At 69.2% G+C, this 56,343-nt stretch carries 52 protein-coding genes (1 of these 52 cut by a window edge); 44 read left to right on the plus strand and 8 right to left on the minus strand.

All coding sequences use genetic code 11. The features are described from left to right. The 4 genes in view from I5731_RS02865 to uxuA are tightly spaced (at most 56 nt apart) and all read left to right on the plus strand, a layout consistent with a single transcriptional unit that may run on beyond the window. A protein-coding gene (locus tag I5731_RS02865; RefSeq protein WP_197309853.1) for a C4-dicarboxylate TRAP transporter substrate-binding protein crosses the window boundary here: on the plus strand, positions 1-997 show its 3' portion. The gene continues 2 nt to the left of window position 1, outside the view; the window shows 997 of its 999 coding nt (coding positions 3-999); the start codon is cut by the window's left edge — 1 of its three bases falls inside, at position 1; it ends in the stop codon at positions 995-997. A gap of 56 nt (positions 998-1,053) precedes the next feature. Then, positions 1,054-1,551 carry a TRAP transporter small permease gene (locus I5731_RS02870; protein ID WP_197309854.1) on the plus strand — a complete coding sequence of 166 codons (498 nt, stop codon included), beginning with the start codon at positions 1,054-1,056 and terminating at the stop codon, positions 1,549-1,551. Positions 1,552-1,558: 7 nt separating this feature from the next. Further along, positions 1,559-2,836, plus strand: a complete 1,278-nt coding sequence (locus I5731_RS02875; RefSeq protein WP_197309855.1) for a TRAP transporter large permease — start codon at positions 1,559-1,561, stop codon at positions 2,834-2,836. 10 nt (positions 2,837-2,846) lie between these two features. Further along, positions 2,847-4,046: a mannonate dehydratase gene (uxuA, locus tag I5731_RS02880; protein WP_197309856.1), complete on the plus strand. Its 1,200-nt coding sequence runs from the start codon at positions 2,847-2,849 to the stop codon at positions 4,044-4,046. 38 nt (positions 4,047-4,084) lie between these two features. On the opposite strand, the gene I5731_RS02885 is transcribed toward uxuA, so the two are convergent. After that, complete coding sequence (locus tag I5731_RS02885; RefSeq protein ID WP_197309857.1) at positions 4,085-4,303, minus strand: hypothetical protein; 219 nt, start codon at positions 4,301-4,303, stop codon at positions 4,085-4,087. A gap of 776 nt (positions 4,304-5,079) precedes the next feature. On the opposite strand from I5731_RS02885, the gene pqqA reads away from it, so the two are divergent. Genes pqqA through pqqE form a run of 5 tightly spaced genes read left to right on the plus strand, consistent with a single transcriptional unit; the run spans position 5,080 to position 8,303 of the window. Then, positions 5,080-5,157: a pyrroloquinoline quinone precursor peptide PqqA gene (pqqA, locus tag I5731_RS02890; RefSeq protein ID WP_099558845.1), complete on the plus strand. Its 78-nt coding sequence runs from the start codon at positions 5,080-5,082 to the stop codon at positions 5,155-5,157. A gap of 20 nt (positions 5,158-5,177) precedes the next feature. Next, the gene (gene pqqB / locus I5731_RS02895) at positions 5,178-6,125 is read left to right on the plus strand and encodes a pyrroloquinoline quinone biosynthesis protein PqqB (RefSeq protein WP_197309858.1); all 948 of its coding nucleotides are present in this window, start codon (positions 5,178-5,180) and stop codon (positions 6,123-6,125) included. Continuing rightward, entirely contained in the window at positions 6,122-6,880 is a 759-nt protein-coding gene (gene pqqC / locus I5731_RS02900; protein ID WP_235981493.1) for a pyrroloquinoline-quinone synthase PqqC, read from the plus strand. Before pqqB ends, pqqC begins: the two co-directional genes overlap by 4 nt. Continuing rightward, entirely contained in the window at positions 6,877-7,188 is a 312-nt protein-coding gene (gene pqqD, locus I5731_RS02905; RefSeq protein ID WP_197309860.1) for a pyrroloquinoline quinone biosynthesis peptide chaperone PqqD, read from the plus strand. The genes pqqC and pqqD overlap by 4 nt, the downstream gene beginning before the upstream one ends. Continuing rightward, positions 7,185-8,303 (plus strand): pyrroloquinoline quinone biosynthesis protein PqqE, encoded by a 1,119-nt coding sequence (gene pqqE, locus I5731_RS02910; protein ID WP_197309861.1) that lies wholly within the window; start codon positions 7,185-7,187, stop codon positions 8,301-8,303. The genes pqqD and pqqE overlap by 4 nt, the downstream gene beginning before the upstream one ends. 209 nt (positions 8,304-8,512) lie before the next feature. On the opposite strand, the gene I5731_RS02915 is transcribed toward pqqE, so the two are convergent. Continuing rightward, the gene (locus tag I5731_RS02915; RefSeq protein WP_197309862.1) at positions 8,513-8,725 is read right to left on the minus strand and encodes a hypothetical protein; all 213 of its coding nucleotides are present in this window, start codon (positions 8,723-8,725) and stop codon (positions 8,513-8,515) included. 198 nt (positions 8,726-8,923) lie between these two features. Beyond that, the gene (locus I5731_RS02920; protein ID WP_197309863.1) at positions 8,924-9,850 is read right to left on the minus strand and encodes a LysR family transcriptional regulator; all 927 of its coding nucleotides are present in this window, start codon (positions 9,848-9,850) and stop codon (positions 8,924-8,926) included. Between the two features lie 262 nt (positions 9,851-10,112). Between I5731_RS02920 and I5731_RS02925 the strand changes: the two genes are divergently transcribed. The 5 genes from I5731_RS02925 (at position 10,113) to rpe (ending at position 16,511) form a co-directional block, all read left to right on the plus strand. Then, positions 10,113-11,144, plus strand: coding sequence for a class 1 fructose-bisphosphatase (locus I5731_RS02925; protein WP_197309864.1), 1,032 nt, complete (start codon positions 10,113-10,115; stop codon positions 11,142-11,144). 101 nt (positions 11,145-11,245) lie between these two features. Then, entirely contained in the window at positions 11,246-12,121 is an 876-nt protein-coding gene (locus I5731_RS02930) for a phosphoribulokinase (RefSeq protein WP_197309865.1), read from the plus strand. Positions 12,122-12,227: 106 nt separating this feature from the next. Next, on the plus strand, positions 12,228-14,210 hold the full coding sequence (locus tag I5731_RS02935) for a transketolase-like TK C-terminal-containing protein (RefSeq protein WP_197309866.1): 1,983 nt from the start codon (positions 12,228-12,230) through the stop codon (positions 14,208-14,210). Positions 14,211-14,666: 456 nt separating this feature from the next. Beyond that, positions 14,667-15,734 (plus strand): class II fructose-bisphosphate aldolase, encoded by a 1,068-nt coding sequence (gene fba, locus I5731_RS02940; protein ID WP_197309867.1) that lies wholly within the window; start codon positions 14,667-14,669, stop codon positions 15,732-15,734. 117 nt (positions 15,735-15,851) lie between these two features. After that, positions 15,852-16,511: a ribulose-phosphate 3-epimerase gene (gene rpe, locus I5731_RS02945; protein WP_197309868.1), complete on the plus strand. Its 660-nt coding sequence runs from the start codon at positions 15,852-15,854 to the stop codon at positions 16,509-16,511. 21 nt (positions 16,512-16,532) lie between these two features. On the opposite strand, the gene I5731_RS02950 is transcribed toward rpe, so the two are convergent. Further along, on the minus strand, positions 16,533-17,534 hold the full coding sequence (locus I5731_RS02950) for an LLM class flavin-dependent oxidoreductase (RefSeq protein WP_197309869.1): 1,002 nt from the start codon (positions 17,532-17,534) through the stop codon (positions 16,533-16,535). A gap of 30 nt (positions 17,535-17,564) precedes the next feature. Then, positions 17,565-18,509, minus strand: coding sequence for an aldo/keto reductase (locus tag I5731_RS02955; RefSeq protein ID WP_197309870.1), 945 nt, complete (start codon positions 18,507-18,509; stop codon positions 17,565-17,567). A gap of 103 nt (positions 18,510-18,612) precedes the next feature. On the opposite strand from I5731_RS02955, the gene I5731_RS02960 reads away from it, so the two are divergent. The 3 genes from I5731_RS02960 (at position 18,613) to I5731_RS02970 (ending at position 20,538) form a co-directional block, all read left to right on the plus strand. After that, the gene (locus I5731_RS02960; RefSeq protein ID WP_197309871.1) at positions 18,613-18,912 is read left to right on the plus strand and encodes an ArsR/SmtB family transcription factor; all 300 of its coding nucleotides are present in this window, start codon (positions 18,613-18,615) and stop codon (positions 18,910-18,912) included. 115 nt (positions 18,913-19,027) lie between these two features. Next, entirely contained in the window at positions 19,028-19,741 is a 714-nt protein-coding gene (gph, locus tag I5731_RS02965) for a phosphoglycolate phosphatase (protein ID WP_235981494.1), read from the plus strand. Further along, positions 19,738-20,538 carry an HAD-IA family hydrolase gene (locus I5731_RS02970; protein ID WP_197309873.1) on the plus strand — a complete coding sequence of 267 codons (801 nt, stop codon included), beginning with the start codon at positions 19,738-19,740 and terminating at the stop codon, positions 20,536-20,538. The genes gph and I5731_RS02970 overlap by 4 nt, the downstream gene beginning before the upstream one ends. 31 nt (positions 20,539-20,569) lie before the next feature. On the opposite strand, the gene I5731_RS02975 is transcribed toward I5731_RS02970, so the two are convergent. Further along, entirely contained in the window at positions 20,570-22,120 is a 1,551-nt protein-coding gene (locus tag I5731_RS02975) for an FAD-dependent oxidoreductase (RefSeq protein WP_197309874.1), read from the minus strand. Between the two features lie 466 nt (positions 22,121-22,586). Here I5731_RS02975 and I5731_RS02980 point away from each other — a divergent pair, with 466 nt between their 5' ends. The 12 genes from I5731_RS02980 to I5731_RS03035 all read left to right on the plus strand — a co-directional run bounded on the left by I5731_RS02980 (position 22,587) and on the right by I5731_RS03035 (position 33,632). After that, entirely contained in the window at positions 22,587-23,702 is a 1,116-nt protein-coding gene (locus I5731_RS02980) for a BMP family ABC transporter substrate-binding protein (protein WP_197309875.1), read from the plus strand. 33 nt (positions 23,703-23,735) lie between these two features. Next, a complete protein-coding gene (locus tag I5731_RS02985; RefSeq protein ID WP_197309876.1) occupies positions 23,736-24,146 on the plus strand; it encodes an ASCH domain-containing protein in 411 nt (136 codons plus the stop codon). A gap of 76 nt (positions 24,147-24,222) precedes the next feature. Beyond that, entirely contained in the window at positions 24,223-25,320 is a 1,098-nt protein-coding gene (locus I5731_RS02990; protein WP_197309877.1) for an ABC transporter permease, read from the plus strand. 2 nt (positions 25,321-25,322) lie between these two features. Continuing rightward, positions 25,323-26,243: an ABC transporter permease gene (locus tag I5731_RS02995; protein ID WP_197309878.1), complete on the plus strand. Its 921-nt coding sequence runs from the start codon at positions 25,323-25,325 to the stop codon at positions 26,241-26,243. Positions 26,244-26,327: 84 nt separating this feature from the next. Then, entirely contained in the window at positions 26,328-27,347 is a 1,020-nt protein-coding gene (locus tag I5731_RS03000; RefSeq protein ID WP_197309879.1) for a formamidase, read from the plus strand. 247 nt (positions 27,348-27,594) lie between these two features. Continuing rightward, positions 27,595-28,320, plus strand: a complete 726-nt coding sequence (gene biuH / locus I5731_RS03005) for a biuret amidohydrolase (RefSeq protein ID WP_197309880.1) — start codon at positions 27,595-27,597, stop codon at positions 28,318-28,320. A 37-nt stretch (positions 28,321-28,357) separates the two neighbouring features. Further along, positions 28,358-29,923 (plus strand): ABC transporter ATP-binding protein, encoded by a 1,566-nt coding sequence (locus I5731_RS03010; RefSeq protein WP_197309881.1) that lies wholly within the window; start codon positions 28,358-28,360, stop codon positions 29,921-29,923. Positions 29,924-30,188: 265 nt separating this feature from the next. Then, positions 30,189-30,863, plus strand: a complete 675-nt coding sequence (locus I5731_RS03015) for a cysteine hydrolase family protein (protein ID WP_197309882.1) — start codon at positions 30,189-30,191, stop codon at positions 30,861-30,863. Continuing rightward, on the plus strand, positions 30,860-31,045 hold the full coding sequence (locus tag I5731_RS03020) for a DUF4089 domain-containing protein (protein ID WP_197309883.1): 186 nt from the start codon (positions 30,860-30,862) through the stop codon (positions 31,043-31,045). Before I5731_RS03015 ends, I5731_RS03020 begins: the two co-directional genes overlap by 4 nt. Positions 31,046-31,049: 4 nt before the next feature. After that, a complete protein-coding gene (locus I5731_RS03025) occupies positions 31,050-32,453 on the plus strand; it encodes an AtzE family amidohydrolase (protein ID WP_197309884.1) in 1,404 nt (467 codons plus the stop codon). Positions 32,454-32,565: 112 nt separating this feature from the next. Next, entirely contained in the window at positions 32,566-32,964 is a 399-nt protein-coding gene (hpxZ, locus tag I5731_RS03030; RefSeq protein WP_197309885.1) for an oxalurate catabolism protein HpxZ, read from the plus strand. Then, on the plus strand, positions 32,961-33,632 hold the full coding sequence (locus tag I5731_RS03035; protein WP_197309886.1) for a GntR family transcriptional regulator: 672 nt from the start codon (positions 32,961-32,963) through the stop codon (positions 33,630-33,632). The genes hpxZ and I5731_RS03035 overlap by 4 nt, the downstream gene beginning before the upstream one ends. A 320-nt stretch (positions 33,633-33,952) precedes the next feature. Here I5731_RS03035 and I5731_RS03040 read toward each other — a convergent pair whose 3' ends face one another. Beyond that, a complete protein-coding gene (locus tag I5731_RS03040; RefSeq protein WP_197309887.1) occupies positions 33,953-34,561 on the minus strand; it encodes a DedA family protein in 609 nt (202 codons plus the stop codon). 495 nt (positions 34,562-35,056) lie between these two features. Here I5731_RS03040 and I5731_RS03045 point away from each other — a divergent pair, with 495 nt between their 5' ends. From I5731_RS03045 to I5731_RS03075, 7 genes are all read left to right on the plus strand, one after another. Next, positions 35,057-36,661, plus strand: a complete 1,605-nt coding sequence (locus I5731_RS03045) for an ABC transporter substrate-binding protein (protein WP_197309888.1) — start codon at positions 35,057-35,059, stop codon at positions 36,659-36,661. A gap of 328 nt (positions 36,662-36,989) precedes the next feature. Next, entirely contained in the window at positions 36,990-38,000 is a 1,011-nt protein-coding gene (locus tag I5731_RS03050) for an ABC transporter permease subunit (protein WP_197309889.1), read from the plus strand. Positions 38,001-38,004: 4 nt separating this feature from the next. Then, positions 38,005-38,919 (plus strand): ABC transporter permease subunit, encoded by a 915-nt coding sequence (locus I5731_RS03055; RefSeq protein ID WP_197309890.1) that lies wholly within the window; start codon positions 38,005-38,007, stop codon positions 38,917-38,919. Positions 38,920-38,940: 21 nt separating this feature from the next. Next, positions 38,941-39,504 carry a YbjN domain-containing protein gene (locus I5731_RS03060; RefSeq protein ID WP_197309891.1) on the plus strand — a complete coding sequence of 188 codons (564 nt, stop codon included), beginning with the start codon at positions 38,941-38,943 and terminating at the stop codon, positions 39,502-39,504. Positions 39,505-39,642: 138 nt separating this feature from the next. Next, positions 39,643-40,662 (plus strand): ABC transporter ATP-binding protein, encoded by a 1,020-nt coding sequence (locus I5731_RS03065; protein ID WP_197309892.1) that lies wholly within the window; start codon positions 39,643-39,645, stop codon positions 40,660-40,662. Further along, the gene (locus I5731_RS03070; protein WP_197309893.1) at positions 40,659-41,651 is read left to right on the plus strand and encodes an ABC transporter ATP-binding protein; all 993 of its coding nucleotides are present in this window, start codon (positions 40,659-40,661) and stop codon (positions 41,649-41,651) included. The genes I5731_RS03065 and I5731_RS03070 overlap by 4 nt, the downstream gene beginning before the upstream one ends. Before the next feature lie 105 nt (positions 41,652-41,756). Then, positions 41,757-43,034 (plus strand): GGDEF domain-containing protein, encoded by a 1,278-nt coding sequence (locus I5731_RS03075; RefSeq protein WP_197309894.1) that lies wholly within the window; start codon positions 41,757-41,759, stop codon positions 43,032-43,034. Between the two features lie 54 nt (positions 43,035-43,088). Here I5731_RS03075 and I5731_RS03080 read toward each other — a convergent pair whose 3' ends face one another. Next, the gene (locus I5731_RS03080; RefSeq protein WP_197309895.1) at positions 43,089-44,099 is read right to left on the minus strand and encodes an AraC family transcriptional regulator; all 1,011 of its coding nucleotides are present in this window, start codon (positions 44,097-44,099) and stop codon (positions 43,089-43,091) included. A 561-nt stretch (positions 44,100-44,660) separates the two neighbouring features. Between I5731_RS03080 and groES the strand changes: the two genes are divergently transcribed. The 8 genes from groES (at position 44,661) to edd (ending at position 56,228) form a co-directional block, all read left to right on the plus strand. Continuing rightward, a complete protein-coding gene (gene groES / locus I5731_RS03085; RefSeq protein WP_197309896.1) occupies positions 44,661-44,975 on the plus strand; it encodes a co-chaperone GroES in 315 nt (104 codons plus the stop codon). 53 nt (positions 44,976-45,028) lie between these two features. Further along, positions 45,029-46,663 carry a chaperonin GroEL gene (gene groL / locus I5731_RS03090; protein ID WP_197309897.1) on the plus strand — a complete coding sequence of 545 codons (1,635 nt, stop codon included), beginning with the start codon at positions 45,029-45,031 and terminating at the stop codon, positions 46,661-46,663. A gap of 236 nt (positions 46,664-46,899) precedes the next feature. Further along, positions 46,900-48,237, plus strand: a complete 1,338-nt coding sequence (locus I5731_RS03095) for a ceramide glucosyltransferase (RefSeq protein WP_197309898.1) — start codon at positions 46,900-46,902, stop codon at positions 48,235-48,237. A gap of 692 nt (positions 48,238-48,929) precedes the next feature. Further along, positions 48,930-49,811 carry a dienelactone hydrolase family protein gene (locus I5731_RS03100; protein ID WP_197309899.1) on the plus strand — a complete coding sequence of 294 codons (882 nt, stop codon included), beginning with the start codon at positions 48,930-48,932 and terminating at the stop codon, positions 49,809-49,811. Between the two features lie 367 nt (positions 49,812-50,178). Beyond that, positions 50,179-51,819 carry a glucose-6-phosphate isomerase gene (gene pgi, locus I5731_RS03105; RefSeq protein WP_197309900.1) on the plus strand — a complete coding sequence of 547 codons (1,641 nt, stop codon included), beginning with the start codon at positions 50,179-50,181 and terminating at the stop codon, positions 51,817-51,819. A 284-nt stretch (positions 51,820-52,103) separates the two neighbouring features. Next, complete coding sequence (zwf, locus tag I5731_RS03110) at positions 52,104-53,594, plus strand: glucose-6-phosphate dehydrogenase (protein WP_197309901.1); 1,491 nt, start codon at positions 52,104-52,106, stop codon at positions 53,592-53,594. Positions 53,595-53,616: 22 nt separating this feature from the next. Further along, positions 53,617-54,306, plus strand: a complete 690-nt coding sequence (gene pgl / locus I5731_RS03115) for a 6-phosphogluconolactonase (RefSeq protein ID WP_197309902.1) — start codon at positions 53,617-53,619, stop codon at positions 54,304-54,306. A 104-nt stretch (positions 54,307-54,410) separates the two neighbouring features. Further along, positions 54,411-56,228 (plus strand): phosphogluconate dehydratase, encoded by a 1,818-nt coding sequence (gene edd, locus I5731_RS03120; RefSeq protein ID WP_197309903.1) that lies wholly within the window; start codon positions 54,411-54,413, stop codon positions 56,226-56,228. The last annotated feature ends 115 nt before the right edge of the window (positions 56,229-56,343 follow it).

A 56,343-nucleotide genomic window follows, 5' to 3' on the forward strand; every position in this document is an offset into this window, starting at 1 on the left:
GAAACTGCATCGTGCCGTCCTGCGGGCCTGCGCCGTGATGCTGGTCTCGACCGTTGCCATGACGGGCGCCATGACCGGCGCGGCGAGTGCCGCGTCCTACGAGCTCAACATCAATACCGCGCTTACCACCGACGATCCGATTTACAAGGGGCTGGAGCGCCTGCGCGACCGGGTTGCCGAGCGCACGGGCGGCGAACTCGCCATCCGCATCTTCCCGGGCTCGCAGCTCGGCAAGGACGAGGACGTGCTGGAGCAGGCGCGCGCGGGGGCCAACGTCGCCGTCGTGGTCGACGGCGGCCGCCTCGCGGTGTTCGTGCCGGAATTCGGCGTGCTCGGCGGACCCTATCTCGTCAGCGGCTTCGACCAGGTGCGCAAGATCGTCACCTCGCCGATGTTCGACGCGTGGAACGCCAAGCTGAAGGCGGCCTCGGGCCACACCGCGCTGTCGTTCAACTGGTGGCAGGGCGACCGCAACCTGCTGACCAACCGCGCCGTGACCGGCCCCGCCGATCTTGCCGGCGTGCGCATGCGCACCCCCGGCGCGCCGGTGTGGATGGAGACGATCCGCGCCATGGGCGCGACGCCGACGCCGATGGGCTGGGCCGAGGTCTATCCGGCGCTGCAGCAGCAGGTGATCGACGCCGTCGAGGCGCAGACCCCGGCCGCCTATGGCGCGCGGCTCTACGAGGTGACGAGCCACCTCACCAAGACCGCGCACATCAGCCTGATCACTGGCCTCGTCACCAGCGCGGCCTGGGTCGATTCGCTGCCGGCCGAGATGCAGACGGCGCTGAAGGAAGAATCGCTCGCCGCCGGCGACTACGCCTCCGGGCTCACCGGCGAGTCGATCGTCGCGCTCGAGGCGGATATGGCGTCGAAGGGCATGACGGTGACCGAGATCGACGTCACCCCGTTCCGCGAGGCGACCGCCGGCGTCTACGAACTGCTCGGCTACACCGAGCTGAAGCAGACGATCGACGCGATGCTCGCCGAGTAAGCCCCGCCGGGCCGCCGCATTGCGGCGGCCCTTCTCCTGCCCGGGAGCCCGCAGCCATGCCGCCGATCCATGTCGTGCTCGAGGAGTTCGTCGCCAAGGCGCTGCTCGCGGCGATCGTCGTTCTCGTCTTCCTCGCCGCCGCCGCGCGCACCTTCGGTCATCCGCTGATCTGGTCGGTCGACCTCGCGCAGCTGCTGTTCGTCTGGCTGTGCATGCTCGGCGCCAACAAGGCGCTGCGCCGCAAGAGCCACATCGGCGTCGATTTCTTCGTGCTGCGCCTGCCGACGGCGATGCGGCGCATCGTCGAGATCGTGCTCGGCCTGCTGACGCTCGGCTTTCTCGGTGCGCTCGCCTACCTCGGCGTCCGGCTGACACTCCTCAACGCCGAGCGGATCTACGGCGACAGCGGCATTTCCTACGCCTGGGTGACCGGCGCGGTGCCGGTCGGCTGCGTCCTGCTGGCGCTGACGCTGATCGGCCACCTCGTGCGCTGCCTGCGCGGCGGGGCGCTCGTGTTCCTGCGCGAAGACGCGCCGCGGCCGGTCGTGGAGTGATCCCGGGATGACGCTCCTCGCCATCATCTTCTTTGCGCTGATGTTCGCAGGCCTCCCGATCGCCTTTGCGATCGGCATCGCCGGCTTCAGCTTCTTCGTGTTCTCCTCGTCGATCCCCGCCTCGATCGGCGTGCAGCAGATCGCGACCACCTCGCAGAGCTTCCCGCTGCTCGCGGTGCCGTTCTTCGTGCTCGCCGGCCACATGATGAACCGCACCGGCATCACCCCGCGGCTGATCACCTGCTCCAACGCGCTGGTCTCGTGGATGGCGGGCGGCCTCGCCCAGGTCTGCATCGTGCTCTCGACGTTGATGGGCGGCGTTTCGGGCTCGGCGGTTGCGGACGCGGCGATGGAGGCGCGCATCCTCGGCCCCGAGATGATGGCGAAGGGCTATTCGCGCGGCTTCACCGGCGCGGTGATCGCCGTCGGGTCGCTGATCACCGCGACGATCCCGCCGAGCCTCGGCCTCATCCTCTACGGCTTCGTCGGCAACGTCTCGATCGGCCGGCTGTTTCTCGCCGGCATCATCCCCGGCTTCCTGATGATGGCGGCGATGATGCTGACCGTCTGGCTGGTGGCGCGAAAGCGCGGTTACCGGGCCGAATCCGCGCAGCCGCCGTCGTTCCGCGTGGTGATGCGGGCCGTCTACGACGCGAAATGGGCGCTGCTCTTTCCCATCATCCTGCTGGTCGCGATCCGCGGCGGCATCTTCACCGCCTCCGAGGTCGGCGCTTTCGCCGTCATCTACGCCGTCTTCGTCGGCGTGGTGCTGCACCGGGAACTCACCTTCGAGGGATTTCGTGCGGCGCTCGCCGAGGCGGTCGAGGACATCGGCGTCATCATGCTGATCATCCTGCTCTCGGGCATGGTCGGCTATGCCGTGATCTTCGAGCAGGCGCCGCAGACGGTGGCCGCCGCGCTGCTCGGGCTCAGCTCCGAGCCGGTGGTCGTGGTGCTGCTGATCCTGTTCTTCCTGTTCATCGCCGGTCTCTTCATCGAATCGACCGTGCTCGTGCTGATGCTGGCGCCGATCTTCGTGCCGATCGTGACCCGCCTCGGCGTCGACCCGGTGCACTTCGGCATCCTGATGATGTCGGTGGTGACGCTCGGCGGCATGACCCCGCCGGTCGGCGTCGCGATGTATGCGGTCTGCGGCATCCTGCGCTGTCCGGTCGAGGAGTATTTCCGGGAATCGCTGCCGTTCCTGCTGGCGATCATCCTCGTGATCGTCGGGCTCGCGTTCCTGCCCGGCGTGGTGCTGTTCCTGCCGAATCTCTTTGGGTGAGGTCGTTTCGATGGAAGAAACCTGGCGTTGGTTCGGGCCGGACGACGGCGTGCGCCTCAACGAGATCCGGCAGGCGGGGGCCCGCGGCATCGTCACGGCGCTGCACGACATTCCCTATGGCGAGGTCTGGCCGGTCGAGGCGATCGCGGCGCGCCAGCGGCTGATCGAGGAGGACGCCTCGCTGGGCCTGCGCTGGGCGGTGGTCGAGAGCCTGCCGGTGCACGAGACGGTGAAGCGCGGCGACGCCGATGTGGAGCCGTATTTCGAGGCCTACCGGCAGTCGCTGCGCAACCTCGCCGCCTGCGGCATCACCACGGTCTGCTACAACTTCATGCCGCTGCAGGACTGGATGCGTACCGATCTCGCCGTGCGATTGCCGGGCGGCGGCCTCGCGCTGCGCTTCGACATGCATCTCAACGCGGCGTTCGACTGCTACGTGCTGGAGCGGCCGGGGGCCGAGGCGGACTATTCGGGCGATGTCATCGACCGCGCCCGCGCCTGGTTCCGCGCCTCGACCGAGGTCGACCGACGGGCGCTTCTGAAGGTGATCATGGCCGGGCTGCCCGGCGCCTTCGAGCGCTACGACGTGCCGGGCCTGCGCGGCGCGCTCGCGCGCTACGCCGGTTTCACCGCGGACGACCTGCGCGCCAGCCTGCAGCGGTTTCTCGGCGCGGTGGTGCCGACGGCGGAAGAGCTCGGGATCCGGCTCTGCATCCATCCCGACGATCCGCCGCGGCCGCTGTTCGGCCTGCCGCGCATCGTCTCGACCGAGGATGATCTCGCCGCGATCATGGCGATGGCCGCGCCGGTCGCCAACGGCATCACGCTCTGCACCGGCTCGCTCGGCGCCCACCCGACCAACGATCTCGTGGCGATCGCGCGTCGCTTCGCCGACCGGATCCACTTCGCGCACCTGCGCAACGTCCTCAAGGATCCGGACGGCAGCTTCATGGAGAGCGACCATCTCGACGGCGACGTCGACATGCCGGCCGTGGTGCTGGAACTCTTGCGCGAGGAGGCGAGGCGGCGCCGGAAGGGCCGGGCGGATGCGGAAATCCCGATGCGCCCGGACCACGGCCACGTGCTGATCGACGACGGCCGCCGCAAGACCCACCCGGGCTATCCGCTGATCGGACGGCTGAAGGGACTGGCGGAACTGCGCGGGGTAATGCGGGCGACGGGGCAGTTCGGACTGGACGCCGCCGGATGACGCCGTGCGGCCCCTGGCCGCACGGGGGACTGCAGACGTCAGGCGGCGACGCGGCGGGTGCGGCCGATGCCGCGCAGGGCGGCCTTGCCGGCGATATGCGCATGAGCAGCGCGCCGGGCGGCTGCGACGTCCTCATACAACTCGTTGTCGAGCGGCCAGACGTTGAACTTCACCGCGACGAAACGGACGCCGCTCTGCTCGGGCCGTGCAACTGCAACGGCTTCGCCGCCGATCTCGATGACTTGTGATGTCGACATTGGGCAATCTCCCGCGGGCCGGCGAGCGCCGGACCCGATACCAAACCGCATGCTGAAAAGGGTGACGGAGGAACGCGCGCTGCGTTCACATTCGCCAACGACGACACGAGGCGTCGTAGCAGGGTTTCGTTACGGTCGATTGACAGTGGCGACGGTTGGGGAGGGCTCCGCTCTCATATGCTTCGATCATATCGGGCCTCCTTTCCGTCAACGTTCCGATTTCCGGCCCACCACGCAAAAGGCTTTGCTTCCAGGTGCTTGTGGCCGTCCGTCGGCGGGACTCCCGTCCGTTCGTCCAACGTAGCTGAAAGATAGGCGAGGCGAGTCCGGCGGTCAACGAACGGCAGGCGTGTTGCGCCCGGCACGCGGTAAAATAGATTTGCGCGCATTCGTGAACGGCCGGAATGCCCTGCCCGGCGCGGGCGCCAGGATCCTTTCGGGTGCGGATCGACAGGCATCAGGTGAGCCCGCGACATCCGCTCGCCGCATTCGCCGTGCGGCCGCCCGACCGGCGGCGAGGCCACAACCAGCGCGGGACCGCATCCCGGTCTTGCCGATGGTATAATAGTCTTCGCCGATGAGAGTTGCTACCCGTCGAATAGAACGTGATACGTATGCTGTCAATACTTTGGCGCCGAGACCTTGCTGCACTGCACAGTGACCGCCGACCTTACCGATGATTAACTTGCAAGGGCCGTTCGGATGCAGGCAGTGTCCATAAGCGCTGCGGACCTCGGTTCGCGGGGTCACAAAAACCTCTAGAGGAGGATACTACAATGGCCTGGAATACCCCGAAGGTTGAAGAGCTCTGCGTCGGCATGGAAATCAACATGTACTTCCCGCCGGAAGTCTGATTTCCAGCATCGAGGCAGTCATGTCTCTACGGGCCGAAGCCGCATCAGTGCGGCTTCGCGCTCTCGTGCTTGGTGCGGCAGCAGGTGGTGGGTTCCCGCAGTGGAACTGCAACTGCGCCAACTGTGCCGCGTTCCGGCGCGGTGACGCCGGTTTCGAGGCGCGAACACAATCCTCCCTCGCTGTCAGTGTCGACGGTCGAAGCTGGGCGCTGCTCAACGCTTCCCCGGACCTCGGCAGCCAGATCCTGAAGTCTGCGGTGCTGCATCCGGATGATCCGGAGCGCGCCGGACTGCGCCATTCGCCCATCGGCGCGGTGCTGGTGACCAACGGTGACATCGACCATGTCGCCGGGTTGCTGACGCTGCGCGAGAAGCAGGCGTTCGAACTCCTGTCGACGGCCGGCATCGCCACGGTCCTCGACGCCAATCCGATCTTCTCCGCGCTCGATCCGGCGCTCGTGCGCCGCCGCGTCGTCACGCTCGACACGCCGTTCGAGCTGTTGCCGAACCTCACCGCGACGCTGTTCGCTGTTCCCGGCAAGGTTCCGCTCTATCTCGAGGGCGACGTCGTCGAGACCGACCTCGAGGGCGAGCAGACGGTGGGGGTCGAATTGCGCGGGCCGGGCGGCGAGGGCATGTTCTATATTCCAGGCTGCGCCCGGATGACGCCGAAGCTCGCCGCGCGTCTCGAAGGCGCCGACTGCGTGCTGTTCGACGGCACCGTCTGGCACGACGACGAGATGATCCGCATGGGCGTCGGCGCGAAGACCGGCAAGCGGATGGGCCACATGTCGATGGCCGGGGAGGACGGGTCGATCGCCGCCTTCGCGCCGCTCGGCGTGCGGCGGCGGGTGTTCGTGCACATCAACAATACCAATCCGGCACTCAACCGGTTCTCGCCCGAGCGGGCGGAGGCGACACAGGCCGGATGGGAAATCGCCTTCGACGGCATGGAGATCGAGCTATGACGCGGCCGATGACACCGGACGAGCTGGAAGCGGCGCTGCGCAAGATCGGCGCCGAGCGCTATCACAGCCTGCATCCGTTCCACGACCGGCTGCACGGCGGCCATTGCACCCGGGAACAGGTGCAGGCCTGGGCGCTCAACCGCTATTGCTACCAGTCGGCGATCCCGCGCAAGGACGCGGCGCTGATCGCGCGCTGCGACGACCGCGACCTGCGCCGCGAGTGGCTGCACCGGATCACCGATCACGACGGCCTCGAGGGCGAGGAGGGCGGCATCGAGCGCTGGCTGGTGCTGACCGACGGCCTCGGCTTCGACCGCGACTACGTGATCTCGCGCAAGGGCGCGCTGCCGACGACGAAGTTCGCCGTCGAGGCTTATGTCAATTTTGTCCGCGAGAAGACGATGCTGGAGGCGGTCGCCTCGTCGCTGACCGAGCTGTTCGCGCCGAACCTGCACAAGCAGCGCATCTCCGGCATGCTGGAGAGCTACGACTTCATCACCGAGAAGGTCGTCGCCTATTTCCGCCGCCGCCTCGATCAGGCGCCGCGCGATGCGGGCTTCGCGCTCGACTATGTGAAGACGCATGCGAAGACCGTGGAGCAGCAGCAGGCGGCGCTGGGCGCGCTGACCTTCAAGACCGAGGTGCTGTGGTCGCAGCTCGACGCGCTCTATTTCGCCTATGTGGAGCCGGGGCTGCCGGCGCCGGGCGCGTGGCGTCCGGGCGAGGGCATGGCCAAGATCGAGGCGGCCGCATGACGACGCCGCTGCCCGCCGCGCCGGAAGACCGGTTGCCCGATGCGGCGGTGCCGAAGCTGTCGCGCGGCGTGCGCACGCGCTGGGACGAGGCGCGCGAGACGCACATGCTGCTCGCGCCCGAACGCGCCCTGCGGCTCGACGCGATCGCCGCGGCGATCCTCGCCGAGACCGACGGCGAGCGATCGTTCGCCGCGATCGTCGACGTGCTCGCCGAGAAGTATGCGGCGCCGCGTGAGCAGATCGCGGTCGATGCCCGCAAGCTGCTGGTCGACCTGATGGACAAGCGAATGATGGAGGTCGTGCGATGAACGTGCAGACCGCGCTCCCCGAGGGCACCCGCGTGCGCCGTGTGCCGGCGCCGATGGCGATGCTCGCCGAACTCACCTACCGCTGCCCGCTGAAATGCCCTTACTGCTCGAACCCGCTCGAAATGTCGAAGCGCTCCGAGGAGCTGTCGACCGAGCAGTGGGCCGAAGTGCTGCGCCAGGCGGCGCGCATGGGCGTGCTGCACGTCCACTTCTCCGGCGGCGAGCCGGCGGCTCGGCGCGATCTCGAGGAACTGCTCTCGGTCGCGGTCGAGGCGGGGCTCTACACCAACCTCATCACCTCCGGCGTCGGGCTGACCGAGGCGCGGGTGAAGGATCTGTCGGCGCGCGGGCTCGACCACATCCAGCTCTCGGTGCAGGGCACCGATGCCTCCACCGCCGACCTGATCGGCGGCTATCGCGGCGGCTTCGAGCACAAGATGAAGGTCGCGGCGTGGATCGCGGCGGAGGGTATCCCGCTCACGGTCAACGCGGTGATGCACCGGCGCAACCTCGACCGCACCGCCGAGACGATCGACCTCGCGGTGCGCCTCGGCGCGCGCCGCATCGAGGTGGCGCACACGCAGATCCACGGCTGGGCCTATGTCAACCGCGCCTCGCTTATGCCGACGCGCGAGCAGGTCGACGCCTGCAGCGCCATCGTCGACGAGGCGCGCGAGCGGCTGAAGGGCACGCTGGTGATCGACTACGTGCCGCCGGACCACCACGCGAAGTATCCAAAAGCCTGCATGGGCGGCTGGGGGCGGGTCGGGCTCAACGTCACGCCGTCGGGCAAGGTGCTGCCCTGCCATGCGGCGGAATCGATCCCGCACCTCGTGTTCGACAATGTGAAGGACAAGCCGCTCGCCGCGATCTGGGCCGACGGGGCGGCCTTCAACGCCTATCGCGGCACCGACTGGATGCCCGAGCTCTGCCGCACCTGCGACCGGAAAGAGGTCGACTGGGGCGGCTGCCGCTGCCAGGCGATGGCCTATGCCGGCGACGCCTCCGCCACCGATCCCGCCTGCATCAAGTCGCCGCATCACGTGCGGATGCAGGAGCTGGCGCTGACGGAAGCCGCCGACGTGCCGCCGGACTATGTCTATCGGACGATGTGATTTCGGCTGTGCCGTGGGGCGGCCCCCCTCCCTGTCCCTCCCCCGCTTCGCAGGAGAGGGGACGATGGGCGATGGGGCTTTCGTCCAACGAAAGTTACGCCGGACCGAAGCGACCGGTCGTGCTGAGGCTCCATCCTCCTGCGTCCCCTCTCCTGCGGAGCGGGGGAGGGACAGGGAGGGGGGAGCCCCACGGCACGAACCGCACCCCCTCAGATCGGGGCCTGCCGGTTCTGCGGGAAGCCGCAGTGCCACTTCTTGATTGTGTACTTCGGGTGCGCCGCCGACCACTCCGCGATGTAGGGCTGCGACTGCCACATGCAGGCGGCGAGGGTGCCGCTGTTCTCCACCGGGATGTAGCGCTCTTCGCAGACGTCCGGCTGCGTGGCGAGGCAGACCAGCAGCACGACTTCGAGATAATCCATGGTTTCCTCCGCCGGGTTTGCCCGGTCGCCTTTGCCGTCTGTGCATGGCCGGGGTAGGCCGCAGGGCGGGTCGTTTCGACCGCCTTCCGGCATCATACGAGGGAAACTCCCATCCGGAGCAATCGGTACCGGGCCTGCGGCGAAAAGTTTCCCGGCTGGGCAGCAAGTCCCGCGGCGTCGCCGGCTGCGAAGGCTCGCTCAGGCGGCGATGCCGGCGAGGCGGGGCAGGAAGCCGGCGCCGCGCTCGAGCCAGAAGTCGCGGAGCGCGATCGCCGCCGGCAACAGCCGCTTGTCGGATCGGCGCACCACGTACCAGGCGCGCGCCACCGGCAGGCCGGCAACGTTCAGCAACACCAGCCGGCGGGCGTCGAGTTCGGAGGCCACCGTGTGGCCGGAGATGAAGGCGATGCCGAGCCCGGCCATCACCGACTGCTTGATCGTCTCGTTCGAGCGGAGTTCGGCGACGTCGAGCGGGCGGTCGACGCCGGCATCGATCATGAAGGTCTCGAAGGCGGCTCGGGTGCCGGAGCCCGCCTCGCGCACGAGGAAGCTCTCGCCCGCGAGGTCGGCCGGCACGAGGTCGCGGCGGCCGGCGAGGCGATGACCCGGCGGGGCGATCATCACCAGCGGGTGGGCGCCGATCCGCGTCGCCTCGACGGCGAAATCCCCCGGCGGCCGGCCCATCAGCGCGATGTCGATCTCATAGCCGCGCAGCGCCGCGATCGTCTCCTCGCGGTTGCCGACCATCAGGTTGACGCGCACGCCCGGCCGCTCGGCCCGGAAGGCGGCGATCGCGCGCGGTGCGAAATAGCGGGCGGTGCTGACGACGCCGAGCGAGACCTTGCCGGCGCCGGCGGAGCGGATTTCGGCAAGCGCGTCGCCGCATTCGCCGAGCAGCGCCTCGATGCGGGCCAGCGTCTCGTCGATCTCGGCGCCGGCCGGCGTCGCGCGGAAGCGGTCGCCGACCCGCTCGACCAGCGGCGCACCGGCGAGTTCCTCGAGCGATTTCACCTGGGCGGTGATCGCCGGCGGCGTGACGTTCAGCGCCGCGGCGGCGCCGGTTACACTGCCGGTGCGGATCACCGCGGCAAGGCACCGCATCTGCTTCAGCGTCGCGTTGCGCATGATCTGCCGCCGGGCCGGAGCCCCCTCGCTGGTGAACGTCCCGGTCTCGGACGGCCGCCCCGGGTGGAGTCGAGCCGTCGCCGGATTCAGGAAAACTGAACGGCCCGCGCCTGTCGATTAAATTCGATTGAGCCGGCTGTCGAGACAGCCGATCATCGGCGTCTAGCGGAATCAGACTCCTATCGCCGCGAGGCTGTTCAAGAGCGTGACAAAGAACTAGGACATCGTGCACGGGGAAGGCACGCGTTCGGAGGGACAAGGCATGACCATCGGCATCGGCCTCGAAGCATATCTCGACGCCTGGGCAGGCACCGACAGCGGCCGCACGGCGGTCGCCAGCGCGTTGCTCGCCCTTGCCGAGGCGGGCCTCGAACTCGCCGAGATCGTCGGCGGCGGCGACCTCGTCACCAATCAGGCGGCGATCGTCGGCGACAATGCCGGTGGCGACGCGCAAAAGGCGCTCGACGTGCGCTCGCACGAGGTCGTGGTGGCCGCGCTGAAGCGCACCTCGGCGGTGGCGATGGTCGCCTCCGAGGAGGCCGACGACACCGAGACGCTGAACGAGGGCGGCCTCGTCGTGGTGGCGACCGACCCGCTCGACGGCTCGTCCAACATCGACACCAACATCTCGATCGGCACGATCTTCTCGATCCTGCCGATGACAGAGACGGGCAATCCGTTCCTGGTGCCGGGGCGCAACCAGCTCGCCGGCGGCTATGTCGTCTACGGACCGCACCTCGACCTCGCCTTCACGCTCGGCGAGGGCACGCACGTCTTCACCTACGACCGCGGCGCCGGCGCCTTCCGCATGGTGGCCGAGAACGTGACGATCGCGCCGACGACGCGCGAATACGCGATCAACGCCTCGAACTACCGGCACTGGTCGGAGGGGATCCGCGCCTGGGTCGACGATTGCCTCGCCGGCGCCGACGGCCCGCTCGGCACCGACTACAACATGCGCTGGGTCGGCTCGCTGGTCGCCGACACCTCGCGCATCCTCTCGCGCGGCGGCGTGTTCCTGTATCCGGGCGACAGCCGCAAGGGCTACGCGAAGGGCCGCCTGCGCATCCTCTACGAGGCGAACCCGATCGCGATGATGATCGAGCAGGCCGGCGGCACCGCCTCGAACGGGCGCCAGCCGATCCTCGACATCGAGGTGACGGAACTGCACCAGCGCACCGGCCTGGTGTTCGGCGCGGCCGAGGAAGTGGCGCGCATCGAGCGCTACGAGGCCAATCCCGCAGGGAGCGGCTCGTCGCCGCTGTTCGGCAACCGCGGCCTGTTCCGCACCTGATCGATCCGGCGCGGCCCGCTGGCGCGGACCGGCAAAACGGCCGGTCCCCGCGCGCGGTGCCGGTCGGCGCGCAGCGCAGCGCGGGGAGAACGGGAACACCCATGTCAGAGCGGTTTCCGATCATCGCCACCACCGGCTCGTCCGGCTCCGGCACCACGTCGGTGAAGAACACCTTCGAGCAGATCTTCCGCCGCGAGGGCATCCGCGCCGCCTTCATCGAGGGCGACGCCTTCCATCGCTACGACCGGGTGGAGATGAAGGCGAAGGTCGCCGAGGAGGCGGCGCGCGGCAACCAGCACTTCAGCCATTTCGGCCCCGACGCCAACATGCTGGAGGAGCTCGACGCGATCCTCACCGAGTTCGGCGCGACCGGGGGCGGGCGCACCCGGCAGTATGTGCACAACCACCAGGAGCAGCTGCTGTTCGGCGCGCCGGCCGGCACCTTCACGCCGTGGGAGGAGTTTCCGCCGGGCTGCGACCTCCTGTTCTACGAGGGTCTGCACGGCGCCTACCGCTCGGATGCGCACGACATCGCCCGCCATGCCGACATGAAGATCGGCGTGGTGCCGGTGATCAATCTGGAGTGGATCCAGAAGATCCACCGCGACAAGGAAACCCGCGGCTACTCGACCGAGGCGGTCACCGACGTGATCCTGCGGCGGCTGCCGGACTACGTGCACCACATCTGCCCGCAGTTCACCGAGACCGACGTCAACTTCCAGCGGGTGCCGACGGTCGACACCTCGAACCCCTTCGTCGCCCGCTGGATTCCGACCGCCGACGAGTCCATGGTCGTCATCCGTTTCCGCGATCCGCGCGGCATCGATTTCCCCTATCTGCTGTCGATGATCCCCGACAGCTTCATGTCGCGGGCGAATTCGATCGTCGTGCCGGGGGGCAAGATGGAACTCGCGATGCAGCTGATCCTGACGCCGAAGATCCTGCGGCTGATCGATCGCAAGCGGCGGGCGATGTGAGGCTCGCCGGGCGGGGGCGCGGCGACGACGGTCTGCGGGGTGGTTGCCGCCCGCGGCCGAAAACAAGAAGAACAGGGCTGCCCGGCAGCCCGCGGGAGCAGGCACGATGAACGCGAAGCCGGGCGGCGGCACGGGGGCATACGCAGCGGGCGACCTGCCGCTCGCCGGGATGGCGGACGCGGTGCGGCTGCTCTCGGCGGAGATGGTGGCGCAGGCGGGCTCCGGCCGGGCCGACCATGCCGCGGCGCTCAGCGACGTCGCCACCGTGCTGCTCGCGCAGAGCCTGTCGTTCGATCCCGCAAAACCCGACTGGCCGGACCGCGACCGCCTCGTCGTCTCCGAAGGCCACGGCGCGCCGCTGCTCTATGCGCTGCTCTACCTCACCAGCACCGGCGACGTCGAAGCCGCCGACCTCGGCGACTATCGCCAGCTCGGCTCGCGCACGCCGGGCTCGCCCGAGCGCGGCCACCTGCCGGGCGTCGAGGCGACCACCGGGCCGCTCGGCCAGGGGCTCGGCATGGCGGTCGGGATGGCGCTCGCCGAGCGGCTGCTCAACGCGCGCGTCGGCGACGGGCTCACCGACCATTACACCTATGTGCTCGCCGGTCGGCGCGGGCTGATGGCGGGCCTGTCGCAGGAGGCGGCGGAGCTTGCTGCCGAGCTCGAGCTCTCGCGCCTCATCGTGCTGGTCGAGGACCGGCACCCCGCCGACGACGCGCCGAGCGAGGCGCGGCTGCCGGTCGACCGCGCGGCCCGCTTTGCCGCCGCCGGCTGGTCGGTGCGCCACGTCGATGCGCATGACCATGCCGCCATCGCCGTCGCCCTCGCCGAGGAGCGGCTGACGCGGCAGCCCTCGATGATCGCCTGCCGTACCGATCGCGGCGATCCGCTGGGCAGCGGGCGCGCCGCCGACGATCTCGCGCGCATCCGCCAGGCCTTCGGCGGCACGGGCGGCGACTTCAAGGTGCCGGCCGAAATCCGTGCGGCGTGGCGGTCCCTCGGCCGGCGCGGCGCCGCCGCGTCGCTGCGCTGGGGCCGCAACCTCGATGCGGCGTCGATCGAGGCGCGCCGGCTGTTCGTCGCCGGCGGCGGGCTGGGCGACGAGGCGCGCGAGGCGCTGACGGCGATCAAGGCGAGCTTCTCGGTCGACCGGCCGCACCTGCCGACGCTGCAGTCGACACAGCGCGTGCTCGACGCGCTGGCGCCGGCGATGCCGGAACTCATTGGCGGCGCGGTCGCCCCGGTGTCGCGCACCTCGGTGCGCGCGCGCAGCCAGCGCCTCGTCGAGCGCGGGTCCTTCCAGGGCAGCTTCGTGCCGTTCGGGGCGCGCGAGCATGCGATGGCGGCGGCGATGAACGGCATCGCGCTGCACGGCTGCCTCGTGCCCTATGGCGCGATGCGGCTGACCTTCTCCGACTACGCCCGCCCGGCGATCCGGCTCGCGGCGCTGATGGGGCTGCGGGCCGTCTTCGTGATGACGCATGATTCCGTCGGCGTCGGCGAGGACGGGCCGACGCAGCAGCCGGTCGAGCAACTCGCCGCGCTCAGGGCGATGCCGAACCTCAACGTCTATCGCCCCGCCGATGCGGTCGAGGTGGCGGAGGTCTGGCTCAGCGCCCTGCAGCAGGAATCGACGCCGTCGGTGATCTGCCTCTCGGCGCAGAGCCTGCCGACGCTGCGCCGCACCGCCTCGACCGAGGTGATGGCCGGGCGCGGCGGCTACCTGATCGCCGGCGCCACGGCCGACCGCGACGTGACGCTGCTCGCCACCGGGTCGGAGGTGGCGATCGCGGTCGCGGCCGGCGAGCGGCTCGCCGCCGACGGCATCAAGGCGGCGGTGGTGTCGATGCCGTGCTTCGAACTCTTCCGCATCCAGGCGCCCGAATACCGCCGCCGCGTGCTCGGCACCCGGCCGCGGGTGGCGATCGAGGCGGGGGTGCGCGATCCGTGGAATGCGCTGCTCGGCGAGCGCGATGTCTTCCTCGGCCTCGACGAATTCGGCGTCTCCGGCAGCCCGGCGGATGTCTACGACTGCTTCGGTCTGACGCCCGAGGCGGTGGCGGCGGCGGCGCGGCGCGTGGTCGCATAGCGGGCGACCGCGGGCGACGCCAGCCTGCTCAACTCGCTGCCGGACAGCGATAGGTGCGATTTCATTGCACAAATCGCCGTAGGACGACGGTTTTGGTGCGCTGCATCTAATCGATCAAATGCTACCGCCTGCCCGTTACATGTGCGATAGACCGGCGTCGATCGTTGCCTGCGGCCGAGGCCGAGGGGACGATGGGAGGGATCGGGTGGTTGGTCGACACGCTCGTCGCCATGCCGCCCCGGACCGCCGCCAGCGTGGCCGAACTCGCCGGGGGGCGCGGGCGGCCGGATGCGCGGCGGCGGTCTGTCTTACGCCGCGGGGACCGCAAAAAGGAGGCGCGGGGACCGCAGGCGCATCGGGGGCTGCCGTCACGAACACGACGCGCGCCTTCCGCATTCATTGCCTCGCTGCCGCGGCCGCTGCGCCGGAGATTTCGACGGACGGGAGTTTGACCTTATGGCCCTGATCACCCTTCGCCAGCTTCTCGACCACGCCGCCGAGTACGGCTATGGCGTCCCTGCCTTCAACATCAACAACATGGAGCAGGGGCTGGCGGTGCTGGAAGCGGCCGACGAGGTCGATGCACCGGTGATCCTGCAGGCGAGCCGCGGCGCGCGCACCTATGCCAACGACATCATGCTGGCGCGCATGGTCGAGGCGCTCGCCGAGATCTACACCCACATCCCGATCTGCATGCACCAGGACCACGGCAACGACGAGGCGACCTGCCTCACCGCGATCCAGCACGGCTTCACCTCGGTGATGATGGACGGCTCGCTCGAGGCCGACGCCAAGACGCCGGCGAGCTATGACTACAACGAGGCGATCACCGCGCGCGTCACCGCGATGGCGCACTGGGTCGGCGCCTCGGTCGAGGGCGAACTCGGCGTGCTCGGCTCGCTGGAAACCGGGCAAGGCGAGGCCGAGGACGGCCACGGCGCCGAGGGCGTGCTCAGCCACGACCAGCTGCTGACCGATCCCGACCAGGCGGTCGCCTTCGTGAAGGCGACCAAGGTCGACGCGCTGGCGATCGCCATGGGCACCAGCCACGGCGCCTACAAGTTCACCCGCAAGCCGGATGGCGCGATCCTCGCGATGAACGTCATCGAGGAAATCCACCGCCGCCTGCCGACCGTGCACCTCGTGATGCACGGCTCGTCGTCGGTGCCGCAGGAACTGCAGGACGTCATCAACGAGTTCGGTGGCGAGATGCCGCAGACCTGGGGCGTGCCGGTGGAGGAGATCATCCGCGGCATCAAGTCGGGCGTGCGCAAGGTCAACATCGATACCGACTGCCGGATGGCGATGACCGGGGCGATCCGCAAGGTGCTGGTGTCGAACCCGGCCGAGTTCGATCCGCGCAAGTACCTGAAGCCGGCCAAGGACGCGATGCGCAAGCTGTGCCGCGAGCGCTTCGAGCAGTTCGGCACCGCCGGCAATGCCGCGAAGATCACGCCGATCCCGGTCGCCGGCATGGCGAAGCGCTATCGCAGCGGCTCGCTCGACCCGAAGATCGCGTCCTGAGCCATCGCGTTTGAGCGTTGAGGGGCGGGCCCGGCGCCCGCCCGCGCTCGTCCTGACCGCTTTCGCCTTCCCAGCCGCGCCGGGTCGTCCGGCGCGGACCGTCTTCAAGGGCCGCCCATGACCACGCTGATCGCTCCCTCCATGCTCTCCTCGAACTTCGCCAGGCTCGCTGACGAGCTCGCCGCGATCGAGCGGGCCGGGGCGGACTGGATCCACCTCGACGTCATGGACGGGCACTTCGTGCCGAACATCACCTTCGGCCCGCCGGTGATCAAGGCGATGCGGCCCTATTCGAAGCTGCTGTTCGACGTGCACCTCATGATCGCGCCGGCCGATCCGTTCCTCGAGGCCTTCGCCGAGGCCGGTGCCGACCTGATTTCGGTGCACGCCGAGGCCGGCCCGCATCTCGACCGCAGCCTGCAGGCGATCCGCGGCCTCGGCAAGCAGGCGGGCGTGGTGCTCAACCCGTCGACGCCGGCCGAGGCGATCGAATATGTGCTCGACCGTGTCGACCTCGTGCTGTTGATGACCGTCAACCCCGGCTTCGGCGGCCAGGCGTTCATTCCGGCGGTGGTCGAGAAAGTGAAGCGCGTGAAGGCGATGATCGGCGACCGGCCGATCCGCATCGAGATCGACGGCGGCGTGACGCCGGAGACCGCGCCGCTGGTGGTGGCGGCGGGGGCCGACGTGCTGGTCGCCGGCTCCGCCGTGTTCAAGGGCGGCACCGAGGACGCCTACGCGAAGAACATCGCCGCGATCCGCGCGTCGGTCGCCTGACGCTCCGTCAGTGCCCGGCGTTCAGGCCGCGGCCCGGGTCTTCGCCTCGGTGACGTCGGCGATGATCTCGTAGGAGCGCAGCCGCTCGGCGTGGTCGTAGACGTCGGAGACGATCATCACCTCGTCGACGCCGGTCTCGGCGACGAAGGCGTCGATGCCGCGATGGACGGTGTCGGGCGACCCCACCACCGAGCGCGCCAGCATCCGCATCGCCTGCGCCCGCTCGGTCGGCGACCAGTAGCTGTCGATCGAGTCAATCGGCGGCCGGCTGAGGCCGCGCGCGCCGCGGAAGAGATCCACGAACGACATCTGCTGCGTCGTCGCCAGCCGCTTCGCCGCCGCATCGGTCGGGGCGGCGATGACGTTGATCCCCGCCATCGCGTAGGGCCGGGCGAGCTGCTCCGACGGCTTGAAGCGGGTGCGGTAGACCGAGAGCGCCGGCAACAGGTCCTGCGGCGCGAAGTGCGAGGCAAAGGCGTAGGGCAGGCCGAGTTCGGCGGCGAGCATCGCGCCGAAGGTGCTGGAGCCGAGGATCCACAGCGGCACCTCGGTGCCGGCGCCGGGGATGGCGCGGATGCGCTGGTCCGGTCCGGCCGGGGCGAGCAGCGCCTGCAGTTCCAGCACATCGTTCGGGAAATTGTCGGAGCTGTCGGGCGACCGGCGCAGGGCGCGTACCGTCAACTGGTCGGTGCCCGGCGCGCGGCCGAGGCCAAGGTCGATGCGGCCCGGATAGAGGCTCTCCAGCGTGCCGAACTGCTCGGCGATCACCAGTGGCGCGTGGTTCGGCAGCATGATGCCGCCGGCACCGACCCGGATGGTCGAGGTGCCGGCCGCGATATGCGAGATCACGATCGACGTCGCAGCGCTGGCGATGCCTTGCGCGTTGTGGTGTTCGGCGACCCAGAAGCGGGTGTAGCCCCAGCGCTCGGCGTGCGCGGCGAGGTCGCGCGTGTCGTCGAGCGCCTTCTTCACCGAGCCGTTCTCGCGGATGCGGACGAGGTCGAGGATCGAGATCGCGGTCATGGGTGTCTTCCCGTGTTGCATGTCGCCGCGTCAGCCGTTGCCGGCCGCCGTCAGGCGCGCGAGATGCTCGGGCGCGAGCACGAGGCGGGCGCCGCGCGCGAGGCTTTCGAGCTGGGGCAGGGAGGTGGCGGAGGCGATCGGCGCCGTGACGCCGGGCTGGGCGGCGAGCCAGGCGAGCGAGACCTCGGCCGGCGTCGCCCCGGTCGCGGCCGCCACCTCGTCAAGGGCGGCGAGGATGCGGAGGCCCTTGGCGTCGAGATACTTCGCCATGCCTTCGCCGCGCGTGCTCTGGCCGAAATCGGCGGCCGAGCGGTACTTGCCGGTGAGGAAGCCGGCGGCGAGCGCGTAGTAGGGGATCGCGCCGATGCCTTCGGCGACGACGAGGTCCTGCACCGCGCCCTCGAAGCCGTCGCGAGTGTAGAGGTTGTACTCGTTCTGCAGCGTCTCGTAGCGCGGCAGGCCCTTCTCGGCGGAGACGGCGAGCGCCTCGGCGAGCAGCGGCGCGTCGTAGTTGGAGGCGCCGATGAAGCGCACCTTGCCGGCCTCGATCAGCCGGGCGTAGGCGCCCAGCGTCTCCTCGTGGCCGACGGTCGGGTCGGGCCAGTGGCTCTGGTAGAGATCGATGTAGTCGGTCTGCAGCCGGGTCAGCGACGCCTCGACCGCCTCGGCGATCCAGGCCGCCGAGAGGTCCTTCTTGCCCTGGCCCATGTCGGAGCCGACCTTGGTGAAGATGTGCACGCGGTCGCGGTTGCCACGCGCCTTCAGCCAGCGGCCGATGATGCGCTCGCTTTCGCTGTCGTTGCCCGGCACCCAGCGCGAATAGACGTCGGCGGTGTCGATCGCGGTGAAGCCTTCGCCGACGAAGGCGTCGAGCACGGCGAACGACGTCGCCTCGTCGGCGGTCCAGCCGATGACGTTGGTGCCGAGGACGAGCGGGGCGATCTCGATGTCGGTCCTGCCGAGGCGGCGCAGCATGCGGGTTCTCCGGGGAACGGGGCGCGTGACAATCCGCATGACAGGGCGCGGACGCCATCGTATATATTTGACTGTTCCGATCTATATATCGATACTGTCCGATATGCAAACCGCTGACGACGACGTGATCCTGAAGGCGCTGGCGCATCCGGCGCGCCGCGCGATGCTGGCCTGGCTGAAGCAGCCGGAGCAGCATTTTCCCGACCAGCGCCATCCGGTGGATATGGGGATCTGTGCCGGCCAGTTCGAGCGCTGCGGCCTGTCGCAATCGTCGGTGTCGACGCATCTCTCCACCCTGGCCGCGGCCGGGCTGATCACGCCGCAGCGGGTCGGGCAGTGGGTGTTCTACAAGCGCAACGAGAATGCGATCGCCGCCTTCGTGGCGCGGATCGCCGGGATCTGAGCGCGGGTTTCGTGCCCGGCGGGTTCGGGCGCGGTGGTTGCCGTCCGGGCCGGGCGAGGCCATCATGGGAAACCGGCGCCGCGCCGGGCTCTCGATTTTCGCGAAGGACCATCCCTTGACCGGAAACCTGACGGCGAGCCCCTGGCCTGCCGCCTATCTCTTCGATCTCGACGGCACCCTCGTCGATTCGCTGCCCGACCTCGCCGAGGCGCTGGATGAACTGCTGGCTGAGGACGGCTTTGCGCCGCTCGGGGCGGAGACGGTGCGCGGCATGATCGGCCACGGCGTCGAGAAGCTGGTGCAGCGCGGTCTTGCCGCGCGCGGTGTCGTCTATGCCGACGCCGGTCTCGCCGAGGCGGTGGACCGGTTCCGATCGCTGTACGAGCCGCGCGCGGCGCGCCTCACGCGGCTCTATCCCGGCGTCGAACCGGTGATCGCGGCGCTGAGGGCCGGCCGCGTGCCGATGGCGGTGTGCACCAACAAGCCCGAGGCGCCGAGCCATGTGATCCTCGACCAGCTCGGCCTCACCGGCTGGTTCGGCGCGGTGATCGGCGGCGATCACGGGCCGCCGAAGAAGCCGGCGCCGGATCTCGTGCTGGCGGCGGCCGCCGCACTCGGCGTCGCGCCACGAGATTGCCTCTTCGTCGGAGACAGCGGCGCCGACGTCGGCGCGGCGCGCGCGGCCGGCGTGCCGGTCGTCGTAGTGCGCTACGGCTACACCTCGGTTCCCGCCGCCGAGCTCGGCGCCGACGCCGTGATCGACGATTTCGGCGGGCTTGCCGGCGTCGTCGCCGACCTCGCGGGACGGCTGACGGAGCCGGCGCGATGAGCGCGCTGAAGGCGCTGATCTTCGACTGTGACGGCACTCTCTCGGAAACCGAGGAGGTGCACCGCCGCGCGTTCAACGCCGCGTTCAACCGCTTCGAGCTCGGCTGGAGCTGGGACCCGGCGCTCTATGGCAAGCTGCTGGAGGTCGCCGGCGGCCGGGAGCGGATCCGCCACTACGTCGCCGCCTATGATCCGCCCGGCGGCAAGGCGGCGCTGGAGCGTCTCGACCAGTTGCACACGCTGAAAACCCGGCTCTATGCGGCGCTGATCGACGAGCAGACGGCGCGGCTGCGCATCGGCGTCGAACGGCTGATCGACGAGGCGCGGGCGAAGGGGGTGCGGCTCGCCATCGCCACGACGACGTCGCAGGCCAACGTCGAGGCGCTGCTGATGGCGACGCTCGACGTGCGCGGACTCGAATCCTTCGAAGTGATCGTCACCGGCGACATGGTGGCGGCGAAGAAGCCGGCGCCGGACGTCTATCTCGAGGTCCTGCGTCGGCTGAAGCTGCCGGCGAGCCGCTGCCTCGTGCTGGAGGATTCCGCCAATGGCCTGCAGGCGGCGACGGCAGCGGGCATCCGTGCCGTGATCACGCCGAGCGCCTTCAGCAGAGGTCAGGAGTTTCCCGGCGCCTTCGCCGTGCTGAGCCACCTCGGCGATCCGTTCGAGCCCTACGAGCACCTCGGCGGCGCCGGCGAGCGCGACCGCATGGTGACGATCGAGACGCTGACGCGCTGGGTCGAGGACGACGACGACGTGCGCCGGCTGCTGACGATCGGGGGCCGGTCGGTGTTCTGAGGGGCGATCCGGCGGTCGGTGCCACGCTGGGTCAGAGCTTGGCGCCGAGGCCGGCGAGCTTGCGCGACAGCGCCGGCCGGTCGACGTCCTGCACATGGCAGTGCTCGCGGACCGCGACCGTCGCCAGCACCGCGGCGGCCTCGCCCGCCATCATGTAGGACGGCTCCATCCGGTAGCAGGTGGCAAAGACGCGGGTGATGGAGGCACAGACCGGGACGATCAGGTTGATGCAGTTCGACCGGATCGGCAGCAGGGCCCGCAGCGGCATCCGCCAGATCTTGGTCGGCGGCCCGCTGGCGCCGAAGCTGCCTTCGCTCAGGATGCCGCCGTCGGGTGCCTCCAGGCGCTGGACGAAGTGGCTGTCGAGGCCGTAGCTCCACATGAAGGCCGGGTCGGGGAACGTCACCGGATCGACGGCATTCTGCTGCTTCATCTTGTACATGCCGCGCATCCGGCGCGCCTCCCGGATGTAGATCTGCCGCGGCCAATGGCCGTTGTCGCCGAACTCGCTGCCCGACAGCCCGTAGAGCTGCGCCATCTCGCGACATTCGGCGGGCACGCGCGGATCGTTGGCGAGGAAGTACAGACGACCCGCCTGGTAGGTCTTATGGGCGGCGACGATCTTCGCGCGCACTGCCCGGCTGCTTTTCGGGTAGAGCCAGTTCTCGCCGATGTACTCGTCGTCGTTGCGGTCGTACTTGGTCGGCGCGACGCTGAGCGCGCCGCCCGGATGGAACGATCGCCAGCGCTTGGCGAGATCGATCGCGTAGAGGTCGGGATTGTAGCCGGGGGGTGCGGCGAAGGGCACCCGTTCGGCCGGGTCGCTGGTGAGGCTGAGGCGGAAGTTGTAGCCCATCACGCCGGCGTCGCGCGCGCCGATCGCAAGTCTGGGATAAGGCTTCACCCCCGGTATGAGCTGGCCCTGCGCGTTGCGGGCCCGGATCGAGCTGTAGCGGAAGCCCTTGCCGAAGCCGGCCATGCTTTCGGAATAGGTCGTGTCCGCGTCGCGGCCGACATCGTGCGCGACGCCTGCCTGTGCCATCAGGTCGCCCTCGTAGCTGCAATCGATGAAGACGCGGCCGCCGATGACGGTGCCGTCGGCGAGGCGCAGCACGCGGATCCTGTTGCCGTCCATCACCGCGCCGCGCACCTCGGCGATGTCGCGGTCGTAGACCGTGCAGCCGCTTTCGCCGAGCCAGCTGCGGAACAGGCCCTCGGCGACATGCGGCTCGAAGTGGTTGGCGACCGGGATGCCGTAGTGGCGGCCGAGGGTGGTGAAGAAGCGCTCCGTCAGCCCGCCGACGCGGCCGGTCGAGCCGAGGTCGCTCTTGCTGAGCCCGTTCGCCGTCATGCCGCCTATCGGGTTCGGCCCGATGATCAGCGCGACGCGCAGATTGTCGCGCGCGGCGGCGCAGGCCGCGATGACGCCGGCCGACGTGCCGCCGTAGATGACGATGTGAAAGCTGTTCGCCGCCTCGACGAGGCTGCCGGACGCGATCAGGGCGGCGGTCGCGCCGAGCCCGGTGATGAAGCCGCGCCGCGATATGGCGCTGCCAAAGGTCCGACTGGTCTGCTCAGCCACAGGAACACCTCCTTTGCTCGGGTGTGAGGGTCACGGCAACCGGGGGTGGCCGTCACCGTAGGCCCACACAAAGGGCGGTGCATTTGTGGCAGATCAAGCTGTCCGTTCTTTGTGCGACGGGGGATGGACCAACTCGTGTTAAATCAGGGACTTGGGCCGCGGCGCGGTTGGCAAGCCCATCGATTTCCGCGTCGCTGCGGGTCAGCGCGGCGGCGGCTGCCGCAGAATTGGGCGTTGGCGCCTGACATGTATGCAATTCAAGCGCTCGCGCATCGGCTGCCCGCAGCCCGCGATAGGCTGTGCACGCATTATCCGACTGTTTTCAAACGCGTTCCGGCCCGACGCCGCCGCTCCGAAGCGATTTCGAGGCGCCCCGCCCGAGTGGCACGCGGGTTGCTGCTGTTAACCGACGTTCCTGGCCGCGGCGCTTTCCCGGCCGGACGGGTTCCAAGGGGGCTTCCGCACGATGTTCACGCGCAAATTCGATCGCCGCACCATTCTGAAGGGAGCCGGCATCGGCGCCCTCGGCCTCTCGACCGGTCTCTCCTCGATCCTGCCGGCGCGCGCCGCGGGGCTCACCATCGGCATCCTCTACGTCGGTCCGCGTGACGACTTCGGCTGGAACCAGGCCCATGCGGTCGCGGCCGCCGCGCTGAAGCAGGTTCCGGACGTCACCGTGATCGAGGAAGAGAACGTCCCCGAGACGATCTCCGTCGCCCAGTCGATGGAATCGATGATCAACCTCGACGGCGCCTCGCTGATCTTCGCGACCTCGTTCGGCTACTACAAGCCGTTCGTGCTCGACATGGCAGCGAAGTTCCCGGACGTGAAGTTCCGCCACGCCGCTCCGCTGTGGACCGAGGGTGACCCGGCCAACGCCGGCTCGTATTTCGGCTACCTCGACCAGGCCCACTACGTCGACGGTATCGCCGCCGGCCTCTCGACCACGACGAACAAACTCGGCTTCGTCGCGGCTAAGCCCATCGGCACCGTGCTGCGCAACATCAACTCCTTCGCGATCGGCGTGAAGAAGGTGAACCCGGCCGCCACCGTGCAGGTGATCTTCACCGGCGAGTGGTCGATGCCGGTGCGCGAGGCGGAAGCCGCCAACGCGCTGATCGACGCCGGATGCGACGTGCTCACCTGCCACGTCGACGGCCCCAAGGTGGTGATCGAGACCGCCGAGGGCCGCGGCGTCAAGACCTGTGGTCACAACGCCAGCCAGGCCCCGCTCGCGCCGAAGGGCTTCATCACCGGCGCCGAGTACAAGTGGGAGACGATCTACAAGGACTATGCCGCCAAGGTCGCGGCGGGCGAAGACCTGCCGAACTTCATCGGCGGCGGCTTCGACAAGGACTTCGTGCAGTCGACCCCTTATGGCGCCGGCGCCAGCCCCGAGGCGATCGCCGCGGCTGATGCGGCCCGCGAGGAAGTGAAGGCCGGCAAGCCGATCTTCGTCGGTCCGGTCAAGAAGCAGGACGGCACCGACCTCGTGGCGGCGGGCGCCTCGCTCGACAACTACGACCCGGCGCTCGACCAGACCGACTACCTGATCGAGGGCGTGGTCGGCTCGATCACCTGACGGCGCCGGAGCGGCGGGCGCGGGACGGCGGCGATGGATGACTGGCGGAGCCTTCCGACCTTCTCCTTCGGCGACAGCCCCGCGCTCGCCGACGAACTCGCGGCGCTGGTGCTCGCCGGCGTCAAGACGGCGAGTTGCGATCATGCGCGGGGGCCGGAGCCTGACTATCCGGTCGGCTCCCGTTCGGTGATGCTCGACGGATCCGGCCGCCCGCGCTGCGTGATCGAGACGCTCGAGGTGACGCTCCGGCGCTTCGACGAGGTCGGCGACGATCTCGCCTTCGACGAGGGGGAGGGCGACCGGTCGCTGCGCTTTTGGCGCGCGGCGCACCAGGCCTACTTCACCCGCGCCGGGGTGTTTGCCGAGAACATGCCGCTCTGGTGCGAGCGCTTCCGCGTCGTCGCGGTGATCGACGACGCGGGCGGGATCGAGGGTCCCGACTGACGAGCTTCGGCCGGCCGCTTCGTGGCCGGTTCTGACCGAAATGCCGCCTCCTGTCCGCACTTCATCCGGAGCCAACATGGCCGATACCGCCGCCCCGGCAAACGGGTTCGCCCTGGCAGAGACGATCGACCGCTTCCGGCGCTCGTCGGAATTCGTGGTCATTCCCGTGCTGGCGCTCATCGCCTCGGGGCTGCTGTTCTCGATCTTCCTGCTGCTCGTCGGCAAGTCGCCGGTGGAGTTCTTCTCGCTGGTCTGGCGCGGCGGCTTCGGCACCGCCTTCTCCTGGCAGAACACGCTGGTGCGCGCCTCGCCACTGATCCTGACCGCGCTCTGCGTCGCGATTCCCGCCCGGCTCGGCATGACGGTGATCGGCGGCGAGGGCGCGCTGGTGCTCGGCGGTTTCGCGGCGGCGGCGATCGCCATCCCGATGACGTCGTGGGCGTCGCCCTTCGTCGTGATGCCGGTGATGTTCCTCGCCGCGGCCATCGCCGGGGCGTTCTGGATCGGCGCGGTCGGCTGGCTGCGCCACTACCGCGGCATCAACGAGACCATCTCCAGCCTGCTGCTGTTCTACATCGCCGTCTCGATCCTCAACTTCTTCGTCGAAGGCGCGCTGCGCGATCCCTCCGACCCGAACAAGCCGTCGACGGCGCCGATCGGGGCGGAGAACATGATCGGCCCGATCCCCGGCACCTCGGTGCACTGGGGGCTGGCGGCCGGCATCGTCGCCTGCATCCTGGTCTGGATCCTGATGAACCGGACGACGTTCGGCTTCGCCGCCCGCGTCACCGGCGGCAACGTCCGCGCGGCACAGGGGCAGGGGCTGCCGGTCGGGCGCCTCGTGGTGATCTCCTGCGCGCTCGCGGGGGCCTGCGCCGGGCTTGCCGGCTACTTCGAGGTGGCGGCGATCCACGGCAAGGCGAACGCCTCGCTGATCGCCGGCTACGGCTTCACCGGCATCCTCGTGTCGTTCCTCGCCCGCCACAACCCGCTCGCCATCGTGCCGGTCGCGATCCTGCTCGGCGGCATCGCCGCCTCGGGCGGCCTCGTGCAGCGGCGCATGGACCTGCCGGACGCCACCGTGCTGGTGCTGCAGGGGCTGATGTTCGTCGTGCTGCTCGTCAGCGAAACGATGTACGGCCGCCTCGCGATCTTCAAGCCGAAGGGAGCCTGACCATGGACGACGCCGGCCTTTCCACGGTCCTCTTCGCGATGATCGCAGGCGCGATCCGCGTCTCGACGCCGTTCCTGTTCGTCAGCCTCGGCGAGTGCCTCACCGAGAAGTCGGGCCGCATCAACCTCGGGCTCGAGGGCACCCTCGTGTTCGGTGCGATGTCGGCCTACGCGATCTCCTACGAGACCGGCTCGCCGTGGCTCGGCGTGCTGGTCGCGGGGTTTGCCGGCATGATGTTCGGCGCCCTGCACGGTTACATCTGCAAGCTGCCGAAGGTGAACGACATCGCCATCGGCATCGCGCTGATGCTGTTCGGCACCGGCCTCGCCTTCTTTTTCGGCAAGGCCTACATCCAGCCCGCCGCGCCGCGGCTGCCGTCGATCCCGCTCGGCTGGTGGTCGGACAATCCGCAGATCCGGCAGGTGATGGACGTCAACCCGCTGTTCCTCGTCGGCGCGGTGCTGGCGGTGGCGATGTGGTGGGCGTTCAAGAACACCCGCCTCGGCCTCGTCGTGCGCACCACGGGCGACAGCGCCCCGGCGGCGCTGGCGCTCGGCGTCAACGTCAACCTCGTCCGCTTCCTCGCCACCGCCGCCGGCGGCTTCCTCGCCGGGGTCGGCGGCTCGTTCCTGTCGCTGTTCTATCCGGGCAGCTGGACCGAGGGCCTCTCCTCAGGGCAAGGCCTTATGGCGGTGGCGCTCGTGATCTTCTCGCGCTGGAACCCGCTCGCCTGTTTTGGCGCGGCGCTGCTGTTCGGGGCTGCCGGTGCGCTCGGGCCGGCGCTGCAGTCGATCGGCATCTCGCGCGGCTACCACTTCTTCAACGCGGCGCCCTACCTGATGACGCTCGCCATCATGATCCTGTCGATCTCGCCGAAGCGCTCGCTGAAGGGCGCGCCGGGCGAACTGTCGATCACCAAGTAGCACCGGTTTCGCCGTCCCGGTGCGACCGGGGCGGCGCCATGACAAACGGCTGGGCGGGGGCAAGGCCACAGCAGGAGAACAGCGATGAACGGTCTCGGAGGTCTCAACAAGTCGCCGAACGGCGTGGTGATCGGGCTGGTGCAGCTGAAGCTGCCGCTCGTCGCGACGCCGGCGGACCTTGCGGCGCAGACCGCCCGCATCGTCGAGATGGTCGGCAAGGCCCGGCGCAACCTCGGCACCATGGATCTCGTGGTGTTCCCCGAATACGCGCTGCATGGCCTGTCGATGGACACCAACCCGGCGATCATGTGCCGGATGGACGGGCCGGAGGTCGCGGCCTTCAAGCAGGCCTGCATCGACAACCGCATCTGGGGCTGCTTCTCCATCATGGAGTACAACCCCGACGGCTATCCCTGGAACACCGGCCTGATCATCGACGATAAGGGCGAGGTGAAGCTCTACTACCGCAAGCTTCATCCCTGGGTGCCGGTCGAGCCGTGGGAGCCGGGCGACCTCGGCATTCCGGTGATCGAGGGGCCGAAGGGCGCGAAGATCGCGCTCATCATCTGCCACGACGGCATGTTCCCGGAGATGGCGCGCGAGTGCGCCTACAAGGGCGCCGAGATCATGCTGCGCACGGCCGGCTACACCGCGCCGATCCGCACCAGCTGGCGCTTCACCAACCAGGCCAACGCCTTCCAGAACCTGATGATCACCGCCAACGTCTGCATGTGCGGCTCGGACGGCAGCTTCGATTCCATGGGCGAGGGCATGATCGTCAACTTCGATGGCTCGGTGATCGCCCACGGCGAAACCGGGCGTCCGGACGAGATCATCACCGCGGAAGTCCGCCCCGACCTCGTGCGCGAGGCGCGCATCCACTGGGGCGTCGAGAACAACATCTACCAGCTCGGCCACCGCGGCTACGTCGCGGTGAAGGGCGGGGCGCAGGACTGTCCCTATACGTTCATGAAGGACATGGTGGCGGGCGAGTACCGGCTGCCGTGGGAGGACGAGGTCAAGGTGACGGACGGGACGGGGTGTGGGTTCCCGGCGCCGACGCGGGTGTATGGGGAGAGCGCGAAGAAGGAGGCGGCGGAGTGAGGCCACGTCGCGCTCTTTCGCCGGGTACTGCGGGAGGGCCGTGCCGTGCGGCTCACCCCTGTCCCTGTCCCTCCCCCACAAGGGGGGAGGGGACGCTGGGGGATCGGCCCGTCGCCGCCCGCAACCGCCGTTTCAGTCCCGCCTCGGCCTTCATCGTGTCGTCCCCTCCCCCCTTGTGGGGGAGGGACAGGGAGAGGGGTGGGCCCCACGTCAGGGCCGCCGCGATCCCGATCGAAAGGGGCTCCCCATGACCACCACCCTCGACGAGCGCATCGACGCCGCCCGCGTCGCCGGCGGGCGAACCATTGACTCCGAGCCCTATGCCTGGCCGTTCGACGGCGACCTCCGGCCCGAAAACACCGCCATCGTCGTCATCGACATGCAGGTCGATTTCTGCGCCCCGGGCGGCTACGTCGACTCGATGGGCTACGACATCGCGCTGACCCGGGCGCCGATCGAGCCGATCGCGCGGCTGCTCGATGCCGTCAGGGCCAAGGGTTTCACCGTCATCCACACCCGCGAAGGCCACAAGCCGGACCTTTCGGATCTTCCCGCCAACAAGCGCTGGCGCTCGCAGCGGATCGGCGCCGGCATCGGCGACCAGGGGCCGTGCGGGCGCATCCTGGTGCGCGGCGAGCCGGGCTGGGAGATCATCCCGGAGCTGCAGCCGGTGGCCGGCGAGGCGATCATCGACAAGCCGGGCAAGGGCTCGTTCCTCGCCACCGACTTCGACCTCGTGCTGCAGACGAAGCGCATCCGCAACATCGTGCTGACCGGCGTCACCACCGACGTCTGCGTCCACACCACGATGCGCGACGCCAACGACCGCGGCTACGAGTGCCTGCTGCTCTCCGACTGCACCGCCGCCACCAAGCTCGAAAACCACCTCGCCGCCCTCGACATGGTGAAGATGCAGGGCGGCGTCTTCGGCGCGGTGGCGACCTCGGACGCCTTCATCGCCGCCATCTCGTGATTTTTGATCCGCCGACCGACCTCAAGGAGCGACAGACATGAGCGCCACCGCAGCCGCCCTCGCCGAGCCGCCCGTGTCGCCACTCGGCGCGAAGAAGGCGATCGGGCTCGAAACCATCGGCATGACCAAGATCTTCGGCTCGATGGTCGCGCTCGGCGACGTGTCGATCAAGGTGAAGCCCGGCTCGTTCCACGCGCTGCTCGGCGAGAACGGCGCCGGCAAGTCGACGCTGGTGAAGTGCATCATGGGCTTCTACCAGCCGACGCGCGGCAGCGTGCTGATCGACGGGCGCGAGACCGAGATCAGCAACCCGAAGGTGGCGCGCGACGTCGGCATCGGCATGGTCTACCAGCACTTCACGCTGGTGCCGTCGCTGACGGCGACCGAGAACCTGGTGATCGCCCGCGCCGACGTGCCGTCGGTGATCGACTGGAAGAAGGAAAAGAAGTCGCTCGACGCGCTGTTCGACCGGATGCCGTTCCGGGTGCCGCTCGACGTGCCGGTGTCGTCGCTCGCCGCCGGCGAGAAGCAGAAGCTCGAAATCCTGAAGCAGCTCTATCTCGACCAGCGCTTCCTGATCCTCGACGAGCCGACCTCGGTGCTGACCCCCGGCGAGGCCGACGAGATCCTCGGCCTCCTGAAGACCATGACGGATGCCGGCGACCTCACCATCCTGATGATCTCCCACAAGTTCCGTGAAGTGACGGCGTTCGCCGACGAGTTCTCGGTGCTGCGCAAGGGCGAGTACATGGGCGGCGGCGTCACGGCGAACGTGTCGGTCGCCGAGATGAGCCGGATGATGATCGGCGACATGAAGCTGCGCGAGCGCGCGGCGCGGAAAACCTTCGAGAAGCAGCCGGTGGTGCTCGACCTCGCCGGCATCTGCGCCGAGGACGACGAGGGCCTGCCGGCGGTCGACGCCGTCAACCTGAAGATCCGCGCCGGCGAGATCGTCGGCATTGCCGGCGTCTCCGGCAACGGCCAGTCGGAACTGATCGAGACGCTGACCGGCCAGCGCGACCTCACCTCCGGCCGCTTCTTCGTGAAGGACCAGCCCTATGAGCCGAGCCGCGAGAAGATGGCGAAGTTCAAGGTGTTCGGCCTGCCGGAAGAGCCGCTGAAGAACGCCTGCGTGCGGCGGATGACGGTGGCGGAGAACCTCGCCTTCCGCTCCTTCGACCAGCCGCCGATCTCGAAGCGCCGCGGCTTCCTGTCGCCCGGCCCGATGCGGGCGAAGGCGAAGGAACTGATCGCCGCCTACCGGGTGAAGACGCCGGGCCCGGACGAGCCGATCGAGAACCTCTCGGGCGGCAACGTGCAGCGCGCGGTGCTGGCGCGCGAGCTCTCGACCCAGGTCGAGGTGCTGATCGTCGCCAACCCCTGCTTCGGCCTCGACTTCGCGTCGATCGCCGAGATCCGCAGCCAGATCATGGACCAGCGCAACGGCGGCGCCGCGGTGCTGCTCGTCTCCGAGGACCTCGACGAGATCCTCGAACTCTCCGACCGCGTCGCGGTGATGTCCGAGGGGCGCATCGACTACGTCGCCCCGATCGGCGAGACCGACCGCGCCACGATCGGCCAGGCGATGGCGGGTCATCACTGAGACGGGGAGGGGCGGCGATGTTCGTCTTCGGGTTCGAGAAGGTGGTGGGGGCGCGAGGCGCGGGGGCGCGAACGGGCGCGGACGTGCCGGGTGGATGGTCCCCCCCTCCCCAACCCTCCCCCTCGCGGGGGGAGGGGGCGGCCGGTGCCGTGCTCCTGACCTTCGTTCCCCCTCCCCCCTCGAGGGGGAGGGTCGGGGAGGGGGGGAGCCCGCCGCGGAGCTCCGACGCCGCCTTCAATTCCGATCTCCCCAGGAACCCCGCCCCATGATCACCGTCGACGCCAGCCCCTTCGCCTACACCTTCCCCCCGGACAAGGTCGCCCTCATCGTCATCGACATGCAGCGCGACTTCGTCGAGCCCGGCGGGTTCGGCGATACGCTCGGCAACGACGTCAGCCGCCTGCAGGCGATCCTGCCCGGGGTGGCGGGGCTCCTGAAGGTGTTCCGCGACAACGGCTGGCCGGTGATCCACACCCGCGAGGGCCACAGGCCCGACCTCTCCGACTGCCCGCCGGCGAAGCGGCTGCGCGGCAGCCCGACGCTGCGGATCGGCGACAAGGGGCCGATGGGGCGGATCCTGATCCACGGCGAGCCGGGGCACGGCATCGTCGACGCGCTGGCGCCGATCGCGGGGGAATACGTGCTGGACAAGCCCGGCAAGGGTGCCTTCTATGCGACGGACCTCGGCACGATTCTGGAGGGGCTCGGCACCACCCATCTCGTGTTCGCGGGCGTGACCACCGAGGTCTGCGTCCAGACGACGATGCGGGAGGCCAACGATCGTGGCTTCGACAACCTGCTGATCGAAGACGCGACCGAGAGCTATTTTCCGGAATTCAAGGACGCCGCGATGGCGATGATCCGGGCGCAGGGGGCGATCGTCGGCTGGACGGCGCCGCTCGCGGCGCTCGCAGCGGCAGTGGCGATGGAGACGGCATGAGCGAGACCTTCGACGCGGAAGCCTATGCGGAGCTGATGGCCCGCGTGATGGGGCTCGACCTCCGGCCGGACTGGAAGCCTGCCGTGGTCGCCAATCTCCGCACCACCCACCGCATGGCCGCCCTCGTGCTCGGCCACCGCCTCGACGATCACGTCGAGCCCGCCTTCGTGTTCGAGGCCTGAGCCGATGAGCCTCGACATCCTGAATGGCAGTGCCACCGCCATCGCCCGCGCCGTCGCGACCCGCGAGGTCTCGGCGCGCGACCTCGCGACGCTGGCGCTGGAGAAGATCGCCGCGGTCGACGAGACGCTGAACGCCTTCACCGACGTCACCGCCGCCCGCGCGCTAGCCGAGGCCGACGCGGTCGACGCGAAGCTCGCGGCCGGCGAGACGCTGCCGCTCGCGGGCGTGCCCTATGCGGTGAAGAACCTCTTCGACATCGAGGGCGTCGTCACCCGCGCCGGCTCGAAGATCAACCGCGACAACGCGCCGGCGGCGCACGACGCGACGCTGGTGACGCGGATGCAGGCGGCCGGCGGGCTGCTGCTCGGCGGCCTCAACATGGGCGAATACGCCTATGACTTCACCGGCGAGAACATCCACGACGGCAACGCCCGCAACCCGCACGATCCCGGCCGCATGTCCGGCGGCTCCTCGGGCGGCTCGGGCACGGCGGTCGGCGCCGGCATGGTGCCGATCTCGCTCGGCTCGGACACCAACGGCTCGATCCGCGTGCCGGCGTCGTTCTGCGGGCTCTACGGTTTGAAGCCGACCTTCGGGCGGCTGACCCGCGCCCGCACCTATCCCTTCGTCGCCAGCCTCGACCATCTCGGGCCGTTCGCCCGCTCGGCCGAGGACCTCGCCCTCGTCTTCGACGTGCTGCAGGGCATCGATCCGCTCGACCCGGCCCAGGCGGCGCGGCCGTCGCTGCCGACGCTGCCCGAACTCGAGCGCGGGCTCGACGGGCTGCGCGTCGCGGTGGCCGGCGGCTATTTCCGCACCAGGCAGATGCCCGAGGCCCGGGCGGCGGTCGATCTCGTCGCCGCGGCGCTGGGCGCCCGCGACGAGGTGATCCTGCCGGAGGCGGAGCGGGCGCGCGCCGCGGCCTACGTGATCACCAATGCCGAATCCTCGGCGCTGCATCTCGAACGGATCCAGACCCGGCCGGCGGACTACGACCCCGACACGCGCGACCGCTTCCTCGCGGGCGCCATGGTGCCGGCGGTGTGGCTGACCGCGGCGCACCGGTTCCGCTCGTGGTTCCGCGACGAGATGCGCAAGCTGTTCGATACGGTCGACGTCATCATCGCCCCGGCGACGCCGTTTCATGCGCCGGAGACCGGCACCAAGATGGTGACGCTCGATGGGGTGGAGATGCTGGCGCGGGCGAACATCGGCCTCTTCACCCAGCCGATCTCGTTCGTCGGCCTGCCGGTCGTCGCCGTGCCGGTGTGGCTGGACGGCGCCAAGCTGCCGATCGGGGTGCAGGTGATCGCGCCGGCGTGGCGCGAGGACATCGCGCTGCGGGTCGCCCGGCACCTCGAGGTGACCGGCGTCTGCAAGGCGCCGGTGGCCATGCTGGCGGGGTGAACTGCCCACAAATCGAGCTTGCCTCACCTCTGCGCAGCCGGCTTGCTTCGTCATGATGAGACAGGGGATTCGCGGCGGGCGGATCCTGGAACACGGGGATGGGACCGGGGGCATGGAGATCGACCTGGCGGACGTCAAGGCGGAGGTCGAGGCGGTGTTCGCCGACTATGAGCGGGCGCTCACCACCAACGACGTCGAGGCCCTCGACCGGCTGTTCCTCGACGCCCCGACGACGATCCGCTACGGCGGGGGTGAGAACCTCTACGGCTATGCCGAGATCGCGGCGTTCCGGGCCGGCCGTCCGTCGGCGGGGCTGGAGCGGCGGATCGACCGCACCGTGATCACCACCTACGGCACCGACTTCGCCATCGCCTCGACGCTGTTCTACCGCGACAGCGCGCCGGGCAAGGTCGGCCGGCAGATGCAGAGCTGGGTGCGGACGGCGGACGGCTGGAAGGTCGCCGCCGCCCATGTCAGCGTCATCGCCGATCCGGCGGCGGCCACGTCATGATGGGTCTCGTCAAGCCGGCCGAGGACGGCCGCCGCACCCGGACGGAAGACCTCCGGCTGCAGCTCGCCGACGAGATCCTGCGCGGCGACCTGCCGCCGGGCACGCCGCTCGACGAGGTGCGCATCGCGGCGCGCTACGGCGTGTCGCGCACGCCGGTACGCGAGGCGCTGCGCCAGCTTTCTGCCAGCGGGCTAATCGAGGTGCGGCCGCACCGCGGCGCGGTGGTGGCGCGGCTCTCGCCGGAAAAGCTCGAGGAGCTGTTCACGGCGATGGCCGAGCTCGAGGCGGTCTGCGCCGGCCTTGCGGCGATCCGGATGCTGGCGAACGAGCGGCGCGAGCTCGAACGGGTGCACGACGCGCTGGGCGAACTGGTGCGCTCGGGCGATCCGCAGCGCTATCACGAGCTCAACGAGGCGTTCCACAACGCCGTCTACCTCGGCGCCCACAACGGCCACATCGCCGAGCTGACGCTGGCGACCCGGCTCAGGCTGCAGCCGTTCCGCCGCGCCCAGTTCCGCAACCTCGGCCGCCTCGCGCGCTCCTACTCCGAACACGACCGGGTGGTGCAGGCGATCCTGCGCGGCGACCGCGACGGGGCCTCGCAGGCGATGCGCGAGCACATCGGCACAGTGAAGACCTCGGTCGACGAGTATGTCGACGGGCATTGAGGGGGAGGGACGGTGGGGCTTGCCGGCGCTTCGGGGCGGGCTCCGGCATCGCTGCGGTCGCGGCCTTCGCCAAGCCCCGTCCAGCGGGATGCGACCGCTCGGGCAAAATTCGTCGGCCGGCGCGCCCAGCCTCGTCCTTCGAGACGGCCGTTCCGGGCCTCCTCAGGATGAAGCCCCCGGGGGGATTCTTATTTCAGGTCAGGCATTTGTCCTTTTCCCTCATCCTGAGGAAGGCGCGAAGCGCCTGTCTCGAAGGGCGAGGGAAAAGCCGCGGCGTCGGCAACGCTGCGCTTTGGCGCAGCCGATGCTCCGCGCCCGCCTTAAGGCCGGCGCGGCGACGGCTTGAAGGTGACGAGGCGGTAGACGTAGACGATCACCACCACCGCGATGACGCCCTTCGACAGCGGGTCGATGTAGCTCTCGACGGCGTCGTAGTGGCTTTCGAGGATGACGCCGGCATAGGCGAGCAGGGCGGTCCAGCCGATGGTGCCGAGGCTGGTCCAGGCGAGGAAGGCGAGCTGCGGCATGCGGGCGACGCCGGCCGGCACCGAGATCAGCGTGCGGATCGTCGGCAGCATGCGGCCGAGGCCGACGGCCCAGCCGGCGCGCCAGTGGAACCAGTCATAGGCCTTGTCGAAATCCTCGCGCGACAGCGTCAGCCAGCGGCCATAGCGGTCGATGATCCATTCGCAGCGCTTGCGGCCGAACCAGAGGCCGATGAAATACCAGAACCAGGCGCCGGCGATCGAACCGAGCGTGCCCGACAGAATCACCAGCCAGAGCTCGAGCTCGCCGCGCGCGGCGGCGAAGCCGGCGAGCGGCATGATCACTTCCGACGGGATCGGTGGGAACACGTTCTCGATGAACATCAGAAGGAAAATGCCGAGATAGCCCATGCTCTCGACGATGCCGACGACCCATTCGAACACGCTTGCGGCTCCCTCTGCGCAACCCTCGTCCGGCGTCCGCCGCAGCGGTCCCCGCTTCGCTTTTCGCACATGCGTACAAAGAGGTCCTTAACGGCGAAGTTGGCCCGGACGGTGACGATTTCGGATCACCCGATCGACGACACGGCTTCGAAACCGGTTTCGTTTCCGTACGCGTCCTTCGGCGCGGCTTCCGCTCTATTCGCTAGCGATCGGCATGCTTTTCGTGGATTTGTCGCCGTACGGCCGATTTTTGGCGAAGATCACGGCAACGAAAGTGATCATACCTCACTATCGTCGCAGCGCGTGGCGCTGCAAAGCAATGGCTGCTGAATTTTTGTCCAAGCGGTGGAGATTCAGGCTTGATCTCGGCGCCGGGGTCGGATCGGATGGCGCCAAGTCCAGTCGAAGAACGAAAGCGAACGAAACGATCGCCCGGCTGAACTCCTAACGCATTAAGCCCGGCATCTCAGAGCCGGCAACAGGGGATGCGATTCCATGCAGCTCATTTCCCGTCTCTTGGCGGCGACCGTGCTCGCCGCCGGCCTGACCGCCGGCTTCACCGCGGCCAGCCAGGCCAAGACCCTGATCTATTGCTCGGAAGGCAGCCCGGAGGGCTTCGATCCGGCGCCCTATACCGCCGGCACGACCTTCGATGCCTCGGCGAAGACCGTCTACAACCGCCTCGTCGAGTTCGCGAAGGGCTCGACCGACATCGTCCCCGGCCTCGCGGAGAGCTGGGAAGTCTCGGACAACGGTCTCGAGTACACCTTCAAGCTGCGTCCGGGCGTCAAGGTCCACACCACCGACTTCTTCACCCCGTCGCGCGATCTCAACGCCGACGACGTGATCTTCTCGTTCGAACGGCAGATGAAGAAGGATGACCCCTGGTATTCCTACGCCGGCGGCGCATGGGAATATTTCGACGGCATGGAGATGGGCACCCTGATCACGGAGATCGTCAAGGTCGACGACCTGACCGTGAAGTTCGTGCTGTCGCGGCCCGAAGCGCCGTTCATCGCCAACCTCGCGATGGACTTCGCCTCGATCGTCTCGAAGGAATATGCCGACAAGCTCGCCGCCGACGACAAGCGGGCCGACCTCAACCAGGCGCCCGTCGGCACCGGCCCGTTCAAGTTCCTCGCCTACCAGAAGGACGCGGTGATCCGCTATCAGGCGCACGCCGACTACTGGGGCGGCAAGCAGCCGATCGACGACCTCGTGTTCGCGATCACCACCGACGCCTCGGTCCGCCAGCAGAAGCTGAAGTCGGGTGAGTGCCATGTGGTGCCCTATCCGAACCCGGCCGACATCGCGGCGCTGAAGACCGACGCCGACGTCAACCTGATGGAACAGCCCGGCCTCAACATCGGCTTCCTCGCCTACAACGCGCTGCAGCCGCCGTTCGACAAGCCGGAAGTCCGCAAGGCGCTGAACAAAGCGATCAACAAGGACGCCATCCTCGAGGCGGTGTTCCAGGGCTCCGGCCAGGCGGCCAAGAACCCGATCCCGCCGACGATGTGGAGCTACAACGACGCCACCGTCGACGACCCCTATGATCCCGAAGCCGCCAAGGCCGAACTCGAGGCCGCCGGCGTTTCCGGGCTCAAGATGAAGGTCTGGGCGATGCCGGTGCAGCGCCCCTACAACCCGAACGCCCGCCGCATGGCCGAACTGATCCAGGCCGACTTCTCGAAGGTCGGCGTCGAGGTCGAGATCGTCTCCTACGAGTGGGGCGAATACCTGAAGCTCAGCCAGGACAAGGCCCGCGACGGCGCCGTGCTGCTGGGCTGGACCGGTGACAACGGCGATCCGGACAACTTCCTCGCCGTGCTGCTCGGCTGTGCCGGCGTCGGCGGCTCGAACCGCGCCAACTGGTGCTACCAGCCGTTCGAAGACCTGATCCAGAAGGCGAAGGTCACGGCCGACGTCGCCGAGCGCACCGCGCTCTACGAGCAGGCCCAGATCGAGTTCAAGACCCAGGCGCCGTGGGCGACGATCGCCCACTCGACGGTGTTCATGGCGCTGTCGCCCAAGGTTTCGGGCTACGTCATGGACCCGCTCGGCTCGCACCGCTTCGACGGTGTCGACGTCGCCGAGTAAGCCCAGGCGAGACGATCTGACGGCGGGGAGGGGACGCGGCATCGCCGCGCCCCCTTCCTCCGTCAGGAGCCTGTCCATGGGCCGGCCGGTGGTGGCGCCGTCTTCCCCCGCGCGAGGCCGGAACGTCCGGTCATCTCCCGAGCGTGGTCGGGCGACGGCCACGGCGGGATGACCGCGGGTCACCGCTGAGCCGACCGCTTTTTCCGTTGCTGGAAATGGCATCCCCCGCGTCCTGCGGTCCGCCGGACCCCGGGAAGGGCCCGGTGGACGAAAGCCGACGGCCCGTGCCGGGCTCCGCATGTCGCTCGCGACAGCAAAGTGATCAAAGATGCTGGCCTTCCTGCTGAGGCGCGTCCTGCTGCTCATACCGACCTTCATCGGCGTGACGCTGGCGGCCTTCTTCTTCATCCGCCTGCTGCCCGGCGATCCGATCCTGCTGCTCGCCGGCGAGCGCGGCATCACGCCGGAACGCTATGCGGAGCTCGCCACCCGCCTCGGTTTCGACCGGCCGCTGTACGAGCAGTACTTCGCCTATCTCGGCAACCTGCTCTCCGGCGATCTCGGCGTCTCGTTCTCGACCAAGCGGCCGGTGTGGGACGAGTTCTTCACGCTGTTTCCGGCGACGCTGGAACTGTCGCTCGCCGCGATCATCTTCGCCGTCGTGCTCGGCATCCCGGCCGGCGTGATCGCCGCCGTGAAGCGCGGCAAGGCGCCCGACCATCTCGTGATGTCGACGGCCCTCGTCGGCTATTCGATGCCGATCTTCTGGTGGGCGCTGCTGCTGATCATCGTGTTTTCCGGCTGGCTGCAGTGGACGCCGGTGTCGGGGCGGATCTCGCTGCTCTACTTCTTCCCGCCCGTGACCGGCTTCATGCTGATCGACAGCCTGATCTCGGGCCAGCGCGGCGCGTTCAACTCGGCGGTGCAGCACCTGATCCTGCCGACCATCGTGCTCGGCACCATCCCGCTCGCGGTGATCGCGCGCCAGACGCGCTCGGCGATGCTGGAAGTGCTCGGCGAGGACTACATCCGCACGGCGCGGGCCAAGGGGCTGTCGCCGCTGCGCGTCGTCGGCGGCCATGCGCTGCGCAATGCGCTGATCCCGGTGATCACCACGATCGGCCTGCAGGTCGGCGTGCTGCTCGCCGGGGCGATCCTGACCGAGACGATCTTTTCCTGGCCCGGCATCGGCAAGTGGATGATCGATTCCATCTCGCGGCGCGACTATCAGGCCGTGCAGGGCGGGCTGGTGATGATCGCGATCGTGGTGATGATCGTCAATCTCACGGTCGACCTGCTCTACGGCCTCATCAATCCGCGCATCCGGCACAGGAGGTGAGGCCATGACCGACATCGAGTCCACTCGGCCCGCCACCGCCCCGGCCGTCTTCGCCCGGCCGTCGCCGCTGCGCGAGTTCTGGCGCTATTTCTCCGAGAACCGCGGTGCCGTCGCGGGCCTTGCGATCTTCGTGCTGCTGCTCGTCATCGCCGCCGCGGCGCCGCTGGTGGCGCCGCATGCGCCGAACGAGCAGTTCCGCGACGCGTTGCTGACGCCGCCCGTCTGGCAGGAGGGTGGCGACTGGCGCTTCCTGCTCGGTACCGACCCGATCGGCCGCGACATGCTCTCGCGGCTGATCTTCGGCGCGCGCTATTCGCTGTTCATCGGCTTCGTCGTCGTCTCGATCGCACTGATCGGCGGCATCTCGCTCGGTCTGCTCGCCGGCTTCTTCGGCGGCATCGTCGACACGGTGATCATGCGCGTCATGGACATCGTGCTCGCCTTTCCGAGCCTGCTGCTGGCCCTGGTGCTGGTCGCGATCCTCGGCCCGGGCCTTGTCAACGCGATGATCGCCATCGCGCTGGTGCTGCAGCCGCATTACGTGCGGCTGACCCGGGCGGCGGTGATGAACGAGCGCGGCCGCGACTACGTCACCTCGGCGCGGGTCGCCGGGGCCGGCAAGCTGCGGCTGATGTTCGTCACCATCCTGCCCAACTGCATGGCGCCGCTGATCGTGCAATCGGCGCTGTCGTTCTCCAACGCGATCCTCGAGGCCGCCGCGCTCGGCTTCCTCGGCATGGGCGCACAGCCGCCGACGCCGGAGTGGGGCACGATGCTGGCGGAATCGCGCGAGTTCATTCTCCGCGCCTGGTGGGTGGTGACCTTCCCGGGCCTTGCCATCCTGATCACCGTGCTCGCGATCAACGTGATGGGCGACGGCCTGCGCGATGCGCTGGACCCGAAGCTGAAGCGGAGCTAAGCCATGGTTGCAGCAGGGCGGATGCGCAGGTTCCTCCATTTGGCGCTGGCCTTCGCGGGGGCGGCCGCCGCCGGCGCCGCCTTTTCCGCGCTGGAGGTCGCCGTGGGCGCCGCCAGCGTCGCGGCCGAGCCGGACCCGCGCGACCCCGCCGCCTTCCTGACCATGCTGCAGGACTTCGGCTACAAGGCACAGCTGAACGAAAGCGGCGAGAACCCGCGCATCAACACCCGGGCGGAGGCGCTGAACTACGCCATCACCTTCTATGGCTGCGACGACGGCCGCGCCTGCCCGGTCGCGATCCTCGCCGTCTCCTGGTCCTATTCGGGTAGCGACGAGGCGATGGGCGTCGCCAACCGGTGGAACGCCGAGAAGTTTCTCGGCCGGGCCTGGGCGGTGCCGGCGGAGAAGTACATCGGCCTCGACCGAACGCTGAACCTGCGGACCGGTTACACCAAGGACGGGCTCGAGCAGGAAATCGACTGGTGGGCGGAGACGATGGTCGAGTTCCGCGGCTACCTCGAGCGGGAAGTGTTCGCCGAAGAGGGCATCGACGGCGAGCCGCGCGATCCATGGCGCAAGATCTGATGCGGCGCCTGCACCCATCGCCCGAGAACCGGCCGGCAGCCCGTCGCGGGGCCATCGGCCGAACAGCACAGCGGAGCGGATCGATGACCACCCGGCCTTATCAGCCTCAGCGCAGCCCGAGCCTTGGCGAGGTGGTCCATGCCCCTGCTTGAGATCGAGAATCTCACCGTCGAGTTCGCCACGGTCAACGGCCGCTTCAAGGCCGTCGACGAGGTGTCTCTCACCTGCGACCGCGGCGAGATCCTCGCCATCGTCGGCGAATCGGGATCGGGCAAGTCGGTGTCGATGCTGGCGCTGATGGGCCTCCTGCCGTGGACCGCCAAGGTCACCGCCGACCGGATGTCGTTCGACGGCACCGATTTGCGCGGTCTCTCCGGCCGGCAGCGGCGGCGGATCGTCGGCAAGAACATGGCGATGATTTTCCAGGAGCCGATGTCGAGCCTCAACCCGTGCTTCACGGTCGGCTTCCAGATCGGCGAGGCGCTGAAGGTGCACCTCGGCCTCGACCGGGCGGAGCGGCGCAAGCGCACGATCGAACTGCTCGACCTCGTCGGCATCCCGGCGCCCGAAGCGCGGCTGAAGGCGTTTCCGCACCAGCTTTCGGGCGGCATGAGCCAGCGCGTGATGATCGCGATGGCGCTCGCCTGCAAGCCGAAGCTTTTGATCGCCGACGAGCCGACCACGGCGCTCGACGTCACCATCCAGGCGCAGATCCTCGACCTGCTGGTCGACCTGCAGCGTGAGCAGGGCATGGCGCTGGTGCTGATCACGCACGACATGGGCGTCGTCGCCGAGACGGCCGAGCGGGTGCAGGTGCAGTACGCCGGCCAGAAGGTGGAGGAGCAGCCGGTCGCCGGCCTGTTCGACGACCCGCACCATCCCTATACCGCGGCGCTGCTCGCCGCTCTTCCGGAGCGGGCGACGTCGCGGCGGCTGCCGTCGATCCCCGGTGTCGTGCCCGGGCAGTTCGACCGCCCGTCCGGCTGCCTGTTCAGCCCGCGCTGCCGCTACACCACCGAGCGCTGCCGCGAGCGCGTGCCGCACCGGCAGGGGGCAATGGCGGGCTTCGCGCTCTGCCACTATCCGCTGGTGCAGGGCCGACCGATCGGCCACCCCGCCCCGAACCGCATCGCCAATGCCGCCGAGGAGCCCGCATGACGGCCGCAGCCCCTGTCGTCATCGAGGCCCGGGAGCTGTCCCGGACCTATCAGCTCGGCCGCGGGCCGTTCCGCAAGACCGCCGAGGTGAAGGCGCTCGTCGGCGCGTCCTTCGTGCTGGAGCGCGGCCACACGCTGGCCGTCGTCGGCGAATCGGGTTGCGGCAAGTCCACGCTGGCGCGCGTCGTGACGATGATCGAGACCCCGACCGCCGGCAGCCTCGTCGTCGACGGCATGGACGTGACCGCCGCGCATGGCGAGAGCGCCCGCGTCCTGCGCCTTGCGGTGCAGATCGTGTTTCAGGATCCCTACGGCTCGCTCAATCCGCGCCAGCGCGTCGGGCAGATCCTGGAGGAACCGCTGGTCATCAACACGGACCAGAACGCCGAGACCCGCCGTGCGGCGGCGATCGAGATGCTGACACGGGTCGGGCTGCGGCCCGAGCATTACGACCGCTATCCGCACATGTTCTCCGGCGGCCAGCGCCAGCGGATCGCCATCGCCCGGGCGCTGATGACGCGGCCGAAGGTGCTGGTGCTCGACGAGCCCGTCTCGGCGCTCGACGTCTCGATCCAGGCGCAGGTGCTCAACATCCTCACCGAACTGCAGTCCGAGTTCGGCCTCGCCTATCTCTTCATCAGCCATGATCTTTCGGTCGTTCGCCACATGGCCGACGAGGTGCTGGTGATGTACCTCGGCCGCCCGGTCGAGCACGCGACGCGGGACGACATCTTCGCCGAGCCGCTGCACCCCTACAGCCGGGCGCTGTTGTCGGCGACGCCGGTCGCCGATCCGACGGCGCGGAAAGAGCGGATCCGGCTGAAAGGCGAGCTCCCCTCGCCGCTGGCGCCGCCGCCCGGCTGCGCCTTCCATCCGCGCTGCCCGTTCGCCAACGAGCGCTGCCGCCGTGAAGTGCCGGCGCTGCGGATCGAAGGCTCGCCGCTCGCCGTCGCCTGCCACGGCGTTCGCGAAGGCCGCATCCCGTCCTGAGCGACGCGGCTCGCGCGCCGCCTCCCGGGGGAGGGCGGCGCCCGTACAGAACTGTTAACCCTTGGTCAGCAATGGACCTGATAGGTTCGAGGCCACGGGGGGATCATGCAGCTTCTGGACATTCCGACACTCGTTCTGGTGACGGTCGCCGTTACGGCGCTCGCCGGGACTCTGTTCGGCATGCTCTGGCTGCAGTCGCGCAGCGAGACGAGTTACGCGCTCTGGGCGCTCGCCCACGGCCTCGGCACCGTCGGCTGCACCCTGCTGGCGCTCAGGAACGCGGTGCCGGACGTCGCCTCGATCATGGTCGCCAACGCGGTGATCTGCACCGGCTACGGCGTGCTGTGGGCCGGGCTGCGCACCTTCTTCAGGCTGCCGCCGCAGCCCTTCTGGGCGCTGTTCGGCACAATCGTCTGGCTGATCGCCTGCGCCGAGCCATCGGTCTACCAGTCGGTGACCGCCCGGATCGTGGTGCTGTCGGTCATCGTCGGCGGCTATTCCTTCATGACGGCCTTCGACGCCTGGCGCGGCTACCGGCAGGAGCCGCTGCGATCCGGCTTCGCCATCATCCTGCTGCACCTGCTGCACGGGCTGGCGTTCCTGCTGCGCATCCCGCTCGCGATTCTCGAGCCCGTCGGCCTCGCGCAGGGCATGCCCGCGTCGCCGTGGTTCGGCGTGCTGTCCTTCGAGACGATGATCAACGTCATCGCTATCGGCTATCTCTACATGGTGATGGCGAAGGAGCGGGCGGAGGCGGGGCTGCGCGCCGCGGCGACCGTCGATCCGCTGACCTGCGTCAGCAACCGCGGTGCCTTCGTCGACGCCACGGTGGCGCTGATGCGCCGGCGGCGGCGCGGCGGCGTGCTGCTGCTCGCCGATCTCGACCATTTCAAGCGCATCAACGACCGCTTCGGCCATCTCGCCGGCGACCACGCGCTGATCCGCTTCTGCGAGATCACCCGCAGCGAACTGCCGCCCGACGCGCTGATCGGCCGCCTCGGCGGCGAGGAGTTCGGCGTGTTCCTGCCCGAGGCCGATCCGGCGACCGGCCGGGCCGTGGCGGAGCGGCTGCGGGCCGCGGTCGCGGCGACGGCGATCGTCTATCACGGCGACCGGCTGCCGGTGACCGTCAGCATCGGCCTTGCGGAATGCGGCCCCGACGCCGATTTCGGCGTGCTGTTCGCGGCGGCCGACCGCGCGCTCTATGCGGCGAAATCCGAGGGCCGCGACCGCGTCGCTTCCAGCATCGGCAAGATGGCGGCGGCAAGACCGACGGCGGCGCCGGGCGCGGGGTCGTCCCCGGCCGTGCCGCGGGTGGACACGGCGGCCGCGACCGGAATGGTCGGCGCCGGCCAGCCGGTCGTCTCCCGCCGCGCGAGTTGAGCCGGGATCCGCTGGGCAGACCCGGTTCGTGCCGGACTGTCCGGCCTGGAAGGCTCAGTGATTCCAGCCGCCCTCGGCCCGCATCTCGCCCGGCGTGCGGTCATAGGCACGGCGGAAGGCGCGGTTGAAGGTCGAGATGTCGCGGAAGCCGACCTCGAAGGCGATCGTCGCGATGCTGGCGTGCGATCCCGCGCGCTGGATCGCCTGACGGGCCTTCTCCAGCCGCGTCTCGCGCAGCCGATCGGAGAAGCTGGTCTCGTCTTCCGCGAACAGCGCCTGGATGGTGCGCGCCGACAGGCCGACGATGCCGGCGAAGCGCTCGATGCCGAGATCGGGATCGGCATGGTGCAGGTCGATCGCGGTCTGCAGCGCGGCGCGGCGCACCGCCCGGCGGGCGGAGCGGCTGTCGTCCTCGGCGGCCGGGCGGTCGGCGCCGACGGTTGCCGCGATGAAGTCGGTCATGTGGCGGGCGAAGAGCTGCGCCACCACCTGGGGCATCTCCGCCTCGTTGCGCACCACGGCGTCTACATAGGCGAGCAGGCTGCGCAGCGCCGGGTTGCCGGCGCCGATGTGGCAAAAGTCGATGTCGGCGTGCGCCGGCGCACAGCTCGCCAGCAGCGCGCGCGGCAGCTTGATGCCGATGAAGCCGCCCCCGGTCGTCTCGAGGGTGTTGGCCGAGCGGGTCGACAGCAGCACCGCCTCGCCGGCACCGAACTCGGCCGTGCGCGCGCCTTGCGTGCAGCGGAGCTTGCCGGCGGTGGCGACCGAGAAGGTCAGGCTGTCGTCGGTGGCGCGGCGATGGTCCTCGCCGCGGTCCATCTTCATCGGCGACAGCACGTAGCGCGCGACCAGCACGCCGCCGACGACGACGACGTCGGCATTGGCCGAGAAACGGCCGCTGCGGGTCGGGCGGACGGCGCAGGGGATGATCAGTTCGGCAAAGCGCTTCTGCCAGGTCTCGACGGTGCTGCGGTCGGCGGCGTCGCCTTCGCCGGTGACGGCGGTGTGCCGGCCGGGCGCGAGATCGGCGCTCTCCGGTGCGGTCTCCTCGAGAAGAGCGCCCATGGCATCCTCCGGAACGCGCGCGCCGGGCGGCGATGTCGCCGTCTCGACGTCTCGTAAGCGCTCGGCATGCGAACGGGGCGAAAGATGCCACGATTTTGCGCCTCACGCAAAGCCGTGTTGCGCCTGGTGCCAAGACTCATGGCCGGGGTCGGTCCTATGCTCGGCACCGTATTACGCAATACATTTACCTCTGAACTTTCGTTGATTGTTTCATCCAGGGCTGCCCCCTCCGGATTTTGAAGCAGCTTCAAGAGAGACGGGCCGGTTTCGCCGGCCCGTCTTTTGTCGTTTCAGGCTGTGTCATCAGCGGTGCGGTGCAACGCCGGGCCGTGCCGGGGGCGCGGCAGCTGCTGCGCGGGGCACCCGTGGTCGCCGATCCCGGCGCGCAGCCGCAGCGCCGGTGCAGACGCGCTGGCACTCTTTGCGCCGAGTGCCAAAAATTTTCACGCCCCCTCTTGCGCCCCGTTTGTCCGAATGCCAGATCACGCCCGCGTGACGGCCCGAGCGCGGGCGTCACGCCTGTTTCTGTCAATCGCGAAGAGACAACAGACGGAGGTTCCCATGACTTTTCGGCCCCTTCACGACCGCGTCGTCGTGCGCCGCATCGAGGCGGAGGCGAAGACCGCGGGTGGCATCATCATCCCGGATACCGCCAAGGAGAAGCCGCAGCAGGGCGAAGTGGTGGCCGTCGGCCCCGGCGCCCGCAACGACAAGGGCGAGATCGTGCCGCTCGGCGTCGCCGCCGGCGACCGCATCCTGTTCGGCAAGTGGTCGGGCACCGAGGTGAAGATCGACGGCGAGGAGCTCCTGATCATGAAGGAGAGCGACATCCTCGGCGTGATCGAGATCACCGCCGCCGCGAAGCAGGCCGCCTGAGCGCCGCCGCCCCCAGCTGAAATTTCGGACAATTCCGTCAAGGAGACGCAGTCATGGCTGCCAAGGAAGTAAAGTTCAGCGTCGATGCGCGCGACCGGATGCTGCGCGGCGTCGACATTCTCGCCAACGCGGTGAAGGTCACCCTCGGCCCCAAGGGCCGCAACGTCGTGATCGAGAAGTCGTTCGGCGCGCCCCGCATTACCAAGGACGGCGTGACGGTCGCGAAAGAGATCGAGCTCGAGGACAAGTTCGAGAACATGGGCGCCCAGATGGTGCGCGAAGTGGCCTCGAAGACCAACGACCTCGCCGGTGACGGCACCACCACGGCGACCGTGCTCGCCCAGGCGATCGTCAAGGAAGGCGCCAAGGCGGTGGCCGCCGGCATGAACCCGATGGACCTGAAGCGCGGCATCGACCTCGCCGTCGAGAAGGTCGTCGCCAGCCTGAAGTCGCAGGCCCGCGACGTCACCTCCAACGACGAGATCGCCCAGGTCGGCACCATCTCCGCCAACGGCGACGCCGAAGTCGGCCGCTTCCTCGCCGAGGCGATGCAGAAGGTCGGCAACGAGGGCGTCATCACCGTCGAGGAGGCGAAGACCGCCGAGACCGAGCTTGAAGTCGTCGAGGGCATGCAGTTCGACCGTGGCTACCTCTCGCCCTACTTCGTCACCGACCAGGAGAAGATGCGGGTCGAGCTCGAAGACCCCTACATCCTGATCCACGAGAAGAAGCTCTCCAACCTGCAGGCGCTGCTGCCGGTGCTCGAGGCCGTGGTGCAGTCGGGCAAGCCGCTCGTCATCATCGCCGAGGACGTCGAGGGCGAGGCGCTCGCCACGCTCGTCGTCAACAAGCTGCGCGGCGGCCTCAAGGTCGCGGCCGTCAAGGCACCGGGCTTCGGTGATCGCCGCAAGGCGATGCTGCAGGACATCGCGGTTCTCACCGGCGGCACCGCGATCTCCGAGGACATCGGCATCAAGCTCGAGAGCGTCACGCTCGACATGCTCGGCCGCGCCAAGCGCATCCTGATCACCAAGGAAGACACCACGGTCGTCGACGGCGCCGGTTCCTCGGCCGAGGTCGAGGCCCGCGTCGCGCAGATCAAGGCGCAGATCGAGGAGACCACCTCGGACTACGACCGTGAGAAGCTGCAGGAGCGCCTCGCCAAGCTCGCGGGCGGCGTCGCCGTCATCCGCGTCGGCGGTGCGACCGAGGTCGAGGTCAAGGAGAAGAAGGACCGCGTCGACGACGCGCTGCACGCCACCCGCGCGGCCGTCGAAGAGGGCATCGTCTCGGGGGGTGGCACCGCGCTGCTGCGCGCGCTGAAGGCGCTCGACGGCGTCGCCCCGGACAACGCCGACCAGCGCACGGGCGTCGACATCGTCCGCCGCGCCATCCAGGCGCCGGCGCGTCAGATCGCCATCAACGCGGGCGCGGACGGCTCCATCGTCGTCGGCAAGATCCTCGAATCGGCCGAGCCGACCTTCGGCTGGAACGCCCAGACCGGCGAGTACGGCGACCTCGTGAAGACCGGCGTCATCGACCCGGTCAAGGTCGTGCGCACCGCGCTGCAGGACGCGGCGTCCGTCGCCGGCCTGCTGATCACCACCGAGGCAATGGTGGCCGAGAAGCCCAAGAAGGCGGCAGCGCCGGCGATGCCGGGCGGCGGCATGGGCGACATGGACTTCTGATCGTTCGCAAATTCGATCCTCGAGATGGCGCGGCGAAAGCCGCGCCATTTTCGTAAGGGGGGCGAAGCGCGCCGCCGCAACCGCGGCAGGGCCGGCGCACGCGCGTTGCCACCAAAGCGCCTTGTTGCGCTGCACCCCTTCCGTCACGGAACCGTCGCACCTATTTGCGATGTGGCATGAAATCTGCCGACCGGCAGATCGATAGCGCCTGTCGCCGAGAGCGAGACGTCATACAGATGACCACCGTGACGCTGCTGATCGCCTCCTTCTGCCTGTTCGCCCTCACCGTCCACGTCACCGGCATCCTCGCGGTTCTCGTCCGCGATGTCGTCCGGGCGAAGCAGCCCCCGGCCGGCACCGCGCTGCCGGCGGTCACGATCCTCAGACCGGTCCGCGGCATCGAGAACCATCTCGAGGAGACGCTGCGCTCGGCCTTCGAGCTCGACCACGACACCTACGAGGTGGTGTTCTGCGTCGCCGATGCCGACGACCCGGTGATCGCGCTCTGCGAGCAACTGATCGCCGAATACCCGGCGGTGCCCGCCCGCATTCTCGTCGGCGACGACCGCATCAGCGTCAATCCGAAGCTCAACAACCTCGTCAAGGGTTGGGCCGACGCGCGGCACGAGTTCGTAGTGATGGCCGACAGCAACGTGCTGATGCCGCGCGACTACCTCGCGCAGCTCTTCGCCGCCTGGATGCCCGACACCGGTCTCGTCTGCTCGCCCCCCGTCGGCAGCCGGCCGGACGGCTTCTGCGCCGAGATCGAATGCGCCTTCCTCAACAGCTTCCAGGGCCGCTGGCAGCTCGCGGCCGACGCCGTCGGCATCGGCTTCGCCCAGGGCAAGACCATGCTCTGGCGCAAGGCCGACCTCGACCGCGCCGGCGGCATCGCCCAGCTCGCCTCCGAGGCCGCCGAAGACGCGGCCTCGACCAAGGTGGTGCGCGGCGCGGGCCTGAAGGTGCGGCTGGTGCGGCGGCCGTTCCCGCAGCCGCTCGGCAAGCGCAGCCTCGCGGAAGTCTGGAACCGGCAGCTGCGCTGGGCGCGCCTGCGCCGGATGTCGTTCCCGCTGTTCTTCGCGCCCGAGGTGCTGGCCGGCGGCTTCCTGCCGGTGCTCGGCGCCGTGGCGCTCGCGGTGCTCGGCGTGATCCCGGCCGTCGCGGCGGCCGGCTTCGCCGTGCTCTGGTACGGCGCCGAGGTGGTGCTGGCGCTGCGGCTCGGCTGGCCGGTGTCGCCGAAGGCGCTCGCCGCCTGGATCGTGCGTGACGCCAGCCTGCCGGTGCTGTGGTTCGCTGCGCTCGGCGGCAACGGCTTCAACTGGCGCGGCAACGCCATGGACATGCGCAACATGGTGATTCTCAGCAGCGCGCCGGCCACGGCGATGGCCGGCACCGCCGGCGAGGGCGCGCTCGGCGCCGGCCCCGGCCCCGGCTGGCGCAGCCTGCGCCAGAGCCGTGCCGTCTCGGCGGTGTGGCGGCGCGGGCCGCGAACCGGCGCCGGCGTCTCGGCCCGCTCCTGGCGCCAGAGCCTGCGCGCCGCGATGAGCCGCAGCGGGCGCAAGCGGCCGGATTGAACGCGCGGCGGGTGGTCGCCCGCCGGTGGCTGCGATGGTGTCGCGACGAGTTCTCAGGCTACCCTGTCGACGCCCAGAACATTCGGGCGGATGCGATCCGAGACCTGTTCACGATGATCATTTCTTCAACGGCGCGCGGGCGAGTGACGCGGTTTCTAGGCCTCGGCGTCATGCTGATCATGGCGTCGTGCCGACACGCACCCGCCACGGGGGTGGACGGAGACTATCGGCAAGTTCTGCAAGCTCACTTCACAAAGATAGCTTCAAATTCAACAATCGGTTCCGCATCAAACCGGAAAGACCTGCGGCTCGTGAATCTCGAACTGAAAGTTGCCCCGGACGGCAGTATCTATGATTTGGAGATCACCAGGTCGGAGATGTCCGCGATGTACGCGGGCATGGTTCTCCAGGCCGTGAGAGATGGCGGGAAAGTGGCTCCTCCACCCCCGGGGTTCGCCGGCAGGCGTGTGGGCATAGTCTATGAAGTCGGTCCAAAGCCGAAGGCTGAATAGCCGGAGCAGTGTTGAGGCCCGCCTGCAGGTGGCGGATCTCTCCGTCGAGCGATGTCCCGAATCTCACAACGCCGTGATGCGGCGGGGCAGGGCCGGCCTTGCGGCCTATACTCTCCGTCGTCCCGCCCCCGGCCGCCGCTGAGGCATGGCCGTGTCCAACGAGCGGAGGAGGAGACCAGCATGGCCGAGCGCGTCCAGATCACCCAGGAGATGATCCGCCTCTACGACGAGTACACCCACCTGACGCTCGACCGGCGCGGCTTCCTCGAGAAGCTGACGCGCGCTGCCGGCTCCGGCGCGGCGGCCGCGGCGATCGTGCCGCTGCTGGAAGCCAGCAAGGCGCGCGCGGCGGTGATCGCCGAGGACGACGCGCGCGTCGTCACCGAGACCGTGCGCTGGGCCGGCGAGGGCGGCGAGATGAGCGGCTATCTGGTGCGCCCGGCCGGCGTCACCGACAAGCTGCCCGGCGTCATCGTCATCCACGAGAATCGCGGCCTCAACGGCCATATCCAGGACGTCGCCCGCCGCATGGCGCTCGAGGGCTTCGTCGCGCTCGCCCCCGATTTCCTGGCGCCGGCCGGCGGCACGCCCGCCGACGAGGACCGGGCGCGCGAGATGATCGGCGCGCTCGACCCGGTGGTGACCGTCTCGAACGCGGTCGCCACCGTCGGCTTCCTCGCCGGGCACGAGGCGACGACGGGCAAGGTCGGGGCGATCGGCTTCTGCTGGGGCGGCGCGATGGTGAACCAGCTCGCCACCGCCGATCCCGACCTCGGCGCCGGCGTCGCCTACTACGGCCGGACCCCCGACGCGCAGGCGGTGCCGAACATCAAGGCGCGGATGCTGCTGCATTATGCGGGGCTCGACGAGCGCATCAACGCCGGCATCCCGGACTACGAGGCGGCGCTGAAGGCGGCAGGCGTCACCTACGAAATCCACGTCTACGAGGGCGCCAACCACGCCTTCAACAACGACACCTCGGCGGCGCGCTACGACGCGGCGGCGGCCGGACTGGCGTGGGAGCGGACGTCGGCGTTCTTGAAGTCGGCGCTGGCGGGGTAGGGGCGCTGGGGGGCTGTGCCGTGGGGCTTCCCCCCTCCCTGTCCCTCCCCCGCTTCGCAGGAGAGGGGACGATGGGCGAGAGGGCTTTCGTAACGCGAAGGCTGCGCCGAAGCGAGGCGCTGATGACCGAGGCGCCCTAACCTCCTGCGTCCCCTCTCCTGCGAAGCGGGGGAGGGACAGGGAGGGGGAAGCCCCACGGCACGACGGATCAGATCCGCCCCCGTCTTTCCACAAATCCCGGCAGCTCCCTGAATTTCCCTCCACCTCTTGCACAAAGTTGCAGGCATCGATCAAAAAAGCTGGCGCGTTTTTGATCTCCTGCCTATGATCCCGCGCGTTTGCAGGGACGGTCGGAGAGAACCAAAAAATGCCGAGCGCACTCGAGGCTGCCCTGCCGGGGCTGATCGCGCACAGGGACGCGATCTCCGGGCAGACGATGCGACAGATGTTCGCCGACGACGCCGGCCGCTTTGCGGCGTTCCAGGTCGGTCTCGGCGACATGCTGCTCGACTATTCCAAGAACCGCATCACCGCCGAGACGATGGCGGCGCTCGTTGCCCTCGCCGAAGAAGCCGGGGTCGCGGCGCGGCGCGATGCGATGTTCGCCGGCGAGGCGATCAACATCACCGAGAAGCGGGCCGTGCTGCACACGGCGCTGCGGCGGCGCGCGGGCGACACCGTGCTCGTCGACGACCGGAACGTGATGCCGGACGTGTCCGACGTGCTCGCCCGGATGGAAGCCTTCGTCGATGCGGTGCGCGACGGCGGCATCGTCGGCTCGGCGGGGCACAAGTTCACCGACGTCGTCAACATCGGCATCGGCGGCTCCGACCTCGGCCCCTACATGGTGACGCTGGCGCTGGCGCCGTTCGCCGGCGGCGGTCCGCGGATGCACTACGTCTCCAACGTCGACGGCGCCCATATCGCCGACACGTTGAAGCACCTCGACCCGCGCAAGACCCTCTTCATCGTCGCCTCGAAGACCTTCACCACCACCGAGACCATGACCAACGCGCAGACCGCGCGCGACTGGATCAGCGGCGCGCTCGGCGAGGCGGCGGTGGGGGCGCATTTCTGCGCGGTGTCGACGGCGCTCGACCGGGTGTCGGAGTTCGGCATCGGGCTCGACCGAGTGTTCGGCTTCTGGGACTGGGTCGGCGGACGCTATTCGGTCTGGGGCGCGATCGGCCTGCCGGTGGCGATCGCCGTCGGCTTCGAGAACTTCGAGGCGCTGCTCGACGGCGCTGCCGAGATGGACCGGCACTTCGTCGAGGCACCGCTCGGCGAGAACATGCCGGTGATCCTGGCGCTGCTCGGTATCTGGTACCGCAACGTCTGGGGTTTCCCGACCCATGCGGTGCTGCCCTACGACCAGCGCCTGTCGCGGTTTCCGGCCTACCTGCAGCAGCTCGACATGGAATCGAACGGCAAGGGCGTCACCCTCGACGGCACGCCGGTCGCGACCTCGACCGGGCCGATCGTCTGGGGCGAGCCGGGCACCAACGGCCAGCACGCCTTCTACCAGCTGATCCACCAGGGCACCGACGTGATCCCGGCGGATTTCCTGCTCGCCGCCGTGCCGCACGAGGAACTGTCGGACCATCACGCCAAGCTCGTCGCCAACTGCTTCGCCCAGACCGAGGCGCTGATGAAGGGCAAGACGCTGGCGGAGGCGACGGCGGAGCTCGAGGCCGCAAAGCTGCCGGCGGAGGAGATCGCAGCGCTGGCGCCCCACAAGGTGTTCCCCGGCAACCGGCCGACCAACACGATCCTCTACCGGACGCTCGATCCGGCCACCCTCGGCCGGCTGATCGCGCTCTACGAGCACAAGGTGTTCGTGCAGGGCGTGATCTGGGGCATCAACTCGTTCGACCAGTGGGGCGTGGAACTCGGCAAGCAACTGGCGAGCGCGCTGTTGCCGGCGGTTGCCGGCGCCCGCGAGCCCGGCGCCGACCAGGATGCGTCCACCCGCGGCCTCGTCGCAGCGTTCCACGCGCTCCGGGGCTGATCCTTCCCCGGCCCGGCGGCCCGCTCCCCGCGGATCTGCCGGCCGGGGCCTCGGCGTGATCGTCCGCCCCTGCGACGATCCGCCGGCTTGACCTCTTCCGCCCCGGCGCCGTGCCGGGGTTTTTCCGGGGCGGCTCCCGCCCCACGGATGCAATGCGGATGGTGCTCCGCTAGGATGCGGCGAGAACGGCCGGCGATGGCCGGTGGCCCCGCTGGTCCTTCGTGTCGCCGCCCGTTCCATGGCCGATCCGCCATGGTCGTCCGGACTGTCCCGCAAGGAGCTCCATGACCAGTCGCATCATCGTCGTCGATACCTTCGACTACGTCGTCTTCGGCGGCACCGGCGATCTCGCCCGCCGCAAGCTGCTGCCGGCCCTCTACCATCGCGACATCGACGGTCAGATCCCGGACGGGGCCCGCATCATCGGCGTCTCGCGCCGGCCGCAGTCGAACAAGGCGTACCGGGCGGAGGTGCAGGCGGCGCTGGAGGCGCATCTGCGTCGTGAGGAGCTCGACAAGAAGGCGGTCGACAAGTTCCTGTCGCGCATCCACTACGTCGCCTGCGACGCGACCACCGACACCGGCTGGCCTGACCTCGTCGCCCTGCTCGACGAGGGCAAGGACCGCGTCCGCGCCTTCTACCTCGCTACCGGTCCCGACCTGTTCGGCCCGATCTGCGAGCATATCGGCCGGCACGGCCTCGTTACGGAAAACACGCGCGTCGTGGTGGAAAAGCCGCTCGGCAAGAACCTCAAGTCGGCGCGGGCGACCAACGACGCGGTCGGCCGGGTGTTCCCGGAAGACCAGATCTACCGCATCGACCATTATCTCGGCAAAGAGACGGTGCAGAACCTGATGGCGCTGCGCTTCGCCAACGCGCTGTTCGAGCCGCTCTGGAACAACGCCCACATCGAGCATGTTCAGATCACGGTGGCGGAATCGATCGGCGTCGAGGGTCGCGGCGACTACTACGACACCTCCGGCGCGCTGCGCGACATGGTGCAGAACCATATCCTGCAGCTGCTCTGCCTCGTCGCCATGGAGGCGCCGTCGTCGATGGACGCGGACGCCGTGCGCGACGAGAAGCTGAAGGTGCTGAAGTCGCTGAAGCCGATCGGCCCGCACAACGTCAGCCACCTCACGGTGCGCGGCCAGTACCGCGCCGGGGTCAACCAGTCGGGCACGGTGCCGGGCTACATCGACGAGATCACCAACAAGACGAGCCGGACCGAGACGTTCGTCGCGATCAAGGCCGAGGTGAGCAACTGGCGCTGGGCGGGGGTGCCGTTCTATCTGCGCACCGGCAAGCGCCTCGCCAACCGCGTCTCGGAGATCGTCGTCGCCTTCCGCGAGATCCCGCACTCGATCTTCGGCGACGGCGAGCCGATCCCGGCCAACGAGCTGGTGATCCGGCTGCAGCCCGACGAGGGCGTCAAGCTCTGGCTGCAGATCAAGGATCCCGGTCCCGGCGGCATGCGCCTGAAGCGGGTGCCGCTCGACATGAGCTTCGCCTCGGCGTTCAAGGTGCGCAACCCGGATGCCTACGAGCGGCTGCTGCTCGACGTCATCCGCGGCAACGCCACCTTGTTCATGCGCCGCGACGAGGTCGAGGCGGCGTGGACCTGGGTCGACCCGATCCTCGACGCCTGGGCGGCGAGCGAGAAGGCGCCGAAGCCCTATATGGCCGGGTCCTGGGGGCCCGACGAAGCGCGCGATCTGATCCGGTTCGACAATCCGACGCGCGAATGGCACGAGAAATCGCTGAGCGCGGAATGACGCGCGCCGCGGGAGGACGCTGATGGACCTGCGCACGTTCGACAACGCCGACGACCTTGCGGTCGCCCTCGTCGCCTTCGTGGCGGAAGGCATCGCCGAGCGGATTGAAACGCTGGGCGCGGCCGCGATCGCGCTCTCCGGCGGGCGCACGCCGACGCGGTTCTTCCGCGCGCTGTCGGCCTACGACCTCGACTGGGAGCGCGTGACCGTCACCCTCGTCGACGAGCGCTGGGTGCCGGAGACCTCCGAGCGCTCCAACGCCGCGCTGCTCCGGGCCAACCTGATGCAGGGCCGGGCGGCCGCGGCGCGCTTCGTGCCGCTCTACGCCGACGCGCCGACGCCGGAGGAGGGGATGGCCGCGGTGGATCTCGCGATCGCCGAACTGCCGATGCCGTTCGCGGCGGTGGTGCTCGGCATGGGCGACGACGGGCACACCGCGTCGTTCTTTCCCGGCGGCGACCGGCTGGCCGACTGCCTCGATCCGGAGGGCACCGACGTGGTGCTGCCGATCCGGGCGCCGGCAGCCGGCGAGCCGCGGGTGACCTTTACCCTGCCGCAGATCCTCGCCTCCGACCGCATTGCCCTCCACATCGAAGGGGCGGTCAAGCGGGCGGTGCTCGACGCGGCGATGGCCGAGGGCGACATCGAGGAGATGCCGATCCGCGGCGTGCTCTGGTCCGCGACACCGCCGACCGTATTCTGGTGCCCGTGACCGGCCGGCGCCCGACGGCGCCGCGCTGACCGGCCGCAGGCAGACAACAGCAAGCAATTTCACCGGCGCCCCCGCGCCGGCACCCGATCGAAGGAGGCCGACCCATGACCCTCGACGCCCGCATCGGCGACGTCACCGAGCGCATCGCCCGGCGCTCCTACGACACGCGCCAGCGCTATCTCGAGCGTATCCGCATCGCCGGTGAGAAGGGGCCGCGCCGCTCGCGGCTCGCCTGCGGCAACCTCGCGCACGGCTTCGCCGCCTGCGGCCCCTCCGACAAGGCGGCCCTCAAGGGCGACGTGGTGCCGAACCTCGCCATCGTCACCGCCTTCAACGACATGCTGTCGGCGCACCAGCCCTACGAGCGCTTTCCCGACCTGATCCGCGCGGCGGCGCGCGAGGTGGGGGCCGTGGCGCAGGTGGCGGGCGGCGTGCCGGCGATGTGCGACGGCGTCACGCAAGGCCAGACCGGCATGGAGCTGTCGTTGTTCTCGCGCGACGTCATCGCCATGTCGACGGCGGTGGCGCTCAGCCACGACATGTTCGACGCCGCCGTCTATCTCGGCGTCTGCGACAAGATCGTGCCGGGCCTGCTGATCGCCGCGCTGTCGTTCGGTCACCTGCCGGCGGTGTTCGTGCCGGCCGGCCCGATGACGACCGGCATTTCCAACGACGAGAAGGCGAAGACGCGCCAGCTCTATGCCGAGGGCAAGGTCGGCCGCGCCGAACTGCTGGAATCGGAGAGCGCCTCCTACCACGGTCCGGGCACCTGCACCTTCTACGGCACCGCCAACTCCAACCAGATGTTGATGGAGATCATGGGCCTGCACCTGCCGGGCTCGTCCTTCGTCAACCCGAACACGCCGCTGCGCGACGCGCTGACCCGCGAGGCGACCAAGCGCGCGCTGGCCCTGACCGCGCAGGGCAACCAGTACACCCCCGTCGGCGAGATCATCGACGAGAAGGCGATCGTCAACGGCGTCGTCGGGCTCAACGCCACGGGCGGCTCGACCAACCACACCATGCACCTGATCGCCATGGCGCGCGCCGCCGGCATCATGCTCAACTGGGACGACTTCTCCGACATCTCGGACGCGACGCCGCTGGTCGCCCGCGTCTACCCGAACGGCATGGCCGACGTGAACCATTTCCACGCCGCCGGCGGCATGGGCTATCTGATCACCACGCTGCTCGAGGAAGGGCTGGTGCACGCCGACGTCAAGACGATCTGGGGCTCAGGCCTCGACGGCTACAAGGTCGAGCCGAAGCTCGACGACGCGGGCGCGGTGCACTGGCAGCCGGCGGCGGGCGTCAGCCAGGACGAGGCGGTGCTGCGGCCGGCGAGCGCGCCGTTCCAGGCGACCGGCGGGCTGAAGCTGCTCGCCGGCAACATCGGCCGCGCGGTGATCAAGACCTCGGCGGTGAAGCCCGAACGCCAGGTGATCGAGGCGCCGGCGCTGGTGTTCCACAGCCAGGACGAGATGCAGGCGGCGTTCAAGGCCGGCAAGCTCGACCGCGACTTCGTCGCCGTGATCCGCTTCCAGGGGCCGAAGGCGAACGGCATGCCGGAACTGCACAAGCTGACCCCCGCGCTCGGCGTGCTGCAGGACCGCGGCCGCAAGGTGGCGCTCGTCACCGACGGGCGCATGTCGGGCGCCTCGGGCAAGGTGCCGGCGGCGATCCACGTCACCCCGGAGGCCGCCGACGGCGGGCCGATCGCCAAGGTGAAGGACGGCGACATCGTTCGGCTCGACTGCCTGACCGGCGCGCTCGAGGTGCTGGTCGATGCCGCCGAATGGGCGGCGCGGGCACCGGCGGTCGTCGACCTCGGCGACAACGAATGGGGCCTCGGCCGCGACCTGTTCGTCTCGTTCCGCCGCAGCGTCGGCCGCGCAGAGGAAGGTGCCTCGGTGTTCGGCTGAGGCGAGCGTTCGGCGGCTACCGCGGGCGCAAGCCTGTGGTCCCGCGCGGACGGCGTACGTACTATCACTTACCAGCAAAAAATCACTGCCCCTCCATCAATGTTGGATGCATTCT

It is taken from the genome of Methylobrevis albus (assembly GCF_015904235.1).
GTDB classification, from domain to species: Bacteria; Pseudomonadota; Alphaproteobacteria; order Rhizobiales; family Pleomorphomonadaceae; genus Methylobrevis_A; species Methylobrevis_A albus.

Bases quoted from the DNA above. Each gene is read 5' to 3' on its own strand.
- edd (WP_197309903.1), top strand. From the start codon at position 54,411: ATGACCCTCGACGCCCGCATCGGCGACGTCACCGAGCGCATCGCCCGG.
- I5731_RS03055 (WP_197309890.1), top strand. From the start codon at position 38,005: ATGACCGACATCGAGTCCACTCGGCCCGCCACCGCCCCGGCCGTCTTC.
- I5731_RS03070 (WP_197309893.1), top strand. From the start codon at position 40,659: ATGACGGCCGCAGCCCCTGTCGTCATCGAGGCCCGGGAGCTGTCCCGG.
- I5731_RS03045 (WP_197309888.1), top strand. From the start codon at position 35,057: ATGCAGCTCATTTCCCGTCTCTTGGCGGCGACCGTGCTCGCCGCCGGC.
- I5731_RS02995 (WP_197309878.1), top strand. From the start codon at position 25,323: ATGGACGACGCCGGCCTTTCCACGGTCCTCTTCGCGATGATCGCAGGC.
- I5731_RS03095 (WP_197309898.1), top strand. From the start codon at position 46,900: ATGACCACCGTGACGCTGCTGATCGCCTCCTTCTGCCTGTTCGCCCTC.
- fba (WP_197309867.1), top strand. From the start codon at position 14,667: ATGGCCCTGATCACCCTTCGCCAGCTTCTCGACCACGCCGCCGAGTAC.
- I5731_RS02955 (WP_197309870.1), bottom strand. From the start codon at position 18,509: ATGCTGCGCCGCCTCGGCAGGACCGACATCGAGATCGCCCCGCTCGTC.
- I5731_RS02870 (WP_197309854.1), top strand. From the start codon at position 1,054: ATGCCGCCGATCCATGTCGTGCTCGAGGAGTTCGTCGCCAAGGCGCTG.
- groL (WP_197309897.1), top strand. From the start codon at position 45,029: ATGGCTGCCAAGGAAGTAAAGTTCAGCGTCGATGCGCGCGACCGGATG.
- I5731_RS02950 (WP_197309869.1), bottom strand. From the start codon at position 17,534: ATGACCGCGATCTCGATCCTCGACCTCGTCCGCATCCGCGAGAACGGC.
- groES (WP_197309896.1), top strand. From the start codon at position 44,661: ATGACTTTTCGGCCCCTTCACGACCGCGTCGTCGTGCGCCGCATCGAG.
- pqqB (WP_197309858.1), top strand. From the start codon at position 5,178: ATGTCTCTACGGGCCGAAGCCGCATCAGTGCGGCTTCGCGCTCTCGTG.
- pqqE (WP_197309861.1), top strand. From the start codon at position 7,185: ATGAACGTGCAGACCGCGCTCCCCGAGGGCACCCGCGTGCGCCGTGTG.
- pgl (WP_197309902.1), top strand. From the start codon at position 53,617: ATGGACCTGCGCACGTTCGACAACGCCGACGACCTTGCGGTCGCCCTC.
- I5731_RS03020 (WP_197309883.1), top strand. From the start codon at position 30,860: ATGAGCGAGACCTTCGACGCGGAAGCCTATGCGGAGCTGATGGCCCGC.
- I5731_RS02925 (WP_197309864.1), top strand. From the start codon at position 10,113: ATGACCATCGGCATCGGCCTCGAAGCATATCTCGACGCCTGGGCAGGC.
- I5731_RS03100 (WP_197309899.1), top strand. From the start codon at position 48,930: ATGGCCGAGCGCGTCCAGATCACCCAGGAGATGATCCGCCTCTACGAC.
- I5731_RS02885 (WP_197309857.1), bottom strand. From the start codon at position 4,303: ATGTCGACATCACAAGTCATCGAGATCGGCGGCGAAGCCGTTGCAGTT.
- I5731_RS02875 (WP_197309855.1), top strand. From the start codon at position 1,559: ATGACGCTCCTCGCCATCATCTTCTTTGCGCTGATGTTCGCAGGCCTC.
- I5731_RS03080 (WP_197309895.1), bottom strand. From the start codon at position 44,099: ATGGGCGCTCTTCTCGAGGAGACCGCACCGGAGAGCGCCGATCTCGCG.
- I5731_RS03035 (WP_197309886.1), top strand. From the start codon at position 32,961: ATGATGGGTCTCGTCAAGCCGGCCGAGGACGGCCGCCGCACCCGGACG.
- pqqC (WP_235981493.1), top strand. From the start codon at position 6,122: ATGACGCGGCCGATGACACCGGACGAGCTGGAAGCGGCGCTGCGCAAG.
- biuH (WP_197309880.1), top strand. From the start codon at position 27,595: ATGACCACCACCCTCGACGAGCGCATCGACGCCGCCCGCGTCGCCGGC.
- I5731_RS03010 (WP_197309881.1), top strand. From the start codon at position 28,358: ATGAGCGCCACCGCAGCCGCCCTCGCCGAGCCGCCCGTGTCGCCACTC.
- I5731_RS03075 (WP_197309894.1), top strand. From the start codon at position 41,757: ATGCAGCTTCTGGACATTCCGACACTCGTTCTGGTGACGGTCGCCGTT.
- I5731_RS02970 (WP_197309873.1), top strand. From the start codon at position 19,738: ATGAGCGCGCTGAAGGCGCTGATCTTCGACTGTGACGGCACTCTCTCG.
- pqqD (WP_197309860.1), top strand. From the start codon at position 6,877: ATGACGACGCCGCTGCCCGCCGCGCCGGAAGACCGGTTGCCCGATGCG.
- I5731_RS02920 (WP_197309863.1), bottom strand. From the start codon at position 9,850: ATGCGCAACGCGACGCTGAAGCAGATGCGGTGCCTTGCCGCGGTGATC.
- I5731_RS03025 (WP_197309884.1), top strand. From the start codon at position 31,050: ATGAGCCTCGACATCCTGAATGGCAGTGCCACCGCCATCGCCCGCGCC.
- I5731_RS02915 (WP_197309862.1), bottom strand. From the start codon at position 8,725: ATGGATTATCTCGAAGTCGTGCTGCTGGTCTGCCTCGCCACGCAGCCG.
- pgi (WP_197309900.1), top strand. From the start codon at position 50,179: ATGCCGAGCGCACTCGAGGCTGCCCTGCCGGGGCTGATCGCGCACAGG.
- I5731_RS03000 (WP_197309879.1), top strand. From the start codon at position 26,328: ATGAACGGTCTCGGAGGTCTCAACAAGTCGCCGAACGGCGTGGTGATC.
- I5731_RS02960 (WP_197309871.1), top strand. From the start codon at position 18,613: ATGCAAACCGCTGACGACGACGTGATCCTGAAGGCGCTGGCGCATCCG.
- I5731_RS03065 (WP_197309892.1), top strand. From the start codon at position 39,643: ATGCCCCTGCTTGAGATCGAGAATCTCACCGTCGAGTTCGCCACGGTC.
- rpe (WP_197309868.1), top strand. From the start codon at position 15,852: ATGACCACGCTGATCGCTCCCTCCATGCTCTCCTCGAACTTCGCCAGG.
- I5731_RS03015 (WP_197309882.1), top strand. From the start codon at position 30,189: ATGATCACCGTCGACGCCAGCCCCTTCGCCTACACCTTCCCCCCGGAC.
- I5731_RS02990 (WP_197309877.1), top strand. From the start codon at position 24,223: ATGGCCGATACCGCCGCCCCGGCAAACGGGTTCGCCCTGGCAGAGACG.
- I5731_RS02985 (WP_197309876.1), top strand. From the start codon at position 23,736: ATGGATGACTGGCGGAGCCTTCCGACCTTCTCCTTCGGCGACAGCCCC.
- I5731_RS02980 (WP_197309875.1), top strand. From the start codon at position 22,587: ATGTTCACGCGCAAATTCGATCGCCGCACCATTCTGAAGGGAGCCGGC.
- I5731_RS03050 (WP_197309889.1), top strand. From the start codon at position 36,990: ATGCTGGCCTTCCTGCTGAGGCGCGTCCTGCTGCTCATACCGACCTTC.
- hpxZ (WP_197309885.1), top strand. From the start codon at position 32,566: ATGGAGATCGACCTGGCGGACGTCAAGGCGGAGGTCGAGGCGGTGTTC.
- uxuA (WP_197309856.1), top strand. From the start codon at position 2,847: ATGGAAGAAACCTGGCGTTGGTTCGGGCCGGACGACGGCGTGCGCCTC.
- pqqA (WP_099558845.1), top strand. From the start codon at position 5,080: ATGGCCTGGAATACCCCGAAGGTTGAAGAGCTCTGCGTCGGCATGGAA.
- I5731_RS03060 (WP_197309891.1), top strand. From the start codon at position 38,941: ATGCGCAGGTTCCTCCATTTGGCGCTGGCCTTCGCGGGGGCGGCCGCC.
- I5731_RS02935 (WP_197309866.1), top strand. From the start codon at position 12,228: ATGAACGCGAAGCCGGGCGGCGGCACGGGGGCATACGCAGCGGGCGAC.
- I5731_RS02930 (WP_197309865.1), top strand. From the start codon at position 11,246: ATGTCAGAGCGGTTTCCGATCATCGCCACCACCGGCTCGTCCGGCTCC.
- zwf (WP_197309901.1), top strand. From the start codon at position 52,104: ATGACCAGTCGCATCATCGTCGTCGATACCTTCGACTACGTCGTCTTC.